This window comes from Rhizobium sp. WSM1328, assembly GCF_057653715.1.
On sequence record NZ_JBYGKO010000005.1, the window covers coordinates 57,672 to 112,273 of the forward strand.

Here is a 54,602-nt window from a genome sequence, read left to right on the forward strand (position 1 = left end):
TATCCATGTTGCTTCAAAGGAGGATATGGCTATGAGGACAGACCTCGATTTCTCTCCCCTGTTCCGGTCAAGCATCGGCTTTGACCGGATGTTAAGTGCGCTTCAAGCCGGGATCGACACCGTCGAGAACTGGCCGCCTTACGACATCATCAAGACGGGTGACGATGCATACCGCATCGAAATGGCGGTGGCGGGATTCTCCCAGGACGAACTGTCGATGACGCAGGAGCAGAACCTGCTCGTGGTCGCGGGCAGGAAGGCGGATAGCGATGACGACGTGCAGTATCTTCATCGCAGCGTCGCTCAGCGAAGCTTCCAGCGCCGCTTCGAACTTGCCGACCACGTCAAGGTCGAAAGCGCTGAACTCGTCGACGGACTGCTGATCATCGATCTGAAGCGCGAGATCCCCGAAGAAATGAAGCCGCGCCAGATCGAGATCGGAACTGGCCAGGCGCTTCCAAAGTTCGAGACCAAGCAGATCGAAGCTGAGACGCAAGCAGCTTAAGCCTCGAAAGGCACATCGGTGCCGGGCACGCCCGGCGCCGATGTGCGCGCTTCGCTGCCAACCCAAGAAAGGAGAAAAAACATGAGTGTTCGTGATCTCATTCCCTGGAGCGGGAACAACGGCCATAAGGCTCCCAGCCTGCGTGATGACGATCGTGATCCGTTCCTGTCCCTGCATCGCGAGGTGAACCGATTGTTCGACGACGCATTCCGCGGCTTCGGTTCCAACTTTCCGTCGTTGACTGGCCGCAGTGGCTTTGGGGGCGGATGGCCGAACGTCGAGGTCTCCGACAACGAAAAGGAAATGAAGGTGACGGCCGAGGTGCCTGGACTTGAGGAAAAGGACATCGAAGTCCTGCTCAATGACGGCGTGCTGACGCTGAAAGGTGAAAAGCACTCCGAGACCGAGGACAAGGATCGCCAGTTCTCCGAACGCTACTACGGCCGCTTCGAGCGTCGCATTCCGCTCGGTGCGGAAGTCAAGGAAGACAATATCGACGCCCGATTCAAAAACGGCGTGTTGACGGTGACCTTGCCGAAGAGCGAACAGGCGCAGTCGCAAGTCAAGCGGATCGCCATCAAGAGCTAACCAACCGATGAGCGACCGGCGGCCGGCTTTGCGGCGGCCGCCGGCATCCTTCGCCGATAGGGAGGGATATGATGATGGACGTTAACAGAGAGACCCACAACAGAGAGACGCAGAAACCAAACACGGCTGTTTCGGATACGTGGCCAGCAAATGACAACCAGCGGCAGCCTCTGTCATTCGGCCGCTCAGTATTTCCCGAGGGTGCTGTCGCCCGAATCTTCAAGCCATCGCGCTCGGTGATGACGTCAGGCACCCCGCGAACAAAAGGTTGGCAGCTCGTCTTCGAGCGCCGTAGCGCACCGTTCATCGAGCCTTTGATGGGCTATACGGGCTGTACCGACACGCTCCCACAGGTTGAGCTGGAATTTCCAACCCTTGAATCAGCAATCCGTTATGCGGAGCGGCAGGGACTGACCTACACGGTGCAGCGTCGGGTGAATAAGCCGGCGGCAAAGCAGAGAACCCGCCGGCGAACGTACCGACCTCATGCCTTCTCCGACTCGACATTGCTACGGCTCGGCCTCGCGGCACGTCAGGAGAGCTACGGACAGGCACCGGACGCCGGGTTGCAGACCCACGATGGTCCCGCAACATGGCCATCGCCTGCTGACGTTGTCTGCGATCGCACGCTGACGCTGCAAGCAAAGCGGACGATCCTGATGAACTGGGCCTGGACGGAGTACCTGATCGACCGGGCAATCAACGAGGGAATGTCTGAGAACGACCGGCCGTCGCGCCTTCACGAGGTCGAGCAGGCACTGCTTGACCTCGAGCGCAACGTCGAGAGGCGAGATCTTCAGCCGACGATCAACCGAGATGCCGCGTGAGGTGGAGCCATGAACCCATCTATCGTCTTCGATTGCGAGAAGATCCTGCCCAACAGGTTCGCGCTGACTATGGCTGCGGCCGCACGAAGCCGCGCCCTTTATCGAGGGGCGGAGCCGAGGCTGGACCCTTCCGATGCCTGCGTCAGCGAACTCGCGCTGCGGGAGATTGCAAGAGGCTCGTTCTCCAGCAGCGAGCTCGCACCCTTTCTGGGCGGACCGGCAGGAACAAAGCGACTTCACTCCGCCGATCCGGCCACTCACCTTCGCGGCAACGGCGAACAATCGCCGCTGCAGCACCCGTCTCCACGCCACCGGAGGCGGTTCAATGATGATGCAAACAAGTAAGGAGAAACGACAATGATGAAATCTCAGTCTTCGAAGGACCGTGCAGCATTCGATATCATCAATATCGTTGCTGGGCTGGCTCTTTTCCTGTCACCCTGGGTCCTTGGCTTCGCAACCGAGGCCTATGCTCCGTGGAATGCCTGGATCGTCGGCCTTGCCATTGCCGTGATCGCCGCCGCCGCGCTCTTCGCATTCTACGAGGCGGAAGAATGGATCAACCTGGTGCTCGGCGTCTGGGCGGTAGTGGCGCCATGGGTTCTGGGTTTCTCGGCGGTGGGCGCTGCGATGTGGGCACATCTGATTGCCGGCATCGTGGTCGCGGTTTTGGCCGCCGGCAGCATCTGGTTTACCCACAACCACCCGCTGTCGGCCACCTGAGGCAAAAGCGAGCGGGCCCGGAACTCCGGGCCCGCTCCTTTGTTTGCATTGCGGCTGGGCGGCATTGACCTCCCGTCAAATCCAAGGAGCAAACCATGTTCGATATCCTCCAGGGATTTCATAGGATTGCCGCGTCGGTCGTGATCGCCTTTGCAGCAATCCTGCTTACGACAGCGCCGGTCACCTCGCAGACCCCGGAATCTGGCACCGCTTCGGCCTCACTTCCATCTCTGGCGCCGATGCTTGAACAAGTCACGCCGGCCGTCGTCAACATCGCGGTCGTCTCCCGCGCACCGTCGCGAGACAATCCTCTCTTCAGCGATCCCACCTTCCGCCGGTACTTCAGTCTGCCGCAACAGCAACGACGATCGAGGATGAGCGCAGGATCCGGCGTCATCGTCGACGCCGCAAAAGGCTATGTTCTCACCAATCATCACGTCGTCGATGGCGGCAGTGAGATTTCAATAACGCTGAAGGATGGACGAGAGCTTTCGGCCAAATTGATCGGCAGCGACAAGGAAACGGACATCGCTCTGTTGCGGGTCAATGCTGCAAATCTTACCGCTATCCAGATCGGGGATTCCTATGCGCTTAAGGTTGGCGACTATGTCGTGGCGATTGGCAATCCGTTCGGACTTGGCCAGACTGTTACGTCAGGCATCGTCAGCGCGCTGGGGCGAAGCGGCCTGAATATCGAAGGTTACGAGGACTTCATTCAGACAGATGCCTCAATCAACCCCGGAAACTCAGGTGGTGCCCTGGTGACGCTCGACGGCAAATTGGTCGGCATCAATACCGCAATTCTAAGCCCCGCCGGCGCCAACGTCGGTATCGGCTTTGCTGTGCCGAGCAGTATGGCGGCGACGGTCATGAACCAGTTGATCGCGCACGGCAAGGTGGAGCGCGGTGAGCTCGGCATCGGCATTCAGGATCTGACGCCGGAGTTGGCGGAGGCTCTCGGACTCGGTGACCTCCGCGGCGCATTGATCGCCAACGTCCAGTCGGGCTCGCCGGCTGAACAGGCCGGACTGAAGACCGGAGACGTGGTCACCGCAACCGACGGACGCCCGATCGGTGGTGCGACTGATCTCAGGAACCGCATTGGCCTCATGCCTGCCGGGAGCAAGGTGAGCCTCACAGTGAAGCGCGGCGACGAGGAGAAGGTGATCACGGCTACCATTGCCATGGACGATCGGTCATCCGCAGCTCTCTCCGGCACGCCGCTCGAGGGCGCTATGATGAGGAATGCTTCTGGCGAAGAGGCGCAGCAAGCCGGAGGTCACGGTGTGGTGATCGAAAAGGTGGCTTCCGGCAGCGCGGCTGCCGGTGCTGGCCTTCAAGCAGGTGACATGATCGTCGCGCTCAATAGAGTTCCGGTCGCTTCCGTCACCGAGTTGCAGCGCAGGATTGCCGAAAAACCCGCCGTATTGGCGCTTGAACTGATCCGTGAGGGCGCGCGACTCCTTCTGGTAATCCGGTAGGAGGACCGTCAGGCGCTCCCTCATGCGGGGCGAGCGCCCTCTGTGCGTTCATTGACTGTATCCTTATGCCATGCAGGTCATCACTCGTTATCTTTCTGCATGGGATCGGTGCATCCGGCGCGCAGCCTATGCCGCTCGCCTCCTGGCACGCGAGCCTGCCGATCACCCGCTTCGCAGCACCGGACGCTCCCTTCTCAGATCGCTATGGCCATCAGTGGTTCAGCACGGATGGAAACCCGCTCGATCGATCCCGGATCCGAGCAGCTCGCGAAGCACTCGACGGACTGATGGACGACGCCAGGATCGCATCATCGGCCTCTCGCAGGGCGCGATTGTCGCGCTGGATGCGGTAGCGTCCAGACGATAGAGGACCGGCGCGCTGGTTTCCTTCGCCGGACTTCTGCCGCCTCAGCGGATATCCTCCGCGAGTAGGGAAACTCGGGTACTTCTGGTGCATGGGCAACATGACACGACGATCCCTGCGGCCGCCCTCGACGCTTGCGCTGCCAGCTCGGAGCGGCTGGCATCAAGGTGGATCTGCATATAGAACCAGTAGTCGGTCACATGATATCCTTTTCAGGGCGGAGAAGACGCTCGCGTTTCTGAAGCAGACGATCGCGTAGTTCGGTTGCCTACTTCCGCCGGACCGGGACCGTGCTGCGGCAACCTGCCGCGGCATACATTCATGGAAGCTACTCGGAATGCTTTGATTCCGCCGAGCCGGAAGGCTCCGCCTCGAAAGAGTTGCATTCCGCACCCGGCCAGGTCGTACCCTGCTGCTGTGCGGCCATCAGGTGTCGCGGCTTTCTCTCCCCTTATTGTTGTTGCGTGTCCGGTTGCGCACAGACGTCGACGGAACGGGAACTGGCGCGAAACAGGAAGGTTCGTTTAGCTGGCATCATACGCAGAAGGAGGCCCGTCAATGGAGACGGTTATCAAAGCTGACCCGCACATCAGATGGGGAGTTCCCGTGTTCGTTCGCATAGGCAATGGCTTCCTTGAGCGTATCGACGGACCTAAGGCCGCACTGGAAGCCTTGACTCATCGTTGGCCATCGCAATCTCAACCGCAGTTCGCGGCTGCGAAGTGCAGATGCGCAGACGCCATCATGCACCACGGAAACGCTGAACTCGCTCGCAGGACGTTCATAGATGCTGCGCTCGCAGCCAAGGTGCTATCATGAGCGTTCGTCCGATAGATACCGTTCAATCGGCGATGATCCCGGGATCGCTGGTGTTGGATCGCGGCCGGGGAAGACCACTATGGCGACAGTCTCTCGGGGCCGGCAATAGTTGGCTGGGCTCTCTAACCATAGACCGGCAAGCACTCATCGAATTGACGTCGCACGTAAGCATTGCAGCTGAAGCGACACCTCGCCGTCTTCCGAAAATAGCCTCTACCATCCTCCCACGTTTCGGGTTGGTCAACCGCCGCGTTTAGGGTCGTAACGACACGGCTGATATGACTGCGATCGACCCCAGCATGCCGGCCATTCTTGACGAAAGATCACCTCCCTTAGCTTCCAAGGAAACATTGGAATCCCCGGAGATCGCTCCGAGAGACTCGGAGGGAACCGAGCTTTCGAGCCTTGAGGATGCACGGCTCGACGCCAGGGAGGATGCATCGATGGCCTTTCCACGAGCGTCTTCTTCGTTCCGCGGCTGATCTTCTCTGCACGACGAAAGCCTGGCTTGCCGGGCTGGCTTCGATGGAATGCGATTGTCAGCCGCGTCACTGGGTCGCGGCGTTCGGATCAGGCAGCGGCACCGGCGAATCGGCGAGCGTGCGCAGGTAGAGAATGACGTTGGCGCGGTCCTGATCCTTCGCCAGACCGGCAAAGCCCATGGCGGTACCGGGAACATCCTTTTTGGGCGCCAGCAGGAACTTGTTGAGGTTTTCGAAGGTCCACTTCTCGCTGCTGCCCTTGGAGAAATCCTTCATGGGAGCGGAATAGGCGAAGCCTGCATGCGAGGCGATCGGGCGATCTACGACACCAAAGAGGTTGGGACCGACCTTGTTCGGTCCCCCTTTGGTGCCGTCATGACAGGCCTGACACTTCTTGAAGACCGTTTCACCGGCCTTGGCATCCGCAGAAGCGAGCAATTGCGCGATCGGAACGGCAACGGCAGGCGCAGCCTCGCCGCCAGCGGCGGGCGCCTCTTCGGCAACGATCGCGAAACCTTCCTTTTCCGGTGCTTCGGAATGGAAGATCCCTTCGGACGCGATGGAGACCGACATCAGAACGAAAATCGTTCCGAGCAGCGCCCCGACGGCCGTATTGACGTATGAATTCATCCGCAATGCTCCCCTTGCAGCCGGCAGACCATAAACCGGACGATCTTCAAATCGCGCGGAAGCGTCAAAAAGAGCCCCGCTTTGCTTGCGGGGCGAGTGAGCGTACATGAAAGGGATCGACGAAGGCTAAAAAACCCTAGATCCGACCCTCGAACGCATCGAAGTCGGAAGAGTTCCCCGATCCCCCGAAAAACACTAAAACGAGGCGTGGATATATCGTTTTCACCTGGCGAACGAATCAACAGCCTGCTAATCAGCTGTGACTAATGATGGCTCGGGGCGAAGAGGATTTTCTTGCATTCACGAAGGTCAATCGCGGAACGCACTATCGCGCGGGCGCGGGAGCGCGGCATGCCAATTGACGACGACGTGGAGTACATGACCCTGGTTGAGCTCTGGATCGAAGGCGAGATCGATGTCCAGGGCATGCGTCACCGCTATAACGAGCTCGTTGCCCGCCGGTCCGCGGATCGAAGAGCGCGAAAATCCTCCTTCCCAAAGCTTTAAGCCGGTTCCGGTGTTATGCTTCATGTTCCCGCCCTGGGTCTACCCCTTCAGGAGCTGGGCGCTGCCATCCGCTACGGGACTCGATTAAGCGACCGCGTCCGCGAAATTGCAATCCTCTGCGTTGCCGCCGAAACCGACAGCGCCTTTGAACGATATGCCCACGAGCGGGTTGGGCGCGCTGTTGGGCTCGGTGAAACCGAGCTGAATGACCTGGCCGCAAGCCGCTTTTCGGCACCAAGTTCCTCGCCGGCGAGCTGCCGATGTCTGATGAGGAAGTCGCTGACAAAAGGCATAGGCCGCTGTTTCGACTGGAAAGGGCAAGTATTTCACCGGACGGACGGTTATTACTGGATCACCGGCCGCGTCGACGACGTGCTGAACGTCTCCGGCCACCGGGTCGGCACGGCGGAGGTGTAATCCGCTCTCGTCTCGCACAATCTGGTCTCGGAAGCCGCGGTCGTCGGATCCGATCAAGGGCCAGGGTATTTATTGCTACGTGACGCTGATGGCCGGTCACGAGGGATCGGATATGCTTCGCCAGGATCTGGTGAAGCATATGCGTTGCCGAAATTGACCCGATCGCCGCACCAGACAAGATCCAGTTTGCGCCCCGGCCTGCCGAAGACCCGCTCCGGCAAGATCCTGCGCCGCATCCTGCGCAAGATTGCCGAAGACGACTTCGGTGCTCTCGGCGACACTTCGACGCTTGCCGATCCGGCAGTCGTCGACGATCTGATCGCCAACCGGCAGAACAAGACAGGTGGCGGCGCGTAACACAGGCGATGGAGCGATGTCGACCGGCTCAATTACATCGCATCGAAGTTCCATAAATACCCTTTACGCCACCGACCAATAGCGGGGTCAATGATTCTGGCAGGGCGAGAGCTTCGAGGCCGGCGTCCGACTTGTTGCTATGGGGTTCACGTTGCAAACCAGGCAGATCGCATAATGGATTGACGGGAACTCACGATCTACTCGTGGTGATCAGGTGCAAGGCAGAATTGCCCCTTGTAACCGCTGCTGCTGACAGCTTGCGATCGAAGGTTGCCAGCTGGCCCCCACGCGCCTTGGCGAGCGCGAGCAGGTAGGTGTCAGTTACCTGCCCCGATGTTAGAATTTTCGCGGGAGCGATATCACCTGACCCGACAAGGCTCACATCGTCCGGCCAAAAACTGTGACCGGGGAGCGACCGCAATTTGCGGACAATTTCCATCACGAGTGACGGTGAACCGGGAGAGTTGGGATATTTAGGGTTGCCGACAATCCGGATGACACCATTTTCGGTAATGGGGCAGGTAGCCCACGCGCTCTGACCTATCGCCGCGAACCATTCGTGCGCATCATCATGGGCTACATGGCCCGGATCGATTAAGGCAATCAGCACATTGACGTCGAGCAGGAAAGTCACGGCAGTTCGTCACGCATGGCGTTCACGATTTCGAGCGTCACTGGCGGCGTATCCGGCCGTGTTGACAAGAGAGGAATGCCATTGCGCTCGCCGCTGCTCGGCGGTCGGCGCAGAGAACGTCTCGCCAGCTCGGAAATGACCTCGCCGACGCTCCGGTGCTGCTGGGTTGCCATCGCTTTTGCGGCGGTCAGCACATCGTCGTCGATTGCCAAGGTCGTTCTCATCTTCGTCTCATCGCGCATCAATCATCACGCATCATATAAAGCAAGTGGTCGGTCTTCTCAAGGTGGGTACCGAAAGAACGCACCACTACGCCAATCTGTTCACCTGCGAAACGGTTGCGATCAGGTTCTCAAATGCGCGCAAACCACGGGTCTCCGGTTCGAACCTGCTCAAGCCGCCCAACCGCCCGTAGCCGGAACCGTCTCCTTCAGATTCTTCCGGTGTAGGATGAAGAGCCCCGCAACTGAAATGATTGCGGCGCAGATGATGATCCGTGCACCGGGAATATCGTTGAAGAAGAGGTAGCCGAGGACGATCGCCCAGAGCAGCACCGTACATTGCAGCAAGTGGCGAGGCCGTTGACTTCGGGCATCGCCTTGTCTTTCGTCGTCTGGTAGAGAGGCAGCATCACGTGGCCTTGGGCTTTTGCTGAAGGCATATCCTCCTCGTCACGGAAGGCGAAGGTTGAGAACGAACGGAGTTTCAACTGTGGTACGGCGCTATTGTGGACTTCCCATCGTTAAAGGCGCTCGCGATCTTCGAGGCATCCGCCCGCCATTCGAGCCTCACCGTGGCGGCAAATGAGCTCGACATCACGCCGGTGGCCGTCAGCCGGCAGGTCAAGGCGATAGAGGACGAACTCGGAGTCCAGCTATTCATTCGCAAGGGACAGAAGTGACGTTAACGACCCATGGGGAGGAGCTATACAATGTGCTGGCAAGCGCCTTTTCCCGGACCTCTGACGTCGTCAAATCGATAAAGCGCGGGGATAGGGCGCGCAACGTGACATTCGCTTGCAGCGACGTCTTCGCCACCATGTGGCTGATCCCGCGAATGCCCGACTTCTGGCGCAGCCATCAGGAGGTAATGGTAGACCATCTCATTTCGACGACGTGAAGAACTTTCGCCGGGCCGAAGTGGAGTTGAGGGTGCGGTATGGCCTTGGCGCCTGGATCGACGAGACGGCAGAATTCGTGTTCGATGACTGCGCCTATCCCGTGTGCAGTCCGAATTTCGCTGAACAAAATCGGCAAGCGACGAGAACCGAACTCGGCGAACTGCCGCTACTGAATGCTGACTGGCTCGGCCCCGACTGGGTGGGCTGGGAAGAGGCACTTCTTCGAGCCTGTGCTCCTCATCGCGGCCAGGTCGGCCGCAGATTTGGAAAGTTCAATGTGGCGCTGCAAGCGGCAATGGCCGATCAAGGCCTGGTGATAGGTTGGCATCGCTCGTCGGCCACCGGGATCGAGATAGGGCGGCAAAGATCGTCGGGCTGTCGAAGTTCGGCCAGCACATGAAATCGATGGCGCCGTCCTTGGCGACGAGCGCCAGAGTTGCGAGATCGCCGAGCACCCCATGATCGGCAATAGAGCGAGGGATCCCGCCATCTTCAGCCGAAACGCGACTTGAGGCACCAGCTTCCGCCTGCATATTCATAGGATACTCCGTCCTTGGGATTTCGGACACGTAGGGGCAGTCGGCAAGACGCCGCAGCGTTTCCGATCCCGGCATTCCTGTGTGCCTTGCCGCTCGAGCCTCAAGGTCGATGGGCTATTAGTCCTCACGCATCCTACAAGCTGTTCGCTATTCGCAAGTTCTGCTTAGCCAAATGGTCGTGGGGATTTATCTCGCCGGCAAGCAATTCCGCGTGGGCACGCAGTCTCTCCGATATGAACTCCGTGAAGAGGCGAACACGCTTGGTCTTGCGCGCCTCACCCTGTGTCAGCACCCATAGGGTTCCATGGGGGCCGAGACGTGTGCCTGGAACCCTGACGAACAGCGGCTCAGCGTCTCCCACGAAGCTGGGGAGCGCCGATATCCCCAGTCCCAGGCGCATCGCCTCGAGGTGGGCTGCATCTTCCAGGACACGGAACGGGGCGCCGGTGACTTCGACAACATCGCCGCGAGCCCACTCCGGCACGCCTTCGATGTTCTTCGAGATCCACGCCGTCCCGGATGTCGCAAAGGCGCTTCCGACCTGGGATGGCAAGACCATCGTCGATGTGACCAATGCCTACGGTGTGCCTCCAGAGGAACTGGGCGGACAACCGTCTTCAAAATTCAACGCGCAGGCCTTCACTGGTGCAAGTTTAGTCAAGGGCTTCAACCATCTGGGCGCAGCCTCCCTTGCCCAGGATCCCGCTGTGAAGGGCGGCAGGAGAGCCGTGTTTCTGGCAAGCGACGATGACGCTGCCGCGGCGGCGATTTCCACGCTTGCGGAAAATCTCGGCTTCGCTCCGATCAAGCCTGGCGGGCTTTCGGAAGGCGGGTTGCTCGTGCAGGCGCGTGGAAACACATGGGGCCAGCTGATTTTCAAGGACCTGATCAAGTTCGATTGATCAATCGGGATCGCAGATGAAATGCGGTCCCGCCTCGAGCCCAACGACAGACAGTGAAGGAGAGATACGATGAGCGTCGAAAAGAATGTCCAGATTGTGAAGGATTTCTTCACAGCGATAGGCAGCTACAAAGAGCACGATCTGCTGGCGCTGGTCGCAGACGATATTGAGTGGATCATTCCCGGTCGGAACTGGCCCTTGGCCGGCACACACCGCGGGCATGCGGAATTGGCGGCCGTGCTGAAGAAGGCATCCGAAGAAGTGGAAATGGCCTATCCGAAGCCACCGGAATTCGTGGCCCAGGGTGACCGGGTCATGGTGATCGGCGTCGCTACGGGAAAAATCTACGCAACGGACAAGCCGTACAACGACGATTGGGTCTTCGACATGACCGTGCGAGATGGCAAAATTACGAAGATCCGTGAGTACATCGGCACTGGCGCGAGCCTCCGAGACTGATGGCCCCGTTACGTGAGCACCACAAGCCGTCGCGAGACGCTTCATCGAATATCACTCCGACGTCGCGCATCGTTCGGCGAAGTTCTGAAACGGGCTCGGGTGCATTGCTGCAATGTTCGAAAATGCCAATACGACGAACGCGGGCTGGCTGGTCGCCGGCATTGCCACCGGAACCTGGGCGGAACTGTTCGGCTATCATTCCGTTTTCGGCCTCTGCGCTGCTCTGAGCTTTTTCGGCGGCACGCTGCTGGTCTCAGGTTCGTTCCTGGGTGCCGAAACGAAATCATCTCGAGCGTGGTGAGGCGTGGCCGACAAGGTATCGCTGGCGAACTACTATTCGGGGGGGGCATGAGCGCGCCCGATGAAGGCAATATGTGCTCGACCAAAGCCGTCGGATTTCCTCCGCAATCCAGTGCCGCAGCGCGGAATGGCAGCGGTCTCTACCTGTCAATCGGCATGAAAATTCACCCCTTATCGGCATCCAAATTTGTGGGCCGGAACACAATCGATAGACGCGCGAATGAGCCGAAAGATATGCCCAGGCTCAGAATATACAAAAAAGGACGCGTTCAGTTCATCCACGTTAAGGTTGCGAAGCCAGGCTCACCCCTTTCAACCAACGTCCCAATTTCGACCCACATTCGAGAGCGCGAGCTAAATGGATCCATTAGAAACACGTGGCCCGTTTCGGTTCCACCTCATCAAAACGGCCAAGGACCGGAAACCTCTCCTGCCGACGGCGCTACACGGGACCTGTCCTGCCGTTCAGTAGTCCGCGCGTTGGAAACGCTGACTGCTGTCGAGGTGGCTCGCTTCCACGGTCAACACCTCCTGATGTCTGATCGACTCCCGAAGCCGCGCCTCCCGCTCTGCCCGTTCATCGCGACCCCGAGCATGGAGGCGAAGCTTTCAAGGAACGCAACGTCCGATTTGTCGAACTGGCCCTCGCCGGGTGTGTCCACTTTGGAGGACGTCGTAACGCCGCTCCTCGCAGCGGATAATCACGTCGTTTAAAGTGCGCTTGATACCATGTTCCACGTGTAGCGCCGGCGTTCGAAATCTCTCCTCGTTCGAGAGATCACCGCCTTCTCCGTGTGAAAAGCATAACCCGCCGGGCTTTCCATATCGTCGCCAACCCTCGCATGTCCAACCACGCTGGGCTCCCAACCGACGCCTGCGGCTCAACGACAAGCCCGCCGATCGAGCCGGTAGCCATCGCTGCGACGAAAGCGGATATTATAGGCAGGAACATGGGCAATAATGAACATATGTCTCTCTTGCAGCGACCGCGAAAGCGTTCAGTTCCCGCGCATCGGCCTGGAGACGAATCCGGCCGAGCGAAGGTGAGCCTATTGCTATCATCGCCCCGGTCACGAGGTCGACACCACTTTGATGTCGCCCCGGCGGTCGATGACCTTGACGACAACCTGCCGCCCCGACCGGCGCAGCGCGACATCAACCGTGCAGTTCGAAAGCCGCAGGTTCCGCAGCGTGACATCATCAACGAACGACGGCAGGGTGGGCTCGTCAAAGCTGATCTGCCGACCGTTCGGATCAAACTCCAGACCTAGGCATGACTGCAGCAGCAGGAGAGGGGCTGCCGCGGCCCAGGCCTGCGGAGCACAGGCGACAGGGTAGAAGGTCGGACCCTGCGCCCGTTGGCGCGACATGCCGCAAAACAGCTCGGGAAGCCGGCGCAGGTCGATGTAGGTCGACGCTGCAAACAGACCCTCGAAGATCCGCGCTGCTTCAGCGCGATATCCATAACGTGCAAGACCGCTGGCGATCATCGCGTTGTCATGCGGCCAGATCGAGCCGTTGTGATAGCTCATCGGATTGTAACGCGCCTCGGTCGAGGGGATCGTGCGAATACCCCAGCCGCAGAAGGATGAGGCACCCATCAAGGTGTGGGCGACCTGCGCAGCCCTTTCGGGATAGGCGATGCCGGTAAACAATGCATGGCCGGCATTCGAGGAACGGACCCGGCAGGGGCGCTTGTCCCCGTCGAGCGCCAGTGCGTAGGTGCCAATTTCCTCATCAAAGAAACTGATGTCGAAGGCACGGCGGAGCCCTTCCGCCCTTGCCAGGAATTTTGCCGCCCGTTCCGGCCGCTCGAGCCGTCGAAAAATCTCAGCGGCAGCGTTCCAGGCACCATAGACATAGGCCTGGACCTCAGCAATCGCGATTGGACCTTTGGCAAGGGTCCCATCGCCATGGAAGACGGAGTCGTGGCTGTCTTTCCAGGCCTGGTTGATCAGCCCTTCTTCGCTCAGTCGCCCATACTCGACGAAACCGTCGCCGTCGCGATCGCCGTGCTCGTCGATCCAGGTCAGCGCCGCCTCGATATTCGGCAGGACCGTATTGATAGTGGTAAGGTCGCCGGTGCGCTTGAGGTATTCGCCGGCCAGCATCACAAACAGGGGCGTCGAATCGATGCTGCCGTAGTAGCGCCGGAAGGGAACCTCGCCAAGTTCTGCCATTTCGCCGTAGCGCACCTCGTGCAGGATCTTGCCGGGCTCGGCATCCGCGGCCGGATTGAACTCCGTCGCCTGGTTGGCAGCCAGATGTCCAAGCACGCCGCGGGCAATCTGCGCATCGAGCCAAAGCGTTTCCAGCGCGGTAATCAGCGCATCACGGCCGAAGACCGTGCTGAACCAGGGAATGCCGGCATAGGGATAAGGTCCTTCTGGCGTATCCGTCATCAGCATGTGGAGGTCGGACACACCGCGTCGCGCCACCTCGTTGAATATCTCGTTGGACGTTACGATCGACGCCGCACGCGAGGCGGACGAGCGCAGTGCGCGGCGGGCGTCGCGAAATGCGAAGAAAAAGGAAAGGTGGTTCGGTGCCCGGGCTTCGGCTTCGTCGCAGCCGATCTCGACAAATAGCGATCGGGTCTCGTGCGGGGCCAGGTGAAGATCATAAACGGCAAGATCGCCTGCCAACCTATCGGGAGTAGGATCAAAGGATAAACGCGTCGACCGCTTTCGATCGTCGAGCCCGAAATACGAAAGGAGGATGCTGTCCGCCTCGATCACTGCTGGAAGAGAGCGTCCTTTCTTTGCCCTGACGGTTCCCCGAACCTCGAAAAGGTCGGCGAAATCGGCTGCAAATGCGATCTCGATGCGGACCTGCTGGGGCCGTTCGTCGTAGTTCTTGACGGTCAGCCGCTCGTAACAGCGCCTATCCCAGAGGAAGCGTGTCCTGCGCAGGTGGACAAGGTCATGCGCGAGCGCAAGCTTGCCCTTTTTATCGAAGAGATCGGGATTGGTGAGGTCACAGGTCAGCGCCGCGTTGTCGTCGCGGAGCGTCGACGACAGCAGCATCGGCCGCGTGCTGTTGATCGTCAAAGAGAGGTGTGAGAGATACCGCGTATCTCGGTGAAACAGGCCTTCGGGGCTGCCGGGCCCAGAAAGCGCGTCGCCATTATGGTCGAAGACAGCGAAGGTGTCGCCGTGCTTCAAGGTGCGCGGCCGCCGCTCCTGCAGCGATGCGGTGGCCGGAATGAAAAACTGGCCCGTAGGCGACAACTGCGTTGACGTTGCCGGCATCCCGTTGCTGTCTGTCAGCGCGCTCGACATGGCTTCTCCTTACGAGACGACGTTAAGGTCGGGAGCCGTCCCATTGGACCGGCGCATGCGAGCGGTCTCGGTGCGCACTCCCGGCAGACGTCGGTATATATCAAGGTAGTCGGACGCCATGCGGCTTGCGGAAAAGCGTCTCCCGAACGTTTCGCGCACCCTGTGACGATCCATGCGCAGAGCCCATTCGACGTTTTCCACCGCTTCCGTGACTGTATCGACGATGATGCCGGAGAGCCCGGGGTCGATCAGTTCAGGCACCGAGCCGCGGTTGAAGGCGATAACGGGTGTCCCGCACGCCATGGCTTCGATCATCACCAGCCCGAAAGGCTCGGGCCAGTCGATCGGAAAGAGCAGGGCACCTGCATTGCCGAGAAATTCCGCCTTCTGATGTTCGTTGATCTCTCCGATGAACTCGACGTTGGGATGGCTCTTGACCATCGGTTCGATCACCGTGTCCCAGTAGGCCTGGTCGGCATTGTCGACCTTGGCGGCCATCCTTAGCGGCATCCCGGCTTTCGCCGCGATCTGGATCGCTCGATCGGGACGCTTCTCCGGCGAGATGCGGCCAAGGAAAGCGAGATAATTGCCTTTCGACTTGGCGGTGAAGGGCAGGCCATCAGTGGCAAGCCCGTGATAGACTGTTCCGGCCCAATTGACCGGCGGCATGGGATGGCGCTGGTCGTTGGAGATCGACACCAGCGGAATATCGGGGAACGCCTTGTAGAAGGGCCTGAGGTCTGGCAGATCCAGCCGCCCGTGCAGCGTCGTGACGGTAAGATCGGCAAAATCCCGGATCAGCGGGAAATGCAACAGATCGATGTGGAAGTGTAAGACGTCGAATTCATGCGCCCGGCGGCGGACCTCCTCCAGCATGACGACATGATGCGGCAGGTGGTCCTTGACGGCCGGATTAAGCCGCAGGGCGACGTCAGAGCAGGGCACCAGCCTGGCATCGGTGACGGAATCGCCGCTGGCAAAGAGGGTGACATCGTGACCCCGCCGAACCAGCTCGTCGGTCAGGTATGAAACAATGCGCTCGGTGCCGCCGTACAGCTTGGGCGGGACACTTTCAGCGAGCGGCGCGATCTGGGCGATCTTCATCGGCAAAACCTCCGCAATTGAGCAAAGAGTCGACGGTAAAAATCAGATCCGCATCCTTGCTAAGGCATGCGGCAGATTAAGCCGTTTCTACATCTCGAATGGCTGTCGCAGGCGGTCTCCTCTCCGGAAGCTACACAGGCTGAAGCCGCCCATCCGGCGTGGTTGTGGTCTGCGGCGCTGGCTTCGGTGGATGTTGGCGGCAACGGGTAAACCTTGCTCTCCAGCGCGCGTATCGCCCTCGTCCAGATGTTTCAGCGCTTGGATGATCTCGTCATAAGAGACGGCCTTATCCGTGCCGGGGTAAAGTCGTAGGGCGGGTGCGGATTCGATCGCGAATATATCGGATGCCCACGAAGCGAGAATGGCCCGCTTCTCTTGCTTGCCAATGCCCTCGGCCGCAAGCACGTCCCGCGGGTGATTGAAATGTTTGGCCGGATGCAGGAGATGGGCAGCACTGATGGCCGCGGTGGCTTGCTTTGGAAGAGTATTCTCGATGTCCTTTCTCATAGGTTGGCTCCATTGATGTTGCTCGACGGAACGGCTGGTACGGATATGAAATGTAAGGGAAGGCCCGCTGTGGCGGCCTGCGCGGGCCTTCCCGCAGGCCTTAGAAGTCCATGCCGGCCCCAGCGGGCAGGGCGGGGGCGGCATCCTTCTTCGGCTTTTCGGCGATCATCGCCTCAGTTGTGACCAACAGACCCGCGACCGAGGCCGCATCCTGAAGCGCGGTGCGCACCACCTTCGCAGGGTCGATCACGCCCTGCGCGTATAGATCGCCATATTCGCCGGTCTGGGCGTTCCAGCCGAAGGACAACTCCGACTTTTCGCGCAGCTTGCCGACGACGATCGAACCTTCGGCGCCAGCATTTTCGGCGATCTGACGCACCGGCGCCTCGATCGCCCGACGGACGATGTCGATCCCGACGCGCTGATCGTCGTTGGCCGTCGGAAGACCGTCGAGCGCCTTGACCGCACGCAGCAGGGCGACACCGCCACCGGGCAGAATACCTTCTTCGACGGCAGCACGTGTCGCATGCAGCGCATCGTCGACACGGTCCTTCTTCTCCTTGACCTCGACCTCGGTCGAGCCTCCGACGCGGATGACGGCAACGCCGCCGGCGAGTTTGGCGAGGCGCTCCTGCAGCTTCTCACGGTCGTAGTCGGAGGTGGTTTCCTCGATCTGAGCGCGGATCTGGGCGACCCGTCCATCGATCTCCGCCTTGGAGCCGACGCCATCGATGATGGTGGTGTTTTCCTTCTCGATCGAGACCGTCTTGGCGCGGCCAAGCATGTTGAGTGTCACGTTCTCCAGCTTGATGCCGACGTCTTCGGAGATCACGGTACCGCCCGTGAGGATGGCAATGTCTTCCAACATGGCCTTGCGGCGGTCGCCGAAGCCTGGGGCCTTGACGGCGGCGATCTTCAGACCGCCGCGAAGCTTGTTGACGACGAGGGTCGCAAGGGCTTCGCCTTCCACGTCCTCGGCAATGATCAGCAGAGGCTTGCCGGACTTCACCACGGCTTCCAGGACTGGAAGCATCGCCTGCAGATTGGAGAGCTTCTTCTCGTGAATGAGGATGTAGGGCTCTTCGAGCTCGACCCGCATCTTGTCCTGGTTGGTGACGAAGTACGGGCTGAGATAACCACGGTCGAACTGCATGCCTTCGACCACTTCCAGCTCTGTCTCTGCGGTCTTGGCTTCCTCGACGGTGATCACCCCTTCGTTGCCGACCTTTTCCATCGCTTCGGCGAGATACCTGCCGATTTCCTCGTCGCCATTGGCCGAAATGGTGCCCACTTGGGCGATTTCCGAATTGCTGGTGATCTTGCGGGCGTTCGCCTTCAGTTCCTTGACAACGGCGTCTACGGCAATGTCGATGCCACGCTTCAGGTCCATCGGGTTCATGCCTGAGGCGACAGCCTTTGCACCTTCCTTGACAATGGCCTGGGCAAGGACGGTCGCCGTCGTGGTGCCATCGCCAGCGAGGTCATTGGTCTTCGACGCCACCTCGCGCAGCATCTGGGCGCCCATATTCTCGAACTTGTCTTCCAGCTCGATTTCCTTGGCGACGGATACTCCGTCCTTGGTAATCCGGGGCGCTCCGAACGATTTGTCGATTACGACGTTGCGTCCCTTCGGGCCGAGCGTAACCTTCACGGCGTTTGCCAGAACGTCGACCCCACGCAACATGCGTTCACGGGCATCGGTATTGAATTTGACTTCTTTCGCAGCCATTGTTCACTCCTTCAATAGGCAGCTTTTTGACTGATGAGCGGCGTGTTACGCGGCCTGCTTCTGTTCGGCCTGGGCTTCGATGATGCCCATCACGTCGCTTTCCTTCATGATCAGCAGGTCTTCGCCGTTGATCTTGATCTCAGTGCCTGACCACTTCCCAAACAGGATGCGATCGCCGACCTTGACATCGAGCGCCTGGATCTGACCGGCTTCATTGCGAGCGCCAGAGCCTATGGCGATAACTTCGCCTTCCTGCGGCTTTTCCTTGGCGGTGTCAGGAATGATGATCCCGCCCTTGGTCTTCTCCTCAGAGTCGACGCGGCGGACGAGAATGCGATCATGCAGCGGTCTGAACGACATGTTTTCCTCCATGGACAAACAAGATGACGTTGACCCCGCGCCGAACCAGATCACCGGTCCAGCCGGGTGCGAAGCCTCTTCGAGCGTTTCGCGCGAAAGATTTATTTTCTAGATTTTCCGATTTCAAGAGGGTGCTGCAGAAAAATTAGCAATCTCGCACGTCGGCTGCTAACGTGCTGGAAAGGAACAATAAGGCATGGGTTTCCGTTTGAAAAACAGTTGATGACCGGGCGCACTCGCGGCATCCGTCCAACGTTACGAAAAGGAGATGAAGCATGCAGTTTTCGTCGGATCTTGAGCGGCAACTTAATGGTTATGGCCTCACTACAGCGCATATCCTGTATCACATCCCCGATTTTGAAACCGTCCTGCAAGCGTACGTCTGGCAGGACTACGATCTGGCGCCGAATTTCCCGGAGATGCAGAAGTTCCTCGATTATTGGCAGGCCAATCTCGACGGGCCTCTGCACTCGGTACGCTATACCCATCAGCGTCTCATCGGCCCGAACGAATGGCGGCGCGTCGACGGCGAGTTCAAGCTGCACTGAATCTTGAATCCGGATTTTTCTCTTCCCAATTCTCCGAGCGATCGAGGCTCCACGAGCTCGGTCGCTATCGAAGGTCTGTTTAGAGTGAGATGATATGGAAGAGCAGATCAGGAATATCGGAGACCTCAGCATCGAGGAACGGGAAGAGGTCTTGTCGATGTCGCTACGGCCCTCGAGGGCACGGCACGTGAGGCCTTTGCTGAAGGTAACCCGCACTTTGCAGCGCTTTGGGCCAATATGGCGCAAGCAATCCGCGTCAACGCCAATGAGCTGGCTCGTGACGATTTGACAAACACCGAACGTATCTTGCGGCAAGCAGCTGCCATGATTGGCGAGATCTGCATCCCAGGAACTGGCGCTGGTCCTCGTGAGTTTGCGGCTGAAGCCAACCTTCCTGGATCCACAGTTCGAGCTCGGTTACTTCGATCTTGAGGCGATGACGGGATTCACGATCGTCCCCCAGCCAGTTAGCGTTTTCACACGGTCGGGGCCATTTTTCTCGCACGGCGGCGAGCCGTTGGGCCGACGGTGCCGTGGAACCGAGACGGCTGTCAAATCTTTTGCCATTGCTTTGATCGAGATAAGGCAGATGAACACGAAGATAAAACCCGAACGCGCCGAAATCCTCCGTCTTCGCGCCCGCATTGTCGCCGTCGAGCGCGCAACCCTCGCAGCACTCGAACTCGTCCTCCTCCTTAAACCAAAAGAGCTCGAAGCTTTCCTCGAAAGCCGAAGGAAAGAATTATCGCAGAACTATTTGGACGAGACGTTCGCGACGGATTTGGTAGATCCGGCTGAACGAGACTTCGTCGCTGAAGAGGTGGAAAGATTGATGCGTGCGCTTCAATCGGAAATGGATTTCAAGGGTGGAGTTTCAACTCCGGAAAGCGGATGATCAACGCCACGGGCCTATAAGCCGCTCGTACTCTGCTTCCGATACACCGTAGCAACCGTTAGACCGTTTGGCCAAGCCAGCACGGTCAATGATCTCGATTGTGCCCCGGCTGGCCTTGATGAGCCGCTCTCCTTCAAGAATGTGGGTTGCATCAGTGACGCTGGGCCGTCTCACGCCCAGCATCAGCGACAGAAAGTCGTGGGTGAGGGAAAGGGGTGACCCCAGACGATCTGCCGACATCAATATCCAGCGGGCGAGCCGTTCTTCAACGTTGTAGCGGGCATTGGCGTAAGCGGTCTGACCGACTTGCAGCTGGAAGACGTGAACATAGCGCAGGAGAAGCTTTCGCAGGGATTCGCTCTCGTCGATCGCTCTCAAAAGGGGTGCGACCGCTATGCGTCTAGCTGGACCGCCAACCTGCATGAATGTCTTGTGTGGCGTTTGCATGGCGCCAAGGATGACCGGCACGCCGATAAGCCCTTCGTAGCCCTGCGCACCGATCTCGGCCGAGCCGTAAACCTCGTCAGGCATTACCGTCGAACCCAAGCCGCCGTCCAGAAAGTATACGTGGGTCAGCGGTCGCTGGCTCTCTATGCACACATCGCCCCTGTTGAGGGCGACGGGCTCGAGGTGATCCCAAAGCAAATCCCCATCCGCTTGCGATAAGGCGCGGAGCAATAGGTTCGATCGGCCAGCGGGCAATGTAGACAGTTGGTTCATGGTAAAATCGTCGAAATAGCTTTTGGCAGAACGCATGACAGCCATCAAGAGTTCAGTATAAGATTGAAAATGGTCTTCAGTTTTCAGAGGCGACACGTAGCTGTCGGAGGCGTTCGTTCTTCTCCTCGCGTCGTCTGCGTTCCTCTTCAGCGGCTTCGGCCGCGGCCTTGTTTGTTCGCTCGAATGCTTCCGCGCGTTCCTGCACGGTCAGAGTGCGTCTGTCCTGCTTACCATTGGAATGTTCCTTGAGGGTTTTCCGATATATGGGTGGATTGCCAAGCCGCTTCAACACCTTGAGCGAAGTGTCTGGTAGCGTACCGCCCTTGAGCGGGCGCTTGCGAAGGGTGCGATCGGCACCCATCTATGTCGGGCCACCCCATAATCGTGAAGCTCCGCAGATGTCCGCCGGCGTCCGCCTCGATGCTCGCGCGTCGGGGTGAGAGGGCGGCTCCCCTTCTTCCGGTGAGCCCCCTCGGTCCATTTCAGCAAGCTACGGAAAATCATGGCCGCTTACGATCACCTCGTCATTTTTCTGCACGGCATCGGGGCGTCTGGCGCTCAGCTCATGCCATTGGCATCATCCTGGCGAGCACAGCTTTATCCTGTGTGCAAAAAGAGATGAATGAACCGGCGTTCCACTTAGTTCATGACGCGCTTGCCTCGCAACCCTACTCGGTCGACATTCGCGTCAACCACTCTCCGGCCTCCGCCGCAAACGTCGCCGGGATGGTTCGGGCGCTCCCCATCGGGTCGAGCGTCCTTTTTTAACCGCTTCCTGGTGACACGCTCTCATCGCCCTTGTCGGGCAATGCTCCGGCGCCGGGCGTCTTGCTTTCGTCCTGCAGGTGCTCCTTGTCATGAGGACCTGCAGCGGGTTGATCCTGACCGTCGACTGGTTTCTTGCGTGTCTCCTCGATTGCCTGCTCGGCTTTGGTGTCCTGGACAGAGCCGTTCGGCGGCACTTTGAGGATGCCATCGTTGGAACGGCAGTCTCTCAGAGCAGCCCATTTCCCGACGGCGATGGTCAGGGATGCGGCGTCGTTCGGTGTCCCCGGTGCGAACGACCTTCCAGACCTGCGGAACGAAGCTGCAGACGGAACAGACGGAGGTAATATCCGACAATGAGCGCTATATCCATAATTTCGATCTCCTGACTCCGCCATTCACGGCCGTCGGGAACTATCGCCGCTGATCGGTGTTCCAAAACGCTCCCTCCGCCTCAGGGCGGTTACCGATAATGGATGATGGAATGGATCTAACAAAAAGAGACTGCATCATCGTCGGAGGTGGGCCTGCCGGACTGACGGCGGCGATCTACCTGACGCGCTATCACCTGTCTGTGACTGTTTTTGATGACGGAACCAGCCGGGCAGCCAACATCCCGGTGTCCCATAACCATGCCGGCTTCCCCAGCGGCATCAATGGTGCGGACCTGCTCCGCCGGATGCGCGCTCAAGCCGTCATGTACGGCGCGGAAATCGACGATAAACGTGTGACGGCACTGCGCAAGGCAGAAAAGGATTTCGTCGTCTCTTTCGCCGACGGCTCCTTATCGGCCCGAACGGTTCTCGTCGCCACAGGTGTTGTGAACCGCATGCCGTCGATGCCAAAAGACAAGCACGACGAGGCAGTGAAACGAGGGCTCATCCGCTACTGTCCGGTTTGCGACGGCTTCGAAGTCACGGACAAACGCGTGGCGATCATCGGGCAAGGCTCCCAAGCGTTCAAGGAAGCGGTATTTCTCAGAAGTTATAGCCGTGACATTACTTTGGTGTCACCCTCCGGCGAGCATGAACTCAAGGCGAGCGACGAGACGCGGCTGCAGCAGCTGGGCATATTGGTGAAGGGTGGCCCTTTCGAAATCGATGTCGAACAAGGCGCGATCGCGATCCGTACAAGCAGGGGCACGCATCGGTTCGACTCCATCTACCCCGCGTTAGGATCGGACGTCAGATCGGAGCTCGCCTTAGGGGTGGGTGCAACGGTTTCGGGGGAAGGATGTATTTGCGTCGACGGTCACCAACGCACAAACGTCCGGGGCCTGTATGCCGCTGGAGACGTGGTGATTGGACTGGATCAAATTAGCCACGCGATGGGCCAGGCTGGTGTCGCGGCCACGACGATCCGGAATGATCTTAGCGATTTGTCAGCATTGATCCGCTGAGCCCAGCGGGCCCGATGCGTATAATTAATTGCTGAGCGACGTTGCATGAGTGTCAAGGAAGTCGCACCTCAGCCATATTAGCGACGAAGGCTGGCCGACGCGTTCCGAGAACGCGGCGGATGGACGTCAATAGGTGCTCCTGACCCGATTCGCGTGGGGTGACAAGTTCTGGCCAGACGCAAAAAAGGGCGCTCGTCGAGCGCCATTTTCCATTCTGGTTGGGATCGGGCTGCCTTGTTCCCCTTAACATTCGCGGACGCTTCGGCGAGCTGCGTCAGTTTCTGGTCGGTCACTTCTTCCTCGGCAAGGTTGGCTTGCAAGAGCGGTACGGCGTCTTTAAGCCCCAGCTGCTTCGCCCATGCGAACAGCGTGCCGTCGCGGGCGATCTCGTAGTGTTCTACACCCTGTGCAGACGAAATGAGACCAGCGTCGAGGGCCACGGTGCCGTTGTATTCCTCCATGATCTCCTGGACTTCGGCGATAACACCCTGGATGGCTTCGCAGGTCTTGCCACTCAAACCTGCCCCGTCTTAACTAAGGCGGGGCTTTTCTTGGCGTTTCGCCGATCGGCTTCGACATTCCAGGAGGTTGGATGAGCGACACCGATAAGCCGGCGTTCCGCATCGATGGCCGATATCACTGTCAATGATGAGACGCGGACGATGGCGCGTTTACCTGCAGCGAGTGAAGGCTATCAAACTTCATGATCAGCAGCGTGACCAGTTCCTCGCGCGTCCTATGTCCTTCATTATAGAGGTCGACGGCCGCGCTGCAAAGCAGCTGCATTGATTGTTCCGTCGGCGCAGCGTGATTGTGCCGGTACCAAGTCTGGACGGCATCGGAAAGCACGTTTACGTCGTCCATCTGAAGTGAGAGATTGAAGTCCGCCATCTCATGCTCCTTGAGCGTCGCAACAACTCGCCCGGACCGCGATAGGAAAACTGGTACTGCATTAACCTCCCAAGGACAACCATCAGTACGGTTGCGAACGGTTGCCGGGAGCCTCCGCCAAGTCAGCGGCGATCCGCTTCTCCAACGATTTGTACGGAACCGCGCAGGAACCGGTATCGCACGCGCCCGGTTAGAAAGGCGGATCGCGGGAGGGGAAGCCATGTTTCCTTGCACAACGCCCTTTGCACTCTCCGCGATCCACCCTCCCAGGGGATGGCCGCGCGGAGGCAAGGTTGTTTGGTGTTTCCTCTCATCCAATGCCTTCGGGCTCTGCGCGGCCTCCTGATTTAAATCTGCCGACGAAGGAACAAGAGTGGCCGCCGAGAGTAAGGCCGATGGGCCACGCATCCGTTTCCTTTTACGCGGCCTACTCCTCCAAACTTCCCCAACTCGCCCCGCCTTTTACGCGGGGCTTTTTTCTGAGTCTCATGCGGCTAGGTTTGAATGTGGTCGATCGACAGCCCGGGTGGAACAACTTTGCTATCGAGAGGTTCGGTGGGATTCTCGTTGGTGGAGCAAACCATGCCGAAGTATTTTTTCCACATCCGCCGGAACGATGTCTTCGAGGAAGATTTAGAAGGCATCGACTTGGCTTCGCCTGAACAAGCACGGGAGGAAGCGGTCGCGGCCGCTCGCGAAATCGTGGCGGAGGGGATCCGCAGGGGCGATCCGGCAGACGGAGCGACTTTCGAGATCATGACCGAAGAAGGCTCGCTGGTCGCAACCGTTCCTTTCCGGTCGGCTGTCGGCCTGGAATAGCGCCCTCGCGCAAACGGTTTCAATTGTCAAAACCGCACAGAGCCTGAAGCCTTCGAACGAAAGGAGTAGGTTCTCGTTTTACCATTCGACGGATGGTGCGATGTTATGACAGAATTGCTGCAGAGGCGAGTGAATAACAGATTGTTGCGGCGGTTTCCGGAGGATGCCTTCGAGCTTCTGGCGCCGTTCCTCGAACCCGTCGATCTTCCTGTCAAACGCCCACTCATGCTGCCGCGCAAACCGATCGAGCATGTCTGCTTTATCGAAAGCGGCCTCGCCTCGATGGTCGCCGAAAGCGCCGAGGGCAGAAGCCTCGAAGTCCGCCACATCGGCCGCGAAGGGATTGCCGGATACCCCGTTATCCTCGGCGTGGATCGGACGCCCAATAAGACCTTCATGCAAGTGTCAGGCCACGGGCTTCAGGTCGCTAAGGAGGATTTTCTTCCGACGCTTGAGAACGCGGATGTGCGGCAACTGCTGCTGCGCTATGTCCACACCTGCGAGCTGCAGCTTGCCCACACGGCGCTGGCTGCGGCGAAATTCAACATGCATCAGCGCCTAGCGCGCTGGCTGCTCATGTGTCACGACCGCATCGAGGGCAATGATCTGCCGCTTACGCATGATTTCCTGGCATTGATGCTGGGTGTCAGGCGAGCCGGCGTCACCGATGAGCTGCACATCCTTGAAGGCATGCACGCCATCAAATCGACACGCGGCAACGTCCGCATCCTGGATCGCGACATGCTGATCGAAATCGCCGGCGGCTGCTATGGTGTGCCGGAGCAGGAATACGAGCGGCTGATTGAGAACTCGCCGCAGCCGTCGGCTCTGCCCGTCCAACTAAACGGCAATCGCCATCATCATACGCTTTGAGCAGCCGCCCCAGGGCCCAAAGCTTGCACCGACCCGCACCGCGCGTAATATAATCCCACGTCGTCCCCGCGCGCGCCATCTCCCAAAACTGACCCAACAGTGAGGGTTCCTTTTTGAGCACTCCCACTAAGGGCATCCCAGGGGTATCGCTAAGGAACCGAGCGTCGGCGGCATAAAGGATCGCACCGACATTCATTGTTCGGCCCTCAGATCGTATCGGTTCGGCATGCGCAAGCATTCCGTCTGGCAACTTCCGCGAACTGGGCACAGGCTTAATAGCCCGGTCCCGGAGAACCTCACCATATGCATGCAACCAGTCTGCGAGTTTGCGATGAAACCAAATCGCAGCAATATATGGCGTCTCATGCGTGCTCCGTGATTAATGAGCGATCGGCAAAGTAACGCGATGGCGTGGTCCCAAGCGCCTTCCTGAACATGACGATGAAGGCTGTCGTGGATTCATACCCCAAGTCTCCTGCTACCCGCTGGACTGTCGCACCGCCGGCAAGTTCCCGCAGCGCGATGACCAGATGTAGCTGACGCCGCCAACGGCCGAAGCTCAATCCTGTCTCTTGGACCATAAGCCTCTTCAACGATCGCTCGCTCACCGCGACATGCTCAGCCCATTCGCCAAGGGTTCGGCGGTCGCTCGGGTCTGCCAAAAGAGCCGCGGCGATCAGGGCGATCTTTGGATGGTCAGATACGGGCAGCTCCAGCCTCTCCCGCGGCATCAGCGCGAGCTCATCGAGCATGACCCGCACGAGGCGATCGACATGAGCGTCGCGGGCGTGATTTTCCGATAGGTCCGCTACCCGGTGTATCATCTCCCGAAGCATCGGCGATACCGAAAGCGTGCAGCATACAGCCGGAAGCATGGCCGCGCCGGGCTCGACAAACAGGTACGTTAGACGAGCATTGGACGTGACCTGATTGCTGTGAGGAACGCCACCTGGTATCCAAACTCCGCAGTCGGGCGGAACGATCCAGACCCCACTTTCCGCTCTGCAGGTCACCGCGCCATGGAGCGCCAGGATCAGTTGACCCTGCGGGTGCTGGTGCTGCACCCCCTCGGCTTCATAGTCGGCGAAGTCCATCCTGATCGCCATCGCAGGCCCATGCAAGAGGCTTAGATCTATCGCGGCACTGCAGGGTGGCTTATTCGAAGGTTGGCCCGATTTCGAGATCATATGGCATTATCTCCACTTTTGCTCGCGGGGCAATCCTTTAGGCTCCTGGTTTAGCAACTCTCAGGAGATCACCCATGCGTATAGCCGTGGTTGGCGCGACCGGCAGGATCGGTGCCAAACTTACCGAGAACCTCTTGGCCAAAGGCCATTCAGTCAAAGCTCTTTCAAGAGGAGGGCCGGCCCTCGATGACCTTGTCGCGAAAGGAGCGGAATCGTTCCTTGGCAGCTTCGATACGGGTGCTGGTGAACTTAACGCGTTCTTCGAAGACGCTGACGCTGCGTTCCTCATGGTCAAAACCATCTGGGGCTCGGAGGACCTCCATGGGCACTACCCTACGGTAGCGCTTCGGTTTTTCGACGCCCTTCGAGATTCCCCTGTGAAATTGGCCGTGAGCCTGACCGGAATGGGATCCGAGGTCAGCGGAAACACCGGCCATTTTCAGGGCTTTCATATCCTGGATCAGATCCTCAACCGACTACGCGACATCAAAGTGGTGCACCTGCAGGGTGGCTGGTTCATGCAGGACCTTGCCGGGTGGACCGACTCCATCGCGCAGCACGATAGGATCGGCTGGTCGCTTGACCCAAACGTGAAAACTCCTTGGATTGCCATTCAGGACATCGCGGATCTCGCGGCGAAAGAGTTCGACACGCCGACTGACCAGCACCGATCCGTAAAGCAACTGGGCATCGATTACACGATGACCGAGATCGCCGCGATTATCAGCCGGGCACTCGCTAGAGAGGTGGACTATCGCTTCATCGATAGGAGCGATCGCGAGGTCGAGGCGGTATTCCGGGAGAGGTTCGGAGCTCTCGGACGGTGGGTCTACGATAACGACACCTTGGCTGCTCTTAACGATGGGCGTGTAAAGTTTCACAATGATCGTCCTGCACTGCGCACCACAATGGAAGAATTCGTCAAAGACACACTCCGGCCGCTGATCGAGAAGGCGCGGACGGATGGCGTCAAACCAGAGACCTTCCTAACGTGGAGCTCACATCGCTAGAGCTTTCGGAGATTCCGCAGCGAGCGGGCAGTGGTGGCTGAGCCAATGACAACGATCAACTTCTCGGCGCGTTTGAGAGCCTGATCGTTGATGAATTGGCGACCGATGAAGCGGCTGGAATCTGCCGATGAAGGTCAGGCATTCTCGGTGAGCCGCCGCCCACTTTGGACGTGATTGCGCAGTTTCCATCTACACCGCCGAAGGTTTCTTCCGGATCAACGGCTTCGCTAATAGTAAACACGTCGGCGGTTAGACCCCGTTCAAGGCGGCTGCCATGGACCAGGGCCCAGGTCGTTCCAATCATCGGTGGCAGTAAGGATCTGCATCCAGGCCGCCGCATCCGGCGTCGCGGCCAGCTATACGTTTTGAGGCACGTCCACAGCCTTATCACGGGACGATGTTTTAATCGTCTGACCGATCCTGAGCAGAAAGGCGGCGACATATGGCAGCGAGGCGGGCACCCACATCAACAACCCGGCCAACTGCTGATCTTCGAGGGGCGTGAGACTGTAAAGGTCGGTGGTCAAAAAATGCGGGCTGAACAGAGGGTGTGGAGTGAGCGTCAGAAATGCCCCAAGCATCGTCATCTGCAATATCGTGCCACCGCAGATGGCGAGCGCACTGCCTGAGGCGCGTCGCGGGTAGAGGATTTCACGCCAAAGCCACAGGGCCGACAGAAGGAGAGGGATTTCCATTGCCCAATAGGCAAAATTGCTGGAGAGAGCCCAGGCGTAGGGAAGAGGCAGATGCCAGAGCCAGACCATCACTGTGTGTACGACGAATGCGGCCATGGATGGAAAGCGATCAAGCGTAACAGATGATCCAAAGAAAAAGCGCCAACCGAGCGGCGCAGCAAGCGATACCAAGACAATATGATGGAAGGCCCGTGCCGAGAAGAGGGCGGAGCTGAAGGCACATAGGGGCGAGACAAAGGCGAGGACACAAAGACCCATGAACAGGGCCCACTGACCCACCCGGTCTTCCGCCATAGCTCGGCGCCATGTCCACAGCGCCACTAGAGCGATTGCCGACAGCAGGATTGGGTCGAAGTTCCAGTCCGCCATCAGGGCCTCAGGTGCTGGAGCGTTACCGCAGTAGGGTTCGAGCTGGAAGGTCATGATAAAGCCATCACCGGACAATTGACGAGGAACCAACGCTCGGCCGAATTGTTCCAGGCTTGCCAGTTGCGTCGAGCTGGGAGCTACTATGTGTGACCATGTCAAATCGAAAGAAACCTGCGAAGGCCGCGACTTTACCGGACAAGCTGTTCACTGGCCCGTTCCGGCAACAATATGGCGCTCTCTGTTTTCGGCGGACTGAAGGCGCCGCGATCGAGATACTGGTCATCACTTCGCGCGACAGCGGCAGATGGATCATTCCGAAGGGGTGGCCGATGAAGCGAAAGAAACCATACGAGGCTGCTGCGATCGAAGCCTGGGAAGAGGCAGGCATTCGCGGTGCCGTTCATAAGAAACCCGTCGGCCGTTACACCTATCTCAAGGAACTGGATGACGGAGACGTCGCGCCATGCGTCGTTGAAGTGTTTCAGATCGAGGTCCACGAGCTGAATGCGGACTTCAAGGAACAAGGACAGCGTACGCGTGAATGGGTCAGTCCGGATGAGGCTGCGAGGCGTGTGCGGGAAGTGGAACTGAAGTCAATGCTCGCGGATTTCAGGCCAAGGACAGGGCGAAAGATGCAAGCCGAATGATCGCGACTAGGCCGCGCTCAGAACGGAGAGATCTCAACGAAATGTCGCGTCTGCGGGAACCGGCTGCCTAAGAGAGGGTTTTCGCCTCAATGTGGAGGTCTCAACTATGCGCTGGCGTTCCTGGTTGACGGATTTAGGCACATGGACTGCCAGCCCCATCGCTTTTGCCATTGTAATTTTCTATGGGATCTCCTGGCTCATCTTCAGCCCCGAGACGCTGGAATGGCACGGCCTGGCCACGCTGATCACCTGGATGATGACGCTTTTCATCCAGCGGGCGGAACATCGGGATACACAGGCAATCCATGCCAAGCTCGATGAACTGCTACATGTGCATGGCGATGCGAAAAACGAAATCACCCAGATTGACGAGAAGGAGCCAGAGCAGATCGAGCGCTTTCGGGCAACACATACCGAATCGGAGTAATGGGTATAGCTGGAATGTGTCGCTGTGGCATAATTTTAAACCGTCTGTCTATTCGAAGACATCCACTCGGCAGGATGTGGGATAACTCGGGAGCGAAGGACCATCGGTGAAGACGCGAGTTCGGACAATTTTATTGGGGGCCGCTCTTACTGTTGCAATGCTCGCCGCTGGCGCGTGGCTCATCACCAAACCAAATATCCCTTTTGAAGAGAATGATCCGGCGTTCGTGAAGCCGGGCGATCCTGCTCGTGGCGAATTGATATTCGCCGCAGGAGATTGCTCATCGTGCCATGCGACACCTGGGCAAAAGCATCGGTTGCAACTCGGCGGCGGCCTTGCGCTCGCCTCGCCGTTCGGCACGTTCCGGCCTCCCAATATCTCGCAAGATGCGAAGGACGGAATTGGTTCGTGGACCGCCGCCGATCTTGGCAACGCGCTGATCGGGGGCGTCTCTCCCGACGGACAGCATTATTATCCGGTCTTTCCCTATCCAAGCTACACCGGAATGACGGTGGACGATGTTCGGGACCTGTTTGCCTATCTGAAGACTCTACCAGCAGTGTCGGGCGGCGCGCCGCCCCACGACCTCGTCGCACTCTTCCGCATCCGGCGGTTCGTCGGCTTCTGGAAGCTGCTGTTTTTCGACGAGGGAAAGTCCGAAGCCGTGCTGAGTGGCGATCCCATCCATGACCGAGGCGCCTATCTCGCCGAAAGCGTTGCCCATTGTGCCGAGTGCCATTCGTCGCGCAATGTCTTTGGAGCGATCAAGCAGGCGACGCGATATGCCGGGGGTGAGGATCCTGAAGGAACGGGGTTCGTTCCGAACATCACGCCCGCGCGTATTGGCGATTGGTCTCAGGCCGATATTTTCGAGGTTTTGACCAGCGGCAACACCCCGGACCACGGGCGCGTCGGATCCTCCATGGCCGACGTTGTCACTAACACCGCCAAACTCCCCGCAGGTGACCGCGATGCCATTGCAACTTACATTAAGTCGCTGCCAGCACGACCGACACCGCAGCCGTAGTCACTGCCCGTAAAGATAGGCAGCCAAGTCCCGCGCTTCGGCTTCTGAAATACCGGTGTCCGGCATCGCCGTTTTGGCATCGAACGCACTCGGCGCCACAATCCAGTGGACAAGCGCCTCCGCGTCATTATTCGCGACTCCCGCTAGGTAGACGCGCTGGCGTATGTCGACCAGTGGGCCGCCGACCTTGCCGTTGGCTCCCGCGATGCCGGGAATCGTATGGCATCCGGTGCAACCATAACGCCGGAAAATCTCAGGCGCACGGGCGGGATCGCCGCGAGCAAGTAAACTTGCGACATCTGTCCTCTGGTTGCGATCTCTAACCTGGTACGTGAGGACCCCCGCCGCGAGCCCGAGCATCGTGACCAGTAACAGAACTACGATCTTGACGGGAAACCCTTCGCCGCTCATTTTCTGTCTCCGGCACCGTTTCGGATCAGTGTTGACAAGGGTTTATTATAAAAGTGGCTGCGGCCTGCATCGCCAAGGCAAACGCAAATGCTGATCCCGCGAGAACGCTGATCGTTCTGATGAACGTATCTGACCTCGATTTCGGGCTTCTAGGTGCCGCCAAAGGCGCCAGAACACCGACAACCGCCAACAGTGCTAGAAGCACCGTGGCCATCACGGACCATGGCCTGCCCATCCGGCAGTCCACATAGGGCATGACTTGGCCAATCTGTGTGCTGACGGCCCAAGCTAGTGGGGCGAAAACCAATCCTCCAGCGACTGCGATGGAATATCTCATAGACGCGGCACCCAATAAAGACAGAGATAGAGCGGAACCCACGTTGCGACAACAAAGTTCCAGTACATGACGTTGTCCTCCACATCGCCATAGCGCCTCGGATTGTCGCCGTGCCGCGTGAACATCAGGCACATCAGAACCAGCGTGTCGATCAGATCGGTCAGGATGTGGGTGGTGTGCAGTCCGAGCAGCACCCAGGTGATCGAACCATAGGCGTTGCTGTCCCACATCACGTGGAGGGCCGGGAACTCAAATACCCGCAGGAAGAGCGGGGCGACGCCGAGCAAAGCCATGACGATCAGGCCGATCCGGACCTTTTTTAGCTCTCTGCGTTCAGCCCAGCGCGCCACCAGCACGTTCGGTATTACGCTGACAGCGAGCACAGCGGTCAAAAGAGTGCCAGGCAGCAGATCAGGCGCCGGCGCGTTGATCGGCCAGACGCTGGCGATGCTCATCAGGTAAAGGTAGACGACTATTCCGAGAGCAAAGCCGGTCCCTTCGATCAACATGAACGCCAGTGTTCCCCACCAGGTCGGGCTGGCGGTGCCGGAGCCGTGCAATGGCAGGTGCGAGACATCGAGAACCAGGCGCTCTTTCATGACTCATCCTCCGGGTCGCCCTTTGGCCAAAACCAGCCGGTCAGGGCGATTGCGATCGGGATTGAACCCCAAACGACCGCCCATGGCGAGAACATCGACCATATCAGCATGATCGACGTCGCGATGGCTGCAATGAGTGGCCAGATCGAATTGGTCGGCGAGGACTCCCGTGCTTCAGGCTCGGCCTCGACGACGCCACTGACGATCAGTTCCCGTCGGTCCAGCCGCATTCCGCTGACCACCGGCAGATCCGACGAGCCTGACCATAACGGTTCACGCTGGCTGACAACCGGGATGCGCCGGAAATTATAGGGGCTGGGAGGTGAGGTCGTTGCCCATTCCAGCGTGGATGCGTTCCATGGGTTCTCTTCGGCAACAGCGCCGGAGCGCGCACTGCGGACAACGTCCATGAAAAACAGGAGAAATCCTACGGCGAGAATAAAAGAGCTGAGGCTGACGAACAGGTTCAGACCGGCCCAAGGCATCTCGGGCTGATAGGTATAGATACGACGCGGCATACCGAAGAGACCGAGAAGATGCATCGGGAAGAACGTCAGGTGGAAACCGGTGAATATCAACCCGAATACCCAGCGGCCGATCCGTTCGCTCATCATCCTTCCGGTGAATTTTGGGAACCAGTAATAGATCGCTCCAAGCAGCGGGAAAACAGAGCCGCCAACGAGGACGTAATGGAAATGCGCGACGACGAAGTAGGTGTCGTGCGCCTGCGTGTCGAATGGCACCGACGCCACCATGACGCCAGTCAGTCCGCCAAGCACGAAGGTGATGATGAAGCCGATAATGAACAGCATTGGTGACTTGAACACCGGTCTTCCATCCCACAGTGTTGCGAGCCAGCAGAAGATCTGAATGCCGGCGGGCACGGCAATAGCCATGCTGGAGGCCGTGAAAAAGCTCTCGCCAAGTCGCGGTAGGCCGACGACGAACATGTGATGCACCCAGAGGCCGAAGGCGAGGACGCCCGTCGAAATCAACGCCATCACCAGGGCCAGGTACCCAAACACCGGCCTGCGGGCGAACGTCGAAATCATCGTCGACACCATTCCCACCGCCGGCAGGAAGATAATGTAGACTTCCGGATGGCCAAAGAACCAGAAAAGATGCTGCCACAACAGGACGTCGCCGCCCTCGGCGGGATTGTAAAAATGGGTACCAACCAGACGGTCGAGAATCAAGGTGCTGCTTGCAAACATGATCGCCGGCATCGCCAGGATCACAAGGAATGAGGTGACCAGCATCGACCAGACGAAGAGCGGAATTCGATCCAGGGACATTCCCGGTGCGCGCTGCTTGAATACGGTAACAACGATCTCGACAGAGACAGCAAGCGCCGAAACCTCCGTGAACGTGATCATCTGCGCCCAAATGTCAGCTCGCTTTCCGGCACCATATTGGGGGCCGGAGAGGGGGACATAGGCAAACCAGCCCACGTCGGGACCGACGTCCAGCGCGAATGCGATCCATAACAGCAGGCCGCCGGCTAAAAATATCCAGTAGGAAAAAGCGTTGAGGCGCGGAAAGGCGATGTTGCGGGTGCCGAGCATCAGCGGCACGAGATACACGCCCATGGCCTCCATCACCGGTACGGCAAACAGGAACATCATGTTGGTGCCGTGCATCGTGAAAATCTGATTGTAGCGATCGGGACTGATATAGCGCGCCTCGGGCGTGGCCAGCTGGAGGCGCATCGCCATCGCCAGGATGCCGCCAAGTAGAAGAAACACAAAAGCCGTGATGATGTAGCGCCGGCCGATGATTTTGTGATCGACGGTCGAAAGCGCGCCCCACAAGCCTGTTGGCGTTTTCCAAATCTGATGAAGCCTGAGGTCGATCACCTCGTCGCCAAGATCCACATCGGTCAGCGGGGGAGGATCAGCGCTCATTTGAGACTTTCTAGGTAGGCGGAGACCTGTTTCAACTCTTCCCCGGAGAGCGGCACGAGCGGCATGTTGTTGCCGGGCTTGAGCGTCTGCGGGTCGGCGATCCAAGCAGCGAGGGACCCGCGAGTATTCGGCAAAAGCCCTGCCGCGATCGTCTGCCGGCTTCCAACGTGCGTCAAGTCAGGCCCGGTTACCCCGGCCGCCGATGTGCCGCGAATGGTATGACAGGCGGCACAAGGCTTGCTCATGAACACCGTTTCGCCGGCTGTGACCTGTGGATCTGCCGGCGGGAGCCGTTCACGCTGCTGCCCCTGCACCCATTGCCGATAACTCACCTCGTCTTCAGCAATGACAAGCACCGCCATGTGGCTGTGCTGCAGCCCGCAATATTCCGCACACTGGCCGCGATAGATTCCCGGTCGATCAGCATGCAACGTCAGTTCGTTGATCCGGCCCGGTATTAGATCCAGCTTTCCCGCCAGGCTCGGAACCCAGAAAGAATGAATGACGTCGGCGCTCTCCAACCGTAGTTTCACAGCTTGTCCGACAGGGATGTGCAGCTCGTTGGCCGTCTTGAACTCTCGCCCCGATCCATCATCGGGATAGATGAACTGCCACCACCACTGCTGACCTCGCACGGTGACGGTCAACGCTGTTTCGGAGGCTTCGCCAATCTTGCGCGTCGTATAAAAACTTATGATCGTCAGACCGGCGATGATGAAAGCGGTGGCCGCCACCGCTCCGGCGACAACTTTACGCGCTTTCTGGTCGTTGCCAGCAACCCCGCGTCCGTCACGCGGTCGTAGCAGGGACCATGCCAGCACCAGCATCACCAAAAGCCAGACAACAGCGCAGACCACGACAATGACAACGATGAGCTGTTTCAGGGCGGAAGCCGATGCGCCGGCTGCGTCAAGCGCAGACTGCGACCCCGTACAGCCTGAGAGACAGAGAGACGCAAGGGACGGGCCGATGATCGAAGAGCGCGTCAAGGCGATGGCCCCTGATCAGGGTGCGCGCCGGCGGGCCCCTCGTCGAAGAGAGCCGCGGCCGGTGCGCGGTTCTCGGACGGCCGGGTGTTCTTGTCGTCATTGCGACTGGGCGCGGTCGTTTTTGCCGAATAGGCGCCGATCGTTCTCACATAGCCGGCGAGCTGCCAGATTTCATCGATCGTCATCTTGTCACGAAAGGCAGGCATTCCGTGGGGCCTGCCATCGCGGATGGATGCTACGACCGAGATCATCTCAGGACCGTAAAGCCACCATCCGTCCAGAAAAGATGGGCCGGCCGCACCCCGGCCGTCGCCGTGGCATGCCGGACAGCCAAACCAGGAATAAAGCCGCTTTCCCTGGCTCAAATCGTAAGCGGTACTTTCGTATGGCTTTCCCAGCTTGAAATAGATTTCTGGCGGCGCTCCGCTGATGTCATTCGGCATCAATCGGATCTTCTCGAACTCGGCCGAAAGCGGCGGATCCAGGCGCAAGGTGCGGCCTTCTCGTGCCCAGCCCACGAGAGCGCCCGCGCCGACGACAACGGCGCCACCAAGTGCGATGGCTATAGCTGAACGACGATTACCTCGAACACTGCCCATGGAAAGCTTCCCGTGCCGGATCAGTCCTTCGGCTGCTGCTGTGACCTGGTGACGAATACCGGAAGCAGCTTGTAGGACGGCGTCTTCGACTGGGCATCGTGGTGTCCCAACGGAAATAGCGGGTTGCATTCCGGATAGTATGCCGCGCAGCAGCCTTGCGGAATATCGTACTCGACGACCCTAAGCGCGCCTACCTGGCGCGCGGTCGAGTGATCGATGGCCGTGCGCAAATCGACGCTGTCGCCGTTGGCGAAGCCGAGGCGAGCGACGTCATCGCGATTCATGAAAACGACTTTGCGTGTTCCGTTGACGCCGCGAAACCGATCGCTGTAGCCGTAAATGGTCGTGTTGAACTGGTCGTTCGATCGCAGTGTCGACAGATGCAGGACGTCTTCTTGCGCGCCATCGATTGCAAATTCAGGAAACAGCCGGTCCGGCGTCAGGAAGTTGGCCTTGCCCGTCTTGGTAACCCATTTCCGTTCGCGCGCTGGCAGGGGCCGAGCGAACCCACCCGGCTGGAACAGCCGCTTGTTGAAGTCGCTGAACGTTTCGGGATAGGTGCGCTCGATCGCGTCTCTGATCCGGCTATAGTCGTCGATCCATGCATCCCAGGGGACGTCACCACGGTCCAAGGTGGCTTTCGCCAATCCGGCAATGATCGCTGGCTCAGATCTTAGATGGCTACTCGCCGGTGTCGCTTTGCCGCGCGACCCATGGAAGTGTGCGACTGAGCTCTCGATCGATACAGCCTGTGGACCGGTGGCCTGGTTGTCGATCTCCAACCGCCCCAGACAAGGCAGCAGATACGCGATCTCGCCGTGGAGCACATGGCTGCGGTTTGGTTTGGTCGCGATCTGCACCGTCAGGCGCAATTTCCTCCAGGCCGCCTCCATCGCCTCTGTCTCCGGCACGGCACGCAGAAAGTTACCGCCGAGGCCAATGAAGGCACGCGCTTGGCCATCGAGAATTGCTTTGCAGGTGTCCACCGTCGATCGGCCCGTCCAACGCGGCGGTTCGAATTTGTACAGCTCGGACAGCTTGTCCAGGGGCACGAGCCCCGGCTTTTCGGTAATACCGACCGTTCGTTGTCCCTGGACGTTGGAGTGGCCCCGAATGGAGCAGATATTGGCGCCTGGTTTACCGATGTTGCCACGCAGGAGCGCGAGGTTGGCGATCATATGGATGTTGTCGACGCCCATCACGTGCTGCGTGACACCCATCCCATAGGCTATCAAGACTGCCTTGGCTTTTGCATAAGTCTGTGCCGCATGCGTCATCTGCTCCCGTGTGAGACCGGAAACTCGCTCAAGCTCCGCCCAGCTATAGGACCGGGCCGCATCGGCAAACTGTTCGAAACCGGTTGTGTGCTCCTGGATGAAGTCGTGGTCGAGGACATGCTTCTTGTCGGCAGCTGCAATCGACGCGGCAAATGCGATCGTTCCGGCCTCAGATGGGTCATCTGGGATGTCGTCGTTCCCAGCGATTTTACTTGTTCCTGACGCTTTGAGCGCATCGTCGGCCTCGATCAACGCTTTGCACACGCCAAAGAGCGCTGCGATATCGCCACCATTCTTCACCTGATAGTATTCCGACGAGATCAGTGTTTCCTTCGAGGACAACATCTCGGTTGGCGCCTGCGGGTTCTTGAAACGTTCAAGGCCCCGTTCCCGCAGCAAATTGAATGTAACGATCGGAACGCCGCGGTGTACGGCATCCTGCAGGTCATGCAACAGCCGGGGCGAGGACGTCCCGACATTCTGGGCGATATAAAATATGCAGTCGGTGTTCTCAAAGTCCGAGAGGACCGCCGTTCCGACCGATGCTCCGATACTTTCGGGCAAAGCCACCGAGGTGCTCTCGTGACACATGTTGGAACAGTCGGGGAGATTGTTGCTGCCGAACAGTCGTGCGAAAAGTTGATACATATAAGCCGCCTCCAGAGAGGCGCGACCGGACGTATAAAAGTCGACTTGTTGGGGCGTGAGGGCTCGAAGTTCTTTGCCGATTTCGGCGAATGCCACGTCCCACTCGACCGGCTCATACTTATCAGTTTCCGCGTTCCACCGCATCGGCTGCGTCAACCGACCCTGTTCCTCAAGATCATGGTCGCGCCAGGCTTCTAGCTCCCTCAGCGTATGCGCGGCAAAGAAGCCGGCATCCGCCCTGCGGTTTGTTACCTCCCAGGCGGTAGCCTTGGCGCCGTTCTCGCAAAATTCCAGCGGATGCGTCTTGGCGGGCTTCGCCCACGCGCAGCTGACGCACATATAGCCTTCGGGCTTGTTTTGCTTGTCCAGCAAGGCGGCGCCGCTCGCCGGGATATGCTCACGGAGCAGGATCCCGGCAACTGATTTTGCGGACCCCCATCCACCGGCCGGGCCAGTGTATGGCTTGATCGAGGGTTTGTCTTTCGGATGTGCTGTCATGATCGCTCCCAAACTATCTAAAGCTCTCTGAAAACGACAAGTTCCTTAGTGTGTGCTTTTTTCGCTCCCGGCCGGCTATTTCGCCAAATATTGATCCAGCGCTCGGTGTCCGCGCCCGGAAAGGGCGTCAATGTAAGCCCGAACATCTATCGATCAGCCATTCTCGCGCGTAGGCGTTGGTGATTTTAGCGATAGCCGTCGGAAGCCGGTTGAAACCATGCGGCCCGGCCGGAACGATGCTTAACGATGCGTTTCCGTTTGCGTCTTGCCAAGTGCGGAACATCTGAATGCTGTCATCGACGATGGGATCGAGCTCGCCCGCGATGAACAGAGCCGGCGGGAGGCCCTCGAGCTGCGCATGTAACGGCCCATCCCGTTCATTCCAGGGCAAATTGGAACGTAATCTTTGTAGATTTCGAAGAGCAGCGGGAGCGTCCACGATGAGGGAGGCGCTATTCGCGCTCCTGAGGCTGCGCGATCCCTTGAAATCAAACGCGCCGCATGTCGAGATAAATCCCCAGAATGCTTCGACCATTCCCCGGTCCCGCAGACGCAGCAAGGCCTGGGCGGCAAGGTGAGCCCCAGATGACTCACCGCCCAGAACAATCCGTCCGACGCCGAGATTTGACAGGTTCCGGACCACCCAGTTCAGAGCGATTTCACAGTCGTCTATGGCAAGGTCGACGCGATCATCGAGGGCGTTACGAAAATCGACAGCGACGGCGATGAGTTGGCACTCTTTAGCGACACGTGACGTGATGCCATCATCGAGGCGGGCATTGCCGAGCACCCACGCGCCACCGTGAAAGTGCACATAAACACCTCTTGGCGCTCCATCGGGCAGGAGAAACCGCAAGCCGACGCTACGTTCGCCGGCCGCGATGCTTCTGCTGAAAACGCGGCAGTCGTGAAACAGGCGCGATGGAAAGACGGATTGCAGCCCCAAGACTATGGCGTTGGCGACTTTCGCATTCCACCTGCGATCGGTGTAGTATCGTGGAAGTAAATGCAGAAGCGCGTTCAGCCGCTGAGCGCGGGTGACATGTTTTTCTTCAAGGCGGCCGATCAAGTCGCAGGCGCGTGAGCTCATCCGGCTGCGCCTTCTTCATGCATCGGCGGTCCGACTTCGTCGAGGTCTACCGGTTGGGGAGGTGGCGCGCCTGCATCACAGCCTTGGAATTGTACAGCGAGGCTATGGTCGCCAAGGCGGTCCTGCATCATGCCGGCCATCACGTTGAGAGAAGCCTCGACTCCATGCCTGGCCTCGAAACTGCGACACGCTTCCTTGAGTGCTCTGGCATCAGCGTTCATAATCTCATGCCGTCAGGACGACCTTGATGCAGTTGTCCTTCTTGTCCCTGAAAGTCTCGTAGAGAGCCGGGCCGTCTTCGAGCTTCGCCCGATGCGTGATGATAAAGCTCGGATCGATCTCGCCTTCCTCGATGCGGCGAAGCAAATCGAGTGAATAGCGGTTGACATGGGTCTGACCGGTGCGGATCGTCAGTCCCTTGTTCATTGCGGCGCCAAAAGGAATCTTGTCGAGGAAACCGCCATAGACCCCAGGAACCGAGACGATCCCGGCGGGTCGGCAAGCCATGATCGCGGTTCGTAGCGCATGCGGGCGGTCAGTTCCAAGCAGGGTGGCGGCCTTGACCTTGTCGACGACGGCATCAAATGATGCTGTAGCATGGGATTCCGCACCAACAGCGTCGATGCACTTGTCGGCGCCATGACCCCCGGTCATCTCCTTGATGCGGTCCGGGATTGTGCCGTCCACTTCGTCGAAATTGATGATCTCGGCTCCAGCCGACTGCGCCAGCGCCAGACGCTCCGGAACATTGTCGATGGCAATGATCCGCGCGGCACCCTGCATCAGCGCGCTTTTGATGCAAAACTGACCGACCGGACCGCAGCCCCAGACGGCGACGATATCGGTGGGTTCGATCTCGCAGTTGGCTGCGGCCATCCACCCCGTCGGAAAAATGTCGCCTAAAAACAGCGCCTGCTCATCGGTCATTCCATCGGGAATGACGATTGGAGAAACGTCTGCATAGGGAACACGCACATACTCCGCCTGACCGCCGGCGTAGGCGCCCGTCAGATGCGAGTATCCGAACAAGCCGGCGGTTGGATAGCCAAACGCCTTGGTGGCGTTATCGGCATCGCGGTTGGTGCGTTCACAAACCGACCAGTTGCCTCTGAGGCATTGCTGACATTCCCCACAGCAGATGGTGAACGGCACCACCACCCTGTCACCAACCTTCAGCTTCTTGTTGTCACGTCCGACCTCAACGACCTCGCCCATGAATTCGTGGCCGAGCACGTCGCCCTTTTCCATAAAGGGAATGTAGCCATCCATCAGGTGCAGATCTGAGCCGCAGATGGCGCAGGCGGTCATCTTGATGATGGCGTCGCGCCCATCTTCGATCTTGGGATCCGGAACGCTGTCGCAGCGGATGTCGCCCTTGCCATGCCAGCACAGTGCCTTCATCGATAAGCTCCTTGTAAGTTCAATTGATCGCGGCCGTTCCTTCAGCACGGATTTGCGTGGTGATAGCAAGAATGAGCGCAACAACCCCGATTGCGTAGACCGGCCAGCGCGTATCCATGGGAAAGGGAAAAAGCCAGGGTGAGAGCAGCATTGCTACGCCAAAGATAGCATCAAGCAACGAACGGATCCGTAGGAACCGCACAGCGTCAATTTCATGGTCGGTCAGGAGCCTGTAGAGCACCATAATGATGCCGAGCGCGATAAGCACCATTCGAGGAGTGCCATTGAGTTCGAGAAAAAACGGCAGGCCGATCACAAAGGACCCGACGACATAAGCAATTCCATGAAGCATGGTCGGTACGAAGCGCATTGTTCCCCCTATCCTTTCTGGCCTTCAAACTTCCAAATGAGGCGCTGGTTCCCGCTTTTCAGGGAGCTTACGGATCCGCAAAAACTACGCGTGGTCCCCCGATGGCGGGAAGTGGCTTGGGCAGTTTTTGTAGGATTGTAATCTGCTGTCCACCATGATCGTATATCACCTTGCAGCGACGGCTCCTGACGCGGTGGTTTCACCGAGCGCCGAAATTACGGCGGCCCTTGCACGCGAGATACGGCTTTTGATCGTGCCGAGTTCGCACCCGCACACCCCGGCGATATCCTCGTAGCTGTCGCCATTTGCCGCCATCAGCAACACCTGGCGCTTGTCGGCGTCGAGAGCTGAAATGGCTTTATCGACTTCCCCCGTGCGCAAAGACCATTCCTGGGTCGATTGTACCGCCTGCCCGGATGTAGCGACTTCCATGTCCGCACAGAGGGTAAATCTCTGGCGGATCTTGTATTTCGTGCAATAGGTGTTGCGGGCAATCGTGAACAGCCAGGATTTTACGTTGGTCCCGGGCCGAAATTGATCAATGTGAGCGAGCGCCTTGAGCATGGTATCCTGCGTGAGATCGTCCGCATCTGTCACAGATCGTTCGAACCGCATCGCGAAGCGGTGCACCGCCGGCATTAAGGCAACGATTTCCTTTTTGATCTCCGCACCCGTTCCACCCAGTCCGCTCATGTTTTCTCTCCTCGTGGTCGAAGAAGAATGAGGATGGAAGCTACGCGTTCCCGCTCGTTCGGGAACAGTGCGGAACCGTACGGGCGATTCTAGCGGCGGGAAGGCGTAACGTTTCACCACGACCTAGACTATTGCTGTGCAGCTTCAAACATCATCCTGAGGATGGCGAAGAGACAGAGTAGACAGACCAGCCAGGTGAAGGCCGAGTTCAGAAACAGAAGGACGAGCTTTCTCATGTGTCCATGGACGTAGTCTTCGATGATCGTCCGCATGCCGATATCCATGTGGACGGCGCTGAGAAGAATGAAGGCGAGGAGGGCGGGGCCAATCCAGAAGCTGCCGATCGAAGCAACGACAAAGTCGCGATCTCTTCCAAGCAGATAGATCCCGATCCCGATCAAATAAGGGGTCAAGATGCCCAATGCCAAACCCGATGCTTGTTTGAGAACGTAAGGCCGGGTGCCTCCCTTCGCGGATCCCAAACCCCGAACGCGTCCGAGCGGTGTCGTCATCGTGGTCCTCCCAATTCGCAAGCGTCCTCTCGCGTCGGCTCGCTGTTGAACCAATTCACCTTTCAAGCAAAGCGAACTTACTTGACCGAAGGCCTTCGCCGTATTCGCTCACCTGCCTTGCTCACGAAGGTCGCGGCCCCTGTTTTAACGACCTGAAGGTCGGGCCGGTCTTCAGGATGAGCAATGGCATGCTCATCAAACTCTAGCTCACGCTGGCTATCACCATGGTCAGAAATGACTGGGGGTGCAGCTAAGGTTTCAGAGGGTCCCGCGCTGGGCCGTTCCTCCGCCGCCCGACAGTGCTCAGACTGCTTTCCGGCCGGTCGGCCCGCTGCTCCCCGGATCCGATTAGCGCGTCGGCCGATGACATCATCTTGACTTGCCATTCCTTCTTTCTCCCCTGGTCGATCATCAACGTGAGACTATCGGTCTACCGGTAGGCGTCGTTTCCGCTCTTGCCAGGCTTTGCCGGGTCGAGCGCATACGGTCGTCCGCCAGGCACGGCAATTGCTGAAAAATTCGCGGCAAGCTCGTGGAGACGCGCACGCATGTGTTCGCCCCGAACCGGCTGGCCGTGCCCCGTGATGACCAGTTCCGGTTCCAGACTAGCCAGCATGACGACCGAGCGTTCGGCCTCGTCCCAATCGGGTGTCAGGTAGCGCGGTGGCCCGTGCATCTCCGGTTTTTGCGTCATAACCTCATAGACGGATTCCTGGCCTGTCGTGACGATCGCGTCGCCGGCTATCAAGGTGCGGTCACTTTCACGCCACAACGAGATGTGACCCGGCGTGTGCCCTGGCGTATGCAGCCACTCCCATCCCGGCATGGCTGGTACACTCCGATCCGGCGGCAGCATCTTCAGCCACCGACCCACATCGACGGGGGAGCGTGGAAAGAGAGGCGACAACAGCGCCATCGCGCCACCGCCGACAAAGGCATCGGCCGGCGGATAAGAGGCTTGTCCGTTTAAATATGGAAACTCGAGAGGATGCGCGTAGACTGGAACGTCCCAATGCTCCGCGAGCCCCTCCAGGGAGCCGGCGTGGTCGAAATGGGCATGCGTCATGACGATCGCAGACGGGCGTGTATTTCGTCCGAACCGGGCTTCCGCCGTCTCGACGATTGTATTCTTCGACGTCGGCAGACCGGTGTCGATCAACACCCAGTCATTACCCTTTGCAGGGTCGCCGTGGAAAATCACATTGACGATCGACATCAGGCGGTATGCCAGATCAGGTGCAAAGACCCGTGCTCCAGACGCGCTTTCCGCAGTCGGCGCAATATCGTCGGTCTCAAGTGAAAGCTGAACAACCATCAAAATCTCCTTCGTGAGCGCAACGAACTCCGCTCCGAGGGAGAAGTTCCCTCTGCTCATTCTTCGGAAGGCGCAAACAGGAGGGAACCTGATCGGCTGTCGCTTGTTTGCGGGCTTCACAACGGAGGAAAGTTCCATGTTCGACACTGACGGTAAGCTGCAATATCCTGTGGCGGACGCCGGCGGATTGCCGGCGTCCGCCACAGGAGAGCGATGAGCAACGCGGCACCTCCGCGCTCGTTTGGTGGGCACTAAGCGTCAAGCGCGGGAACTCGCAAGCCCGACAGAGGTTCGTGGGGAAAATATACATGAGGTCTCCCATGAATGAGATTATCGACGCCGATTTCTGCGTCACCTGGCAATCGCCTGTCTTCGTCCGGATCGGTAACGGCATGCGGGAACGTCTCGACAGCCCCGATGCGGCATTGGCGGCGCTTCTCCATCGCTGGCCATCAAGCTATGGTTCCGAATACGAAGTTGCTAAGCGCCGATGTGTCGATGCGATTGCAAGTCACGGCAGCCCGGAGCTTGCCCGCAGAGCGTTCGTAGAAGCGGCGGTCGCTGCCAAGTTGCTCGCATGACGGGCTTGGAGAGGCGACCCACGCGAAGCTTCCCTCTGTCCGCTGGCCTGCTTCTGGGCTTGGGACTCGGAGGTTTCTTTGATGGAATTGTCCTCCACCAGCTTCTGCAATGGCATCATATGCTCAGCTCATGGTATCCAATCACCACGATCGAGAACCTCGAACTGAACACCTTCTGGGACGGCGTCTTCCATTCCGGTACATACGTCTTCGTGCTCGCCGGGCTTTTTATTTTGTGGCGGTGCGGCCGCCTCAGCCATTTCCGCTGGTCGACGGGCGATCTTGTCGCCACCATGCTCATCGGCTTCGGAGCGTTCAACCTCATCGAAGGCGTCATCGACCACCATGTCCTCGGCCTGCATCACGTCAATGAGATGGCTCCCCGCGGGCAGTGGCTATTCTGGGACCTCGGTTTCCTTGCCTGGGGTGGGGCGATGATAGGCGTTGGGTTGTTGATCATGAGGCGGCTCCATGACTGAGATGCTGCGCGAACTCCGCACAGCGGCGATCTGGGCGGCCTTCGGTCTTGGCCTCCTCTTCGCGACGCGACCAGTGTGGTCGTTTCTCCTGTTCGGCCCCCTGATTACCCTGGAAGACCTGCTTTCATTGCGCTGCCTCGGGCTCCCGACATAAAGAGTCGGTTGAATAAGCGATATCGGCGAAGCAGTCGAAAATTTTTTCGATGAACGTAAATGAAGATCGAGCTACCATCGGTGCAGAATGCCGCTCCTCCCGCCGTGTCGTCATCATCGGCGGCGGTTTCGGCGGTCTCGCGTGCGCAACCGAACTCGGTGCCGCTGGGGATATCAAGGTCACGCTCGTTGACCGACGCAACCATAATCTCTTTCAGCCGCTCCTTTATCAGATCGCCACTGCAGCCTTGTCGCCGGCCGACATCGCCGAGCCCATTCGTAAGACGCTCGCGCGTTTCAAAAACTTCAACAAGATCATGGCTGAGGTGTCGGCTCCATCCTCGCGTAGAGTATCACTGTCCGATGGCGACTCGCTCTCCTATAATAAGCTCGTCCTTGCGACAGGTTCTGACTAGAACTATTTTGGACACGATGTTTGGCGGCCGTTCGCACCCAGCCTCAAGAGCATCCATGAGGCGCGCCAGATCCGCCATCGGCTGCTTCTGGCTTTCGAGCGAGCGGAGCGGGCGAAGAGCGAGGCTGAGAAGCAGGCCAGTTATTGGCGGGGGACCCACAGGCGTCCAAATGGCGGTCGCGATTTTTGAGCTCGCTCACTTCATGATCAGCCGCGACTTCCAAAACTTGCAGCCCGACGATATGCGAGTGATCCTGGTTGGGGCCGGACCACGTTTGACGAAACGGCAGGGGAGACCGGCGCCGGCCATCACCTCGCAGCGGCTGATGGCGCTAGCAACAGGCCAGTTGATCGCGTACGACCATAATCTTAATATTCGCCGAGTCTAAGTTCGCGATCCGCGATGTTGAGGGCGCATACCGGGCGATGGCCGCGGGGTGTGCTGATGCAAAGCGAGCGGAGCTCGCTGGCGAGGCTATTCCCATCATCGCAGCGCTTTATGAGGTCGAGGCCACTTTGATATCCCCCCGGCGATCAATGACGTCGACGACTTGCCGCCCCGACCGGCGCAGCGCGACATCGACCGAGCAATTCGAAAGCCGAGGTTCCGCGGCGTGATGCGCCGACCTTTTTCGGAATCTTCAGTTTTGCCATGACGGGCTCCTTTCGAGCAGGAGACTCCAGCAACGCACCTCAAGTTCCTGCGCTAAGTTCAATGGTAGCTAAACTGCTGTCGGTTCCGCTTGAAATCCACGCATTTCATAACCAGGTCGCTCGCCGGCTGCATCGCCGAAGAACTTCTGGGGGCCACGTCAGCCAGAGCCGATATCATGATAGAGCCCTACTGCTCATTTAGCGAAATCACTTGCCGGACGTAGGGCGATTTAATGACGCGTTGCCCGATGCAAACCGCTAAGACATGCGTTGAAGCACTCGTTCGGGCAACGCTGATCCGGAAGGGGATCAAGCAGCATTATGCAAATTTTTGCAACTGGACGGCAGCGCATGATCCCTCCGAGGATGTAAAGTGGTGGAAATGCCGCTTTCAAGGAGCATTTATGGTGATCCTGGCGAGAGAGCAGCGGCATTTCCTGTCGCGAGAGACATCAGCAAGCGTTGGCCGCACCGGATTGCGCCGAGCTGGTGGGAGCAGGATTACCGGTGCCAGTTCCCGCTGCGCGCTGGCAGTCATTCGGATCGCCGCCGGAGGCACCTGAATTGCTGGTGCTGTCCGTGGGATTGCCAGCGTCGGCTCCAGTGCCAGTAGAATTGCCGCCGCTGTTGCCGCTCCCGGATGCGGCGCCGCCAGACGACGAGCTATTGCCCGAGGTCCCGCCGTTAGCAGCCCCCGAGTTTCCCGAGCTTCCCGACGACTGGGCGATGGCGGATGTCGCGAGTGTGAGTGCGAGCGCCGACGTTGCAAGGATCTTTATGATCATGAGTATCACCTTTGGGTTAGGACATCGTTACTATGGTCCAACCTCAAAAACACGACCGGGTTCCTGCGAGAGAGCCCGCGTTCCGGATATGTCCGTCAACGTACAGAGGAAGGCTCGATCAGGCTTTTATCGGCGGGTGGTGATAGGCAGCCATTGATCTGACTTCGGGATGAAAACTGGCCAACGCCACTCATGCGCTTTGGCCGCCGCGCTGGCCAAATTTGGCCGAATGGAGGAAGCAAGAGTGGCCGCAGCTCGCGTGCTCCAGCTTTCGTTTCGACCGCCAGTTTGTCGGTGTAAACTAAGGCTCCAGCTCTGACATCGGTTTTCTGTAGCGTCCCGCGGAACGAAGAATGCCGGAATAAGCCGCCGTTGCCCTTGGCGATACCCGACGCAAATCAACGCATCGCAAGCTAGCACACTGTGGATCGTTTGCGGATCGCGCGCTTCTGCAATGCCATCAGCATTCTTAGAGCCCGTTTACTTGCGTAGGTCGGCTGCCTTGTGATCCAAACCGACGGCGGCGCGCGAGAAAGTTCGGCAGGATGTCGTGGCTGCCAGTTCGGATAACTGGTACTGGTGCCCGGAAATATTGGTCGGACTTGTTTCGTCGGTGAGGTCAGCATGCCAAGCGGCGGAACTTCCATATTTCGTCTATGTTTTATGGACATGAGCAACACAGAGCAAAGAGCCACGAAAGGCATGGTCAAACTCGGTCTGACTATCTTCGTCGTCGCGGTAATTATTGCGGTGGCGTGTTTGGCTTTCTTCACGCCGGGAAAAGTCTAGTCCGACGCTGCGACAGCGGCCAACAACAGCAGCACTGACCCGGCGCCGGCGGAAATGGATTTGCCCCCTACTGGAGCAGGCGAGATGAGCGATAACTTCAGCGCGAAAGAGACCTTGGCCATATATGGCGCGTGCGCGACCACGATCACACTCGTCCGGGATGGCTTTTTCACCGAGGAAAAGACGCCGACAATGCAAGATGCAATCGACTACCTTGAGGCATTGGACGCTGCCCCACTTGGCGTCGTTCTCCACATCCGCGTCCACGGGCGCAACATTCCATTCGGCCGGGGTAGCGTATCGAAGCTGATGGGGGAGCTTTGAGTAGATGCCGGTCCTTTTTCCGATAGGATATGATCCGGGGTGGCTGCCTTGCGCAACTCGTTTCGCTGCTTAACTGTTGAAGGCGGGGTTCGGCTTCACGCGCTCTTTCTCGTGCGGTCCACCACTCCGAAGACGAGGAATGCAAGCTCGCTGCCAGCCAAAATAGCTGAAATCGCGACGGCGAAATCTACCCGCCGATCGCATCTGCGAGATCTCCGTTGCGCTGCTAATCCGCCCTAGCTCGACTTCCGCGACTGGAACGATGGACGTCCGACAGAATTCGCCCTGCTAGCGACAGCTATTCCACCTGGAGCGATCCCGGGAGAGCTCGGTCATTACTGGTTTCGGTACGGTTTTGGACCGTGCGGTTGGGTTTTGGAACGCAGTCACCATTCGGTTGTTGAGTTCGACGCTACATGGAGATCCTCATGTCTCAATCTGTTCACCCACGCAGCCCAATGAACTTCCAGTATCCTGGTGAGCAGACCCGCGGCGATCCTACCATGGGCATGATCAATGCCGAACTGGCCGACAAAGGCTTTCTCGTCACTAGTACGGATGAGTTGATCACCTGGGCCAGAACCGGCTCGTTGATGTGGATGACGTTCGGCCTTGCATGCTGCGCCATCGAGATGATGCAAATGTCGATGCCGCGCTACGACGTCGAGAGGTTTGGTGTTGCTCCGCGCGGCAGCCCCAGGCAGTCCGATTTGATGATCGTTGCGGGGACGCTCTGCAACAAGATGGCACCAGCGCTTCGCAAGGTTTACGATCAGATGCCCGAGCCGCGATACGTAATCTCGATGGGCTCTTGTGCCAATGGCGGCGGATACTATCACTACTCCTATTCCGTAGTGCGTGGCTGCGACCGTATCGTTCCCGTGGATATCTACGTTCCAGGCTGCCCACCAACTGCTGAAGCATTGCTCTATGGCATCTTGCTCCTGCAGAGGAAAATCAGGCGTAACGGCACGATCGAGCGATAGATACGACCGTTCCTATTGCCGCACCTCTCGGTTTGCCGCGGCGGCCGAGGCCGACCCGAAACTACTCCAAATTCGAAGTCATTCGCTTTCCAGCTCTGGGCGACTTTCAACGAGTTCGCGGTCGAGGATCTGGAAGAATTCTGAGCAGGGAGGAATGCAAGACTCGCCGCCGCCGGCGTCTCCTGGACTTGGCGGGTCCCAATTGTACCAGCACAGCCGGGATCGACACCTTCGACAACAGGCCGCCCTACGACATCCTCAAGACGGTCGAGGATGAATGCCACGTCGAAATGGCGGTGCGGGATTCTTCCAGGACGAACTGACGCAGAACCTGCTCGTGGTCGCGGGAAGCAAGGCGGACAGCGATGACGACGCGCAATATCTTCATCGTAGCGTCGCTCGGCTAAGCTTCCAGCGCCGCTTTGAGCTTGCCAACCACATCAAGGCGGATTCGAACATCATCATCAGATTGCAAACGCACACAGTAGGCAACCGACCAGCTGAACGCAGCATTCAAAAACACCAAGGCCAGCTTTCTCATGGGACTGTCAACGTAGTACTCAATGATGATCCTCATCCCGATGTCCATGTAATGGCGCTCAGGATAACGAAAGCCAGCGGGGGCCCCAAAAGCTCCCGTTGGCATCACGGTCGCGACCGAGCAATATATCCCAAGGGCAACCAGGTAGGGCGTGTCAGAATGCCTGGCGCGATGCCAGATACCTGCTTTCGAACATAAGATCTCGTCCCCCCCTTTGGCTGACCCAAGGCCGCGAACTCGTCCCAACGGTGTAGCCATAACTTCTCCAAATATAGGCTGTTCGGCATCATCAGTCGATTGTTACGTACCGTCGGTCAACCGGACCGGCAGCAGGGACAAGCCGCGCCCGGTTGCTCGTGGTGGAGCGTGTCCAGGGAACCGGACAAAGCTACCGAGCTGGCAAACCGATTTGGTTTATTTTCATCGCGGGGACCCAGCAATGACCAGTAGGCGTTTGGGCTTCTCGAATGCGAGTCGTCACGTCGGGTAAGACGCCGGCGATATCGCCGACGTCTGTCATCCTCAGAGCTGCTCCGTCTGCGCACCGCTGTTCGGTTTTGCCGGACCGAGCACCGGTTTCTGTCCAAGCGCTGCCGTCATAGGCATGGAGGTGAATTCGCCCTTTCCATCAACAGAGGAACCCTGTGACCACCGGCCGGGGACCGGATCGCTGGCGTCGGCTTGAAAGCCGAGGAAGGTATAGCTGAATTCCTGCTTTTCCTGCTCTTGCGGAAAGCTGTTTGGGATTGGGAATACACCCGATGTCCCGCCCAATTCCTCGAGAGCGGCTAGCCACTGGTTCTGGTGCATGGTATCGCGGGCGATCAGAAAGGATAACATATCCTTCATGCCGGGATCGTTCGTCATGTTGAACAGGCGGACAGCTAGCACCCGCCCGGTCGATTCGGCAGTTACGTTCGCGGTCATATCAGCGGCAATGTTTCCGCTTGCATAGATATGCGACATGTCGAATGGCACGCCGTCGGAATCGACGGGCATCGCCGAAAGTCCGGCAGAAAGCAGGTTCTTGAGGTTGATGCCGCCAAGGACGGCTCCCCCGATCGGATCGGCGGCAATTTGCTCTTTGAGTTTGAGCGGCGCGCCCTCGAGGTTCATGGCAACCGCGGTCGCGAGCATTTCGATATGTCCGAGTTCTTCCGCAGCGGTGTTCATCAACAGGTCGCGGAACTTAGGGTCCCCGCGAGCGCCGCATGCCTGAAAGAAATATTGCATCGCCACGCGGATCTCGCCCTCGACGCCGCCGATCGCCTGCTGCAAGGCGCGCGCGAACAGGGGATCGGGCTTCTCAACCCGGACAGGATATTGCAGCTTACCGTCGGTATAAAACATGGAGACTCTCCTCTGATGTGAAGCCACACGAACAACTCATGGCGGTTTCGGTTCCATGCCACCCACGAATTTCACCAGTTAAAGGCTGCAGGCGTGTCGTTCGGGCAAAATCTCGCTGACGATCAAAGCTGCATCGGAAAAATTCCCGTACGTTACCGCGCGGTTCTCGAACCGTTCGGAACGCGCAGACGCCATGCCCATTCCTGTTCCAGCACAGTAGGAGAGGGATATGAGTGGACCGGGTTCAGCAGGTGCCGAAATGGAAAGGGAAATTGTTCGTTGATGCCGACAGTGCGCCGGTTTGTAAAGCAGCTCGAGCGATCTGCACAGATGCAGACGGATCTCACGCAGGATACGATGTTAAAGGCGCTCGCCCACCGGATAGCACAACGGCGCAATCGGAAGAATCGCCGTTGGGGGGAGAAACCTCTCGCTGCCAAGTGATGGGATTGGGCGACAACAGACACCGGTGGCGCCGCAGCAAGCTTCCCGAACTACAGCGAGGAGATGCACTGGGGCAGTCGCCATGGCCTCGTCGCCGCCTCGGGCTGCTGGCCTAACTCTTCCATGGAAATTTCCGCTAAAGCCGGCGGTTGGCATGCCACCGCGCGCAATTCTTCAGAAGCGCGCTCCCATTGTTCTCGGTCCCGTCCAGCGGGTGAGCCCTCCCTTATCCAAATGTCATAAGCTCGACGGCGGATTTCTACTTCGGAATCTTTCGCCATCCCAGTGCCTCCTCTGTGCTCGCAATGGCTTGGAAAATCAGACATCACGCCGGGCTCGCGTTGGTCCGTACAAATTGGTTCGTGCCAACTTTTTATCTGGCCCGCGTCAATCCCGCGTTCTGTCGGCATCCACCCGATGTCTTTGATCACCTAGGGAGACGAGGTTCATTCCAGTGCCTCCGTCGAGTGGGCAAACGCGACCCGGTGCTGGTCGTGCTAATCGGAAACACCTATTGCAGTTAGACCTTGGCAGTCTGCCCATCTTCCTTGAGGCTTGCGAACCTGGTAGTGACAGCAGCCACGTTCTCGTCCAGCCACTGGGCCATTGCCTGTTCTTCTTTCAAGTTCGCCAGGAGCGCGGAGGTTACATTTCCGTGACCGGCAAGCTCAGCAAGGATGAGGAGCGATTTATAAGCTGCGATTTCAAAATTCTCGAATGCAAAGTTGGCGAACGAGTTCTTGAGGATTTCGTCACCTGCTATCGTATGCCCCATCGCCGCCATGCTTCCGGAGAAGGAGAGGGCAAAGTCCTTCAACGTAGAACTGTCAGCGCCGAACTGATCTAGCAACTCGTCAATGCGTCCAATCTGACCCTCCGTCTCGGTGATGTGCTGCTCAAGACGGCGGGCGACCTCGGGATAGCTTTCGATGCGAGCGACCTGAGGACGCATGATCGACAGAGCTTGGTTTTCCATGGCGTGTGCGTTCTTTAGGCCTGTGACGATAAGGGTTTCGTGTCGTGCGTCGGGCATGTTTCTCTCCTGAGTTGAAGGCGATCTAACTTCCAGGGTGTCCCGCGGTTCCCCTGTCCAGCTTTGAAGATTGGAGGAACTAACCGTCAGCAGGCGGCGCTCCAAGGCGTTGCTTTCCGCAATGGCCGTCGTAGCGATTCATCATCCTGAGCAGCGGGGAAGGCAAAAGCTCGGGTCAATGGGCGTATCAGCGCAACCTTTGTGTCGGAGGTGTTGATGACGGGAACGTTCGCGCGGCGCTTCTTGGAAACGAAGTTGAGCACGGCGCGTCACCAAGCGAGCTGCGGTTTTCTGCCCGGCCGACGAGTGGGATTTGAGGGAACCCATCCATCGATCTATAACCAGCCGCAAAGCAGCAGCTACAGCAACATGTATCTGTCATGACACCAGTAGGGATGAAGGAGATGATCCACGCACAAATGACATGACTTGTCTCGTGGTGACGATCCTGCGGTGCCCTGCTCGAATCCGACCAAGGCAAGACGAGTTAAGGACGCACGTGCGGGCCTGTCATCGGCTAGAATGGTTTCGAGCTCGACGAGGAGGACCTCCGGCATGGTCGCAACTATTGTCAAGAGCTCGGTTGTGATTGCGCCGGTCTGGAACTCTTCTCCCACATAAAAAGCTATGAGGGCGTTGTCTTCGAAGGCATCGATAGCCGTTACTACTGCGTTCCCTGGAAAGGCGCTGATCGTGCCGCCAATCATGTTGATACGGTAACCGGCGAGATCGGCGAGCCCGCTGCAGCTCCGACCCCGAAACTGATAGCAGATCCGACCTCTTTTCAGATACTCGACGGAGAACCGGAACGAGAACCCGCTGTCACACGGGTAGGTTAAGGCCGTGAGCTGGGCGAGCGTATCTTGAAAGGCTGTCCGGGCATCAGTCATCGGCTTTCAAACTAGGCCTGCCCCCGGATGTTCCAGGAAGGCAGCAAGCTAGCGAGTTCCAACTGTGATTGGCCACATAGCTGCCTGTTATTCAAGAGGGCATATCCGAGGAAGCGATACCGCCGCCTCGAAATCGCCTGAAGTCAAAAGTCTTTTTACATCACGTTCAAGCTAGCCTCCCACTTGCAGCGTCCGCAATCGTACTGGAACTAGCTGCCCCCTGCACGGTTTCAGAGGGCAGCCGCGTCTAAGGACGCAGGCGAAGGAATAGGCGAGAGTACAAGAGCCCCAGGGAACCCAATGTACAATCTGGAAATCGAGCCGGGTCTGCAACCGGCGCAGAAACTTCGCGTGCAAGAGGTCGGCGTCTACCGTGGCCCGAACCTTCACAGTCGAACCAAAATGGTCCGCATCCAGTTGGACCTTGGGAAGTTGGAACAGTATCCGACAAATCTTCTGCCTGGCTTCGTTGATGCCCTTCTGAAACATGTCCCCGGATTGCGCGAGCATGGTTGCAGCTATGGTGAACCCGGAGGGCTGGTTCTGCGGATGGAAGAGGGCACGTGGCTCGGACATGTCGCCGAGCACGTCGCCATCGAACTGCAGAACATGGCGGGCGCCGATGTTGCCCGCGGCAAGACCCGTTCGGTGACCAACATGCCCGGCGTCTACAACGTCATGTTCGAATATGAAAATGAGGATGTCGGCCTGTTGGCCGGACGCTTCGCGTTAGAGCTCGTCAACTTGCTATTGCCCATCGAATTGCAGGGGCTTGCTGGCGCCGACATGATCGCACCGTCCCCTCTTGCGCTGTTTGCCATGCCTGAAGCCCTGCGCGTTCTGCGCGCGATGCATTCTGAAATTGCCTTCGGCCCCACGACCGCATCGATCGTTCGTGAAGCTGAAGCGCGCTCCATCCCCTGGCGAAGACTGGACAACAGCAGCCTTGTCCAGCTCGGCTATGGCAAAAACATCAAGCGCATCAGAGCAAGCTGCAGCTCCCTTACCTCCGAGATCGCAGCGGAAATAGCCAGCGACAAGGAACTCACCAATCGCCTGCTGATCCAAGCTGGCCTACCGGCGCCGCTGGGCACCGTTGTCAGTAGCGCGGAAGAAGCGGTCGAGGCAGCACGGACGATAGGCCTTCCGGTCGTCATCAAGCCCGTGGACGGCAACCATGGTAGAGGTGTCAATATCGGTCTTTCGACCCATAGCGAGGTGGAGTGGGGTTTCGAGCAGGCGCGAGCGCATAGCAGCCTGGTCCTTGTGGAACAGCAGTTTGTCGGCGGGGATCACCGCATCCTTGTTATCGGCGGCAGGCTCGTTGCCGCTGCAAAACGTGTCCCCGCCCACGTCGTCGGGGACGGCAGGGCGACGATCGAGCAGTTGATCAACCGCGAGAACGAAGATCCTCGCCGTGGCGAGGGGCATGAGGCGGCACTTACCCGGATCTCGATCGACGAATGCCTCATCCACTACATCGCCCGTTCCGGATATACGCTGGCTAGCGTTCCGGAAAGGGGGAAACCGGTCATGCTCCTGCCAACTGCGAACCTGTCAACCGGTGGCACCGCCATCGACTGCACCGAAGACATTCATCCGGACAATGCGCTGATTGCCTGTCGCGC

The 54,602-nt window shown here is 58.6% G+C and carries 63 protein-coding genes and 6 pseudogenes (1 of these 69 only partly in view); 31 read left to right on the plus strand and 38 right to left on the minus strand.

Translation table 11 applies throughout. The annotated features are described in order from the left end of the window. The first annotated feature begins 31 nt into the window (after nt 1–31). The 7 genes from AC2444_RS34565 (at nt 32) to AC2444_RS34595 (ending at nt 5,307) form a co-directional block, all read left to right on the plus strand. Nucleotides 32–505, plus strand: a complete 474-nt coding sequence (locus AC2444_RS34565; RefSeq protein ID WP_128450401.1) for an Hsp20 family protein — start codon at nt 32–34, stop codon at nt 503–505. Between the two features lie 81 nt (nt 506–586). Continuing rightward, the gene (locus tag AC2444_RS34570; RefSeq protein ID WP_128450409.1) at nt 587–1,093 is read left to right on the plus strand and encodes an Hsp20/alpha crystallin family protein; all 507 of its coding nucleotides are present in this window, start codon (nt 587–589) and stop codon (nt 1,091–1,093) included. 71 nt (nt 1,094–1,164) lie between these two features. Then, nucleotides 1,165–1,920 (plus strand): NADH dehydrogenase ubiquinone Fe-S protein 4, encoded by a 756-nt coding sequence (locus AC2444_RS34575; RefSeq protein WP_128450410.1) that lies wholly within the window; start codon nt 1,165–1,167, stop codon nt 1,918–1,920. A 9-nt stretch (nt 1,921–1,929) separates the two neighbouring features. Continuing rightward, entirely contained in the window at nt 1,930–2,265 is a 336-nt protein-coding gene (locus AC2444_RS34580) for a DNA-directed RNA polymerase subunit omega (protein WP_245461332.1), read from the plus strand. Nucleotides 2,266–2,277: 12 nt separating this feature from the next. After that, a complete protein-coding gene (locus AC2444_RS34585) occupies nt 2,278–2,643 on the plus strand; it encodes an SPW repeat protein (RefSeq protein WP_128450402.1) in 366 nt (121 codons plus the stop codon). Nucleotides 2,644–2,738: 95 nt separating this feature from the next. Next, the gene (locus tag AC2444_RS34590; RefSeq protein ID WP_128450403.1) at nt 2,739–4,124 is read left to right on the plus strand and encodes a Do family serine endopeptidase; all 1,386 of its coding nucleotides are present in this window, start codon (nt 2,739–2,741) and stop codon (nt 4,122–4,124) included. Between the two features lie 922 nt (nt 4,125–5,046). Further along, a complete protein-coding gene (locus tag AC2444_RS34595) occupies nt 5,047–5,307 on the plus strand; it encodes a DUF982 domain-containing protein (protein WP_128450404.1) in 261 nt (86 codons plus the stop codon). 548 nt (nt 5,308–5,855) lie between these two features. On the opposite strand, the gene AC2444_RS34600 is transcribed toward AC2444_RS34595, so the two are convergent. Then, nucleotides 5,856–6,419: a c-type cytochrome gene (locus AC2444_RS34600; protein ID WP_017997427.1), complete on the minus strand. Its 564-nt coding sequence runs from the start codon at nt 6,417–6,419 to the stop codon at nt 5,856–5,858. A 309-nt stretch (nt 6,420–6,728) separates the two neighbouring features. After that, a complete protein-coding gene (locus AC2444_RS34605) occupies nt 6,729–6,950 on the minus strand; it encodes a hypothetical protein (RefSeq protein WP_128408233.1) in 222 nt (73 codons plus the stop codon). Between the two features lie 280 nt (nt 6,951–7,230). Here AC2444_RS34605 and AC2444_RS34610 point away from each other — a divergent pair. After that, nucleotides 7,231–7,700, plus strand: a pseudogene (locus AC2444_RS34610) (AMP-binding enzyme); the annotation flags it as partial. Between the two features lie 190 nt (nt 7,701–7,890). On the opposite strand, the gene AC2444_RS34615 reads toward AC2444_RS34610, so the two are convergent. The 3 genes from AC2444_RS34615 to AC2444_RS34625 all read right to left on the minus strand — a co-directional run bounded on the left by AC2444_RS34615 (nt 7,891) and on the right by AC2444_RS34625 (nt 8,903). Further along, on the minus strand, nt 7,891–8,334 hold the full coding sequence (locus AC2444_RS34615) for a TA system VapC family ribonuclease toxin (protein ID WP_128408232.1): 444 nt from the start codon (nt 8,332–8,334) through the stop codon (nt 7,891–7,893). Next, on the minus strand, nt 8,331–8,558 hold the full coding sequence (locus AC2444_RS34620; protein ID WP_003555338.1) for a hypothetical protein: 228 nt from the start codon (nt 8,556–8,558) through the stop codon (nt 8,331–8,333). The genes AC2444_RS34615 and AC2444_RS34620 overlap by 4 nt, the downstream gene beginning before the upstream one ends. A gap of 168 nt (nt 8,559–8,726) precedes the next feature. Further along, on the minus strand, nt 8,727–8,903 hold the full coding sequence (locus AC2444_RS34625; RefSeq protein WP_164902435.1) for a hypothetical protein: 177 nt from the start codon (nt 8,901–8,903) through the stop codon (nt 8,727–8,729). A 158-nt stretch (nt 8,904–9,061) separates the two neighbouring features. Between AC2444_RS34625 and AC2444_RS34630 the strand changes: the two genes are divergently transcribed. Together AC2444_RS34630 and AC2444_RS34635 are read left to right on the plus strand one after the other, a co-directional pair. Then, entirely contained in the window at nt 9,062–9,235 is a 174-nt protein-coding gene (locus AC2444_RS34630) for a LysR family transcriptional regulator (RefSeq protein WP_244432298.1), read from the plus strand. Between the two features lie 115 nt (nt 9,236–9,350). Next, nucleotides 9,351–9,854 (plus strand): type 2 periplasmic-binding domain-containing protein, encoded by a 504-nt coding sequence (locus AC2444_RS34635; RefSeq protein WP_245461333.1) that lies wholly within the window; start codon nt 9,351–9,353, stop codon nt 9,852–9,854. Here the strand turns inward: AC2444_RS34635 and AC2444_RS34640 are convergent. Then, a pseudogene (locus tag AC2444_RS34640) lies at nt 9,808–9,987 on the minus strand (hypothetical protein); the annotation flags it as partial. The gene AC2444_RS34635 and the pseudogene AC2444_RS34640 overlap by 47 nt on opposite strands. 139 nt (nt 9,988–10,126) lie before the next feature. Then, nucleotides 10,127–10,501, minus strand: a pseudogene (locus AC2444_RS34645) (LysR family transcriptional regulator); the annotation flags it as partial. On the opposite strand from AC2444_RS34645, the pseudogene AC2444_RS34650 reads away from it, so the two are divergent. From AC2444_RS34650 to AC2444_RS34660, 3 genes and pseudogenes are all read left to right on the plus strand, one after another. After that, nucleotides 10,491–10,895 (plus strand): annotated as a pseudogene (locus AC2444_RS34650) (NAD(P)-binding domain-containing protein); the annotation flags it as partial. The pseudogenes AC2444_RS34645 and AC2444_RS34650 sit on opposite strands and share 11 nt — an antisense overlap. A gap of 69 nt (nt 10,896–10,964) precedes the next feature. Next, complete coding sequence (locus tag AC2444_RS34655) at nt 10,965–11,354, plus strand: nuclear transport factor 2 family protein (protein WP_128408231.1); 390 nt, start codon at nt 10,965–10,967, stop codon at nt 11,352–11,354. A gap of 112 nt (nt 11,355–11,466) precedes the next feature. After that, on the plus strand, nt 11,467–11,655 hold the full coding sequence (locus AC2444_RS34660) for a hypothetical protein (protein ID WP_128408230.1): 189 nt from the start codon (nt 11,467–11,469) through the stop codon (nt 11,653–11,655). Between the two features lie 1,069 nt (nt 11,656–12,724). On the opposite strand, the gene AC2444_RS34665 is transcribed toward AC2444_RS34660, so the two are convergent. The 5 genes from AC2444_RS34665 to groES all read right to left on the minus strand — a co-directional run bounded on the left by AC2444_RS34665 (nt 12,725) and on the right by groES (nt 18,635). Next, a complete protein-coding gene (locus AC2444_RS34665; protein ID WP_128450405.1) occupies nt 12,725–14,935 on the minus strand; it encodes an amylo-alpha-1,6-glucosidase in 2,211 nt (736 codons plus the stop codon). Between the two features lie 9 nt (nt 14,936–14,944). Beyond that, nucleotides 14,945–16,039 (minus strand): glycosyltransferase family 4 protein, encoded by a 1,095-nt coding sequence (locus tag AC2444_RS34670; RefSeq protein ID WP_128408228.1) that lies wholly within the window; start codon nt 16,037–16,039, stop codon nt 14,945–14,947. An 87-nt stretch (nt 16,040–16,126) separates the two neighbouring features. Continuing rightward, complete coding sequence (locus tag AC2444_RS34675) at nt 16,127–16,546, minus strand: hypothetical protein (RefSeq protein ID WP_017997414.1); 420 nt, start codon at nt 16,544–16,546, stop codon at nt 16,127–16,129. 100 nt (nt 16,547–16,646) lie between these two features. Beyond that, entirely contained in the window at nt 16,647–18,275 is a 1,629-nt protein-coding gene (gene groL / locus AC2444_RS34680; protein ID WP_003555343.1) for a chaperonin GroEL, read from the minus strand. Nucleotides 18,276–18,320: 45 nt separating this feature from the next. Further along, a complete protein-coding gene (groES, locus tag AC2444_RS34685) occupies nt 18,321–18,635 on the minus strand; it encodes a co-chaperone GroES (protein WP_128408227.1) in 315 nt (104 codons plus the stop codon). 275 nt (nt 18,636–18,910) lie between these two features. On the opposite strand from groES, the gene AC2444_RS34690 reads away from it, so the two are divergent. The 3 genes and pseudogenes from AC2444_RS34690 (at nt 18,911) to AC2444_RS34700 (ending at nt 20,078) form a co-directional block, all read left to right on the plus strand. Beyond that, nucleotides 18,911–19,183, plus strand: a complete 273-nt coding sequence (locus AC2444_RS34690) for an usg protein (protein WP_003555345.1) — start codon at nt 18,911–18,913, stop codon at nt 19,181–19,183. A gap of 94 nt (nt 19,184–19,277) precedes the next feature. Beyond that, nucleotides 19,278–19,615: pseudogene (locus AC2444_RS34695) on the plus strand (hypothetical protein). Continuing rightward, nucleotides 19,512–20,078 carry a hypothetical protein gene (locus AC2444_RS34700; RefSeq protein ID WP_245460731.1) on the plus strand — a complete coding sequence of 189 codons (567 nt, stop codon included), beginning with the start codon at nt 19,512–19,514 and terminating at the stop codon, nt 20,076–20,078. The pseudogene AC2444_RS34695 and the gene AC2444_RS34700 overlap by 104 nt, the downstream one beginning before the upstream one ends. On the opposite strand, the gene AC2444_RS34705 is transcribed toward AC2444_RS34700, so the two are convergent. From AC2444_RS34705 to AC2444_RS34715, 3 genes are all read right to left on the minus strand, one after another. Beyond that, complete coding sequence (locus AC2444_RS34705; RefSeq protein WP_012760481.1) at nt 20,079–20,843, minus strand: Crp/Fnr family transcriptional regulator; 765 nt, start codon at nt 20,841–20,843, stop codon at nt 20,079–20,081. A gap of 31 nt (nt 20,844–20,874) precedes the next feature. Continuing rightward, complete coding sequence (locus AC2444_RS34710) at nt 20,875–21,159, minus strand: hypothetical protein (protein WP_128450406.1); 285 nt, start codon at nt 21,157–21,159, stop codon at nt 20,875–20,877. A 403-nt stretch (nt 21,160–21,562) separates the two neighbouring features. Then, nucleotides 21,563–21,760 (minus strand): hypothetical protein, encoded by a 198-nt coding sequence (locus AC2444_RS34715; RefSeq protein ID WP_003555350.1) that lies wholly within the window; start codon nt 21,758–21,760, stop codon nt 21,563–21,565. A gap of 287 nt (nt 21,761–22,047) precedes the next feature. Here AC2444_RS34715 and AC2444_RS34720 point away from each other — a divergent pair, with 287 nt between their 5' ends. Beyond that, complete coding sequence (locus AC2444_RS34720; protein WP_128450407.1) at nt 22,048–22,962, plus strand: NAD(P)/FAD-dependent oxidoreductase; 915 nt, start codon at nt 22,048–22,050, stop codon at nt 22,960–22,962. Between the two features lie 227 nt (nt 22,963–23,189). Here AC2444_RS34720 and AC2444_RS34725 read toward each other — a convergent pair. Both AC2444_RS34725 and AC2444_RS34730 read right to left on the minus strand, forming a co-directional pair. After that, nucleotides 23,190–23,489: pseudogene (locus AC2444_RS34725) on the minus strand (YciE/YciF ferroxidase family protein); the annotation flags it as partial. Nucleotides 23,490–23,604: 115 nt separating this feature from the next. Continuing rightward, nucleotides 23,605–23,853, minus strand: a complete 249-nt coding sequence (locus AC2444_RS34730) for a hypothetical protein (RefSeq protein ID WP_128408166.1) — start codon at nt 23,851–23,853, stop codon at nt 23,605–23,607. A gap of 504 nt (nt 23,854–24,357) precedes the next feature. Here AC2444_RS34730 and AC2444_RS34735 point away from each other — a divergent pair. Both AC2444_RS34735 and AC2444_RS34740 read left to right on the plus strand, forming a co-directional pair. Beyond that, the gene (locus AC2444_RS34735; RefSeq protein WP_409934801.1) at nt 24,358–24,672 is read left to right on the plus strand and encodes a DUF6894 family protein; all 315 of its coding nucleotides are present in this window, start codon (nt 24,358–24,360) and stop codon (nt 24,670–24,672) included. Between the two features lie 105 nt (nt 24,673–24,777). Further along, nucleotides 24,778–25,545 (plus strand): Crp/Fnr family transcriptional regulator, encoded by a 768-nt coding sequence (locus tag AC2444_RS34740; protein ID WP_026157731.1) that lies wholly within the window; start codon nt 24,778–24,780, stop codon nt 25,543–25,545. A 362-nt stretch (nt 25,546–25,907) separates the two neighbouring features. Here AC2444_RS34740 and AC2444_RS34745 read toward each other — a convergent pair whose 3' ends face one another. Continuing rightward, complete coding sequence (locus AC2444_RS34745) at nt 25,908–26,732, minus strand: AraC family transcriptional regulator (protein WP_012760476.1); 825 nt, start codon at nt 26,730–26,732, stop codon at nt 25,908–25,910. A 74-nt stretch (nt 26,733–26,806) separates the two neighbouring features. Here AC2444_RS34745 and AC2444_RS34750 point away from each other — a divergent pair, with 74 nt between their 5' ends. After that, nucleotides 26,807–27,742, plus strand: a complete 936-nt coding sequence (locus AC2444_RS34750; RefSeq protein WP_128408063.1) for an NmrA family NAD(P)-binding protein — start codon at nt 26,807–26,809, stop codon at nt 27,740–27,742. A 356-nt stretch (nt 27,743–28,098) separates the two neighbouring features. On the opposite strand, the gene AC2444_RS34755 is transcribed toward AC2444_RS34750, so the two are convergent. Beyond that, nucleotides 28,099–28,860, minus strand: a complete 762-nt coding sequence (locus AC2444_RS34755; RefSeq protein ID WP_487762941.1) for a cytochrome c oxidase assembly protein — start codon at nt 28,858–28,860, stop codon at nt 28,099–28,101. 98 nt (nt 28,861–28,958) lie between these two features. Here AC2444_RS34755 and AC2444_RS34760 point away from each other — a divergent pair, with 98 nt between their 5' ends. From AC2444_RS34760 to AC2444_RS34770, 3 genes are all read left to right on the plus strand, one after another. Continuing rightward, nucleotides 28,959–29,453 (plus strand): NUDIX hydrolase, encoded by a 495-nt coding sequence (locus AC2444_RS34760; protein ID WP_003555358.1) that lies wholly within the window; start codon nt 28,959–28,961, stop codon nt 29,451–29,453. A 106-nt stretch (nt 29,454–29,559) separates the two neighbouring features. Beyond that, complete coding sequence (locus AC2444_RS34765) at nt 29,560–29,880, plus strand: low affinity iron permease family protein (RefSeq protein ID WP_003555359.1); 321 nt, start codon at nt 29,560–29,562, stop codon at nt 29,878–29,880. Between the two features lie 157 nt (nt 29,881–30,037). Then, entirely contained in the window at nt 30,038–30,907 is an 870-nt protein-coding gene (locus AC2444_RS34770; RefSeq protein ID WP_041935877.1) for a c-type cytochrome, read from the plus strand. Here AC2444_RS34770 and AC2444_RS34775 read toward each other — a convergent pair whose 3' ends face one another. The 12 genes from AC2444_RS34775 to AC2444_RS34830 form a co-directional block, all read right to left on the minus strand. Further along, a complete protein-coding gene (locus AC2444_RS34775; protein ID WP_487762942.1) occupies nt 30,908–31,318 on the minus strand; it encodes a c-type cytochrome in 411 nt (136 codons plus the stop codon). It lies immediately after the preceding gene. Between the two features lie 333 nt (nt 31,319–31,651). Further along, nucleotides 31,652–32,254 carry a cytochrome c oxidase subunit 3 gene (locus tag AC2444_RS34780; protein WP_003555362.1) on the minus strand — a complete coding sequence of 201 codons (603 nt, stop codon included), beginning with the start codon at nt 32,252–32,254 and terminating at the stop codon, nt 31,652–31,654. After that, nucleotides 32,251–34,158, minus strand: coding sequence for a cytochrome c oxidase subunit I (gene ctaD, locus AC2444_RS34785; RefSeq protein ID WP_222017507.1), 1,908 nt, complete (start codon nt 34,156–34,158; stop codon nt 32,251–32,253). Before ctaD ends, AC2444_RS34780 begins: the two co-directional genes overlap by 4 nt. Next, nucleotides 34,155–35,147 (minus strand): cytochrome c oxidase subunit II, encoded by a 993-nt coding sequence (coxB, locus tag AC2444_RS34790; RefSeq protein WP_003555365.1) that lies wholly within the window; start codon nt 35,145–35,147, stop codon nt 34,155–34,157. Before coxB ends, ctaD begins: the two co-directional genes overlap by 4 nt. Next, complete coding sequence (locus AC2444_RS34795) at nt 35,144–35,746, minus strand: c-type cytochrome (protein WP_012760471.1); 603 nt, start codon at nt 35,744–35,746, stop codon at nt 35,144–35,146. The genes coxB and AC2444_RS34795 overlap by 4 nt, the downstream gene beginning before the upstream one ends. A gap of 20 nt (nt 35,747–35,766) precedes the next feature. Further along, nucleotides 35,767–38,169 (minus strand): FdhF/YdeP family oxidoreductase, encoded by a 2,403-nt coding sequence (locus AC2444_RS34800; protein ID WP_003555369.1) that lies wholly within the window; start codon nt 38,167–38,169, stop codon nt 35,767–35,769. A 127-nt stretch (nt 38,170–38,296) separates the two neighbouring features. Further along, on the minus strand, nt 38,297–39,259 hold the full coding sequence (locus tag AC2444_RS34805; RefSeq protein WP_487762943.1) for an alpha/beta hydrolase: 963 nt from the start codon (nt 39,257–39,259) through the stop codon (nt 38,297–38,299). Nucleotides 39,260–39,484: 225 nt separating this feature from the next. Then, a complete protein-coding gene (locus tag AC2444_RS34810) occupies nt 39,485–40,660 on the minus strand; it encodes a zinc-dependent alcohol dehydrogenase (protein WP_128407292.1) in 1,176 nt (391 codons plus the stop codon). 19 nt (nt 40,661–40,679) lie between these two features. Beyond that, nucleotides 40,680–41,030 carry an SPW repeat domain-containing protein gene (locus tag AC2444_RS34815; RefSeq protein WP_003555372.1) on the minus strand — a complete coding sequence of 117 codons (351 nt, stop codon included), beginning with the start codon at nt 41,028–41,030 and terminating at the stop codon, nt 40,680–40,682. Between the two features lie 165 nt (nt 41,031–41,195). After that, nucleotides 41,196–41,723: a sigma-70 family RNA polymerase sigma factor gene (locus AC2444_RS34820; RefSeq protein WP_012760466.1), complete on the minus strand. Its 528-nt coding sequence runs from the start codon at nt 41,721–41,723 to the stop codon at nt 41,196–41,198. 128 nt (nt 41,724–41,851) lie between these two features. Then, nucleotides 41,852–42,235, minus strand: a complete 384-nt coding sequence (sdhD, locus tag AC2444_RS34825) for a succinate dehydrogenase, hydrophobic membrane anchor protein (RefSeq protein ID WP_003555374.1) — start codon at nt 42,233–42,235, stop codon at nt 41,852–41,854. 430 nt (nt 42,236–42,665) lie between these two features. Beyond that, on the minus strand, nt 42,666–43,550 hold the full coding sequence (locus tag AC2444_RS34830) for an MBL fold metallo-hydrolase (protein ID WP_003555375.1): 885 nt from the start codon (nt 43,548–43,550) through the stop codon (nt 42,666–42,668). 320 nt (nt 43,551–43,870) lie between these two features. On the opposite strand from AC2444_RS34830, the gene AC2444_RS34835 reads away from it, so the two are divergent. From AC2444_RS34835 to AC2444_RS34855, 5 genes are all read left to right on the plus strand, one after another. Further along, nucleotides 43,871–44,131 (plus strand): DUF982 domain-containing protein, encoded by a 261-nt coding sequence (locus AC2444_RS34835; RefSeq protein WP_003555376.1) that lies wholly within the window; start codon nt 43,871–43,873, stop codon nt 44,129–44,131. Next, complete coding sequence (locus tag AC2444_RS34840; RefSeq protein WP_003555378.1) at nt 44,128–44,610, plus strand: DUF2243 domain-containing protein; 483 nt, start codon at nt 44,128–44,130, stop codon at nt 44,608–44,610. The genes AC2444_RS34835 and AC2444_RS34840 overlap by 4 nt, the downstream gene beginning before the upstream one ends. Further along, complete coding sequence (locus AC2444_RS34845; protein WP_003555379.1) at nt 44,603–44,764, plus strand: hypothetical protein; 162 nt, start codon at nt 44,603–44,605, stop codon at nt 44,762–44,764. The genes AC2444_RS34840 and AC2444_RS34845 overlap by 8 nt, the downstream gene beginning before the upstream one ends. A 49-nt stretch (nt 44,765–44,813) precedes the next feature. Further along, complete coding sequence (locus AC2444_RS34850; protein ID WP_245461335.1) at nt 44,814–45,179, plus strand: FAD-dependent oxidoreductase; 366 nt, start codon at nt 44,814–44,816, stop codon at nt 45,177–45,179. Nucleotides 45,180–45,348: 169 nt separating this feature from the next. Then, entirely contained in the window at nt 45,349–45,567 is a 219-nt protein-coding gene (locus AC2444_RS34855) for a hypothetical protein (RefSeq protein ID WP_245461336.1), read from the plus strand. Between the two features lie 717 nt (nt 45,568–46,284). Here AC2444_RS34855 and AC2444_RS34860 read toward each other — a convergent pair. Further along, nucleotides 46,285–46,617 carry an oxidoreductase gene (locus AC2444_RS34860; protein WP_128407287.1) on the minus strand — a complete coding sequence of 111 codons (333 nt, stop codon included), beginning with the start codon at nt 46,615–46,617 and terminating at the stop codon, nt 46,285–46,287. A gap of 873 nt (nt 46,618–47,490) precedes the next feature. Here AC2444_RS34860 and AC2444_RS34865 point away from each other — a divergent pair. Both AC2444_RS34865 and AC2444_RS34870 read left to right on the plus strand, forming a co-directional pair. Further along, nucleotides 47,491–47,730, plus strand: coding sequence for a hypothetical protein (locus AC2444_RS34865; RefSeq protein WP_003555381.1), 240 nt, complete (start codon nt 47,491–47,493; stop codon nt 47,728–47,730). Between the two features lie 458 nt (nt 47,731–48,188). Beyond that, entirely contained in the window at nt 48,189–48,716 is a 528-nt protein-coding gene (locus AC2444_RS34870) for a NuoB/complex I 20 kDa subunit family protein (protein WP_221964793.1), read from the plus strand. A 247-nt stretch (nt 48,717–48,963) separates the two neighbouring features. Here the strand turns inward: AC2444_RS34870 and AC2444_RS34875 are convergent, their stop codons facing one another. From AC2444_RS34875 to AC2444_RS34900, 6 genes are all read right to left on the minus strand, one after another. Further along, nucleotides 48,964–49,104, minus strand: a complete 141-nt coding sequence (locus AC2444_RS34875) for a hypothetical protein (protein ID WP_164902828.1) — start codon at nt 49,102–49,104, stop codon at nt 48,964–48,966. Nucleotides 49,105–49,119: 15 nt separating this feature from the next. Further along, complete coding sequence (locus AC2444_RS34880) at nt 49,120–49,293, minus strand: hypothetical protein (RefSeq protein ID WP_245461337.1); 174 nt, start codon at nt 49,291–49,293, stop codon at nt 49,120–49,122. Between the two features lie 486 nt (nt 49,294–49,779). Next, nucleotides 49,780–50,607: a manganese catalase family protein gene (locus AC2444_RS34885; RefSeq protein WP_128407285.1), complete on the minus strand. Its 828-nt coding sequence runs from the start codon at nt 50,605–50,607 to the stop codon at nt 49,780–49,782. 494 nt (nt 50,608–51,101) lie between these two features. After that, nucleotides 51,102–51,461, minus strand: a complete 360-nt coding sequence (locus tag AC2444_RS34890; protein WP_432431639.1) for a DUF2934 domain-containing protein — start codon at nt 51,459–51,461, stop codon at nt 51,102–51,104. 110 nt (nt 51,462–51,571) lie between these two features. Beyond that, entirely contained in the window at nt 51,572–52,084 is a 513-nt protein-coding gene (locus AC2444_RS34895; protein WP_128407283.1) for a ferritin-like domain-containing protein, read from the minus strand. A gap of 359 nt (nt 52,085–52,443) precedes the next feature. Further along, entirely contained in the window at nt 52,444–52,974 is a 531-nt protein-coding gene (locus AC2444_RS34900; protein ID WP_003555386.1) for a hypothetical protein, read from the minus strand. A gap of 300 nt (nt 52,975–53,274) precedes the next feature. Here AC2444_RS34900 and cphA point away from each other — a divergent pair, with 300 nt between their 5' ends. Next, on the plus strand, nt 53,275–54,602 hold the start of the coding sequence (cphA, locus tag AC2444_RS34905; RefSeq protein WP_128450450.1) for a cyanophycin synthetase. 1,456 nt of this gene lie beyond the right edge of the window; only the first 1,328 of its 2,784 coding nucleotides appear in the window; its start codon is at nt 53,275–53,277; its stop codon lies beyond the right edge, outside the window.

Coding starts and splice junctions, on each gene's coding strand:
- AC2444_RS34565 (WP_128450401.1), top strand. CDS start 32: ATGAGGACAGACCTCGATTTCTCTCCCCTGTTCCGGTCAAGCATCGGC.
- AC2444_RS34570 (WP_128450409.1), top strand. CDS start 587: ATGAGTGTTCGTGATCTCATTCCCTGGAGCGGGAACAACGGCCATAAG.
- AC2444_RS34575 (WP_128450410.1), top strand. CDS start 1,165: ATGATGGACGTTAACAGAGAGACCCACAACAGAGAGACGCAGAAACCA.
- AC2444_RS34580 (WP_245461332.1), top strand. CDS start 1,930: ATGAACCCATCTATCGTCTTCGATTGCGAGAAGATCCTGCCCAACAGG.
- AC2444_RS34585 (WP_128450402.1), top strand. CDS start 2,278: ATGATGAAATCTCAGTCTTCGAAGGACCGTGCAGCATTCGATATCATC.
- AC2444_RS34590 (WP_128450403.1), top strand. CDS start 2,739: ATGTTCGATATCCTCCAGGGATTTCATAGGATTGCCGCGTCGGTCGTG.
- AC2444_RS34595 (WP_128450404.1), top strand. CDS start 5,047: ATGGAGACGGTTATCAAAGCTGACCCGCACATCAGATGGGGAGTTCCC.
- AC2444_RS34600 (WP_017997427.1), bottom strand. CDS start 6,419: ATGAATTCATACGTCAATACGGCCGTCGGGGCGCTGCTCGGAACGATT.
- AC2444_RS34605 (WP_128408233.1), bottom strand. CDS start 6,950: ATGAAGCATAACACCGGAACCGGCTTAAAGCTTTGGGAAGGAGGATTT.
- AC2444_RS34620 (WP_003555338.1), bottom strand. CDS start 8,558: ATGAGAACGACCTTGGCAATCGACGACGATGTGCTGACCGCCGCAAAA.
- AC2444_RS34655 (WP_128408231.1), top strand. CDS start 10,965: ATGAGCGTCGAAAAGAATGTCCAGATTGTGAAGGATTTCTTCACAGCG.
- AC2444_RS34660 (WP_128408230.1), top strand. CDS start 11,467: ATGTTCGAAAATGCCAATACGACGAACGCGGGCTGGCTGGTCGCCGGC.
- AC2444_RS34665 (WP_128450405.1), bottom strand. CDS start 14,935: ATGTCGAGCGCGCTGACAGACAGCAACGGGATGCCGGCAACGTCAACG.
- AC2444_RS34670 (WP_128408228.1), bottom strand. CDS start 16,039: ATGAAGATCGCCCAGATCGCGCCGCTCGCTGAAAGTGTCCCGCCCAAG.
- AC2444_RS34675 (WP_017997414.1), bottom strand. CDS start 16,546: ATGAGAAAGGACATCGAGAATACTCTTCCAAAGCAAGCCACCGCGGCC.
- groL (WP_003555343.1), bottom strand. CDS start 18,275: ATGGCTGCGAAAGAAGTCAAATTCAATACCGATGCCCGTGAACGCATG.
- groES (WP_128408227.1), bottom strand. CDS start 18,635: ATGTCGTTCAGACCGCTGCATGATCGCATTCTCGTCCGCCGCGTCGAC.
- AC2444_RS34690 (WP_003555345.1), top strand. CDS start 18,911: ATGCAGTTTTCGTCGGATCTTGAGCGGCAACTTAATGGTTATGGCCTC.
- AC2444_RS34705 (WP_012760481.1), bottom strand. CDS start 20,843: ATGGCTGTCATGCGTTCTGCCAAAAGCTATTTCGACGATTTTACCATG.
- AC2444_RS34710 (WP_128450406.1), bottom strand. CDS start 21,159: ATGGGTGCCGATCGCACCCTTCGCAAGCGCCCGCTCAAGGGCGGTACG.
- AC2444_RS34720 (WP_128450407.1), top strand. CDS start 22,048: ATGGATCTAACAAAAAGAGACTGCATCATCGTCGGAGGTGGGCCTGCC.
- AC2444_RS34730 (WP_128408166.1), bottom strand. CDS start 23,853: ATGGCGGACTTCAATCTCTCACTTCAGATGGACGACGTAAACGTGCTT.
- AC2444_RS34735 (WP_409934801.1), top strand. CDS start 24,358: ATGTGGTCGATCGACAGCCCGGGTGGAACAACTTTGCTATCGAGAGGT.
- AC2444_RS34740 (WP_026157731.1), top strand. CDS start 24,778: ATGACAGAATTGCTGCAGAGGCGAGTGAATAACAGATTGTTGCGGCGG.
- AC2444_RS34745 (WP_012760476.1), bottom strand. CDS start 26,732: ATGATCTCGAAATCGGGCCAACCTTCGAATAAGCCACCCTGCAGTGCC.
- AC2444_RS34750 (WP_128408063.1), top strand. CDS start 26,807: ATGCGTATAGCCGTGGTTGGCGCGACCGGCAGGATCGGTGCCAAACTT.
- AC2444_RS34755 (WP_487762941.1), bottom strand. CDS start 28,860: ATGACCTTCCAGCTCGAACCCTACTGCGGTAACGCTCCAGCACCTGAG.
- AC2444_RS34760 (WP_003555358.1), top strand. CDS start 28,959: ATGTCAAATCGAAAGAAACCTGCGAAGGCCGCGACTTTACCGGACAAG.
- AC2444_RS34765 (WP_003555359.1), top strand. CDS start 29,560: ATGCGCTGGCGTTCCTGGTTGACGGATTTAGGCACATGGACTGCCAGC.
- AC2444_RS34770 (WP_041935877.1), top strand. CDS start 30,038: ATGCTCGCCGCTGGCGCGTGGCTCATCACCAAACCAAATATCCCTTTT.
- AC2444_RS34775 (WP_487762942.1), bottom strand. CDS start 31,318: ATGAGCGGCGAAGGGTTTCCCGTCAAGATCGTAGTTCTGTTACTGGTC.
- AC2444_RS34780 (WP_003555362.1), bottom strand. CDS start 32,254: ATGAAAGAGCGCCTGGTTCTCGATGTCTCGCACCTGCCATTGCACGGC.
- ctaD (WP_222017507.1), bottom strand. CDS start 34,158: ATGAGCGCTGATCCTCCCCCGCTGACCGATGTGGATCTTGGCGACGAG.
- AC2444_RS34795 (WP_012760471.1), bottom strand. CDS start 35,746: ATGGGCAGTGTTCGAGGTAATCGTCGTTCAGCTATAGCCATCGCACTT.
- AC2444_RS34800 (WP_003555369.1), bottom strand. CDS start 38,169: ATGACAGCACATCCGAAAGACAAACCCTCGATCAAGCCATACACTGGC.
- AC2444_RS34805 (WP_487762943.1), bottom strand. CDS start 39,259: ATGAGCTCACGCGCCTGCGACTTGATCGGCCGCCTTGAAGAAAAACAT.
- AC2444_RS34810 (WP_128407292.1), bottom strand. CDS start 40,660: ATGAAGGCACTGTGCTGGCATGGCAAGGGCGACATCCGCTGCGACAGC.
- AC2444_RS34815 (WP_003555372.1), bottom strand. CDS start 41,030: ATGCGCTTCGTACCGACCATGCTTCATGGAATTGCTTATGTCGTCGGG.
- AC2444_RS34820 (WP_012760466.1), bottom strand. CDS start 41,723: ATGAGCGGACTGGGTGGAACGGGTGCGGAGATCAAAAAGGAAATCGTT.
- sdhD (WP_003555374.1), bottom strand. CDS start 42,235: ATGACGACACCGCTCGGACGCGTTCGGGGTTTGGGATCCGCGAAGGGA.
- AC2444_RS34830 (WP_003555375.1), bottom strand. CDS start 43,550: ATGGTTGTTCAGCTTTCACTTGAGACCGACGATATTGCGCCGACTGCG.
- AC2444_RS34835 (WP_003555376.1), top strand. CDS start 43,871: ATGAATGAGATTATCGACGCCGATTTCTGCGTCACCTGGCAATCGCCT.
- AC2444_RS34840 (WP_003555378.1), top strand. CDS start 44,128: ATGACGGGCTTGGAGAGGCGACCCACGCGAAGCTTCCCTCTGTCCGCT.
- AC2444_RS34845 (WP_003555379.1), top strand. CDS start 44,603: ATGACTGAGATGCTGCGCGAACTCCGCACAGCGGCGATCTGGGCGGCC.
- AC2444_RS34850 (WP_245461335.1), top strand. CDS start 44,814: ATGAACGTAAATGAAGATCGAGCTACCATCGGTGCAGAATGCCGCTCC.
- AC2444_RS34855 (WP_245461336.1), top strand. CDS start 45,349: ATGGCGGTCGCGATTTTTGAGCTCGCTCACTTCATGATCAGCCGCGAC.
- AC2444_RS34860 (WP_128407287.1), bottom strand. CDS start 46,617: ATGATCATAAAGATCCTTGCAACGTCGGCGCTCGCACTCACACTCGCG.
- AC2444_RS34865 (WP_003555381.1), top strand. CDS start 47,491: ATGAGCGATAACTTCAGCGCGAAAGAGACCTTGGCCATATATGGCGCG.
- AC2444_RS34870 (WP_221964793.1), top strand. CDS start 48,189: ATGAACTTCCAGTATCCTGGTGAGCAGACCCGCGGCGATCCTACCATG.
- AC2444_RS34875 (WP_164902828.1), bottom strand. CDS start 49,104: ATGAAGATATTGCGCGTCGTCATCGCTGTCCGCCTTGCTTCCCGCGAC.
- AC2444_RS34880 (WP_245461337.1), bottom strand. CDS start 49,293: ATGAGGATCATCATTGAGTACTACGTTGACAGTCCCATGAGAAAGCTG.
- AC2444_RS34885 (WP_128407285.1), bottom strand. CDS start 50,607: ATGTTTTATACCGACGGTAAGCTGCAATATCCTGTCCGGGTTGAGAAG.
- AC2444_RS34890 (WP_432431639.1), bottom strand. CDS start 51,461: ATGCCGACAGAACGCGGGATTGACGCGGGCCAGATAAAAAGTTGGCAC.
- AC2444_RS34895 (WP_128407283.1), bottom strand. CDS start 52,084: ATGCCCGACGCACGACACGAAACCCTTATCGTCACAGGCCTAAAGAAC.
- AC2444_RS34900 (WP_003555386.1), bottom strand. CDS start 52,974: ATGACTGATGCCCGGACAGCCTTTCAAGATACGCTCGCCCAGCTCACG.